Genomic DNA, 52862 nt, shown 5'->3' with positions numbered 1-52862 from the left:
TCGTGCGGTTCTATAACGAGGGGCGATTGCACTCGACACTGGGCTACGTGCCGCCCAATCAGTATGAGCGGCAAGCGGCCTGACGATCACCGATTGAGGTGTCCGGAAAAAGTTGACCACTACAAAGTGCCTGCTTGCAGCGCTCGCGCCAACCACTCCTCCCACGTCATCTCCCAAATTTCCACCTCAAACCGTCCACCAACAAACTCCCCCTCCTGCGTGCTCACTTTGCGCATGCCTTCGCTGATCGAGATGCGCCGCGAAGCTTCATTGGGGGCGGCTTTGGGCACTTGCATCAGGGGCATGCCCATCACGTCGAACCACTGTCGATTGATCACGCGGCAGGCCTCTTTCATGTAGCCGTGGCCTTGCCAGTCCGGGTGCAGCCAGAAGCCGCGGTTGTTGCCGGGATGGGTCATCAGGGTGATGCTGCCGATGATGTCGCGGGGCGCGGTCTGCAGGCGGATCATCCAGTGCCACTCGGTGCCGTTTGCTATGGCGGGCAGTGCGACGTCCTGAATGTAGCGCAGCGCACCGTCCTGTGGATAAGGCCAGGGGACGCGGTTGTTCAGGTAGCGCACGATGTCCCATAGCGGAAAGCGTTGCTGAACCGCAGGCGCATCCTCGAGCTGCAGTGGCGTCAGCAGCAGACGCTCGGTGTGCAGCGTGGGGGTGATGGTCATGACGATGTCCCTATTCATCGAACGATGCTCACTGGATGAACGGTCCCGTATGCCGGGGATTTAAGTCGAACTGCTGGCTGCAGGCGAGGGTCTATCCAGCATCTTTTATACATCGGAAACCCCAGTGCCCAGAATCATTACGGATCAGACACCCCAAAGTGTGGTGGATGAGCAGCAAGTCAAATTGTTTGGCTCGCCCAAGGAACGGCTGGATTTTTATCGACGCGAAATTCATTACGAAACCACCAACCTCTCCAACCGCACCAACGCCTATTTGTCGGCGCAGTCATTCCTGGTGATCGCCTACGCGTCTTCGATGGCCAACATGAATACGGCCTGGGGCGCGATGTTTACGCTGGTAGTGCCGCCGATGCTGGCCTTGCTGGGGCTGCTTAGTACGCTGTTCGCCTGGCCGGGTATTCGGGCGGCGTGCGACATCATCCAGCACTGGCACCACAAACAGGCGCAACTGCTGCTCAGCGAGCCGGTCATCGGGCTGACCTATGACGACTCACCGTTGTTCAGCGATTGGGAATCCAGCGAAACCGGGCCGAAAAAGTCCTTGCTGTTCTCCAAGCGCAGTCCTTGGCTGTTCAGCTTTTTCTGGGTATTCTTCGGCGGGTTCGCAGTGTTTGTTCAGTTGATTGCGGACTGAGTCAGGTGCGGCCCTGTCATGTTCTTTGACGTGACTGACAGACTTGGGATGGGTAGATGTGACGGAGAGCGTCAGGGAAGGTATGCCCACGCTGGAGCACGAACGGTGTTTCAGTCATGCATTTTCGGCGATTATCCAGCCCTCTTCGCGAACAAGTTCGCTCCCACGGCCTCCGGCCAGAATCAAAAGCAGACTTGTATAGCGATGAGCGCTGGAGCATGGGCACGATCAGGATTCAGGCGACGGTCTTTGTCAGGCCGCCGCCCCCGGATCAGAAAACGTTGATCGGGTAGTCAACGAAGATGCGTGTCTCGTTGCCTTCGCTGTTGTACGCCAACGCATCATCCGAGACGCGCAGGAACGAGTTGCGCAGGCGGATCGAGAGGTCCTTGGCCGGGCCGCTCTGAACCACGTAGGTCAGTTGGCTGAAGATCTCGCGTTCGGTGCCATCGCCGCTTCCAGGCGTGCCGTCGTCAATGTTGTCGCCGCGTACATAAGCCGCTTTGTAGCTCAGACCGGGCAGGACCAGACCGGACAGGTCAACGCCGTAGGCCGCCTGCCACGAGCGCTCGTCCTTGCCGTTGAAGTCGGACCAGTAGGAGTTGGCGAGGTAGATGGTGTTGCCGCCATCACCAAAGCCGCCATCGTTGCGATAGCCGCCGTAGGCGTAGCCCATGTCGCCGGTGCTGCGCTGGTGTGCCAGGGTGAAGGAGTGGATGCCCACAGCCCAGGTCGCGGCCAGGCTCCAGATTTTGTTGTCACGCGCATCGCTGGTGGTGAAGTCCTTGTCCAGCTTGGTCTTGTAGCCGTTGAAGTCGAAGGTCAGCGACTGATCTTGCGGCAGGGCAAAGACGTAGTTCAGGTTGACGTACTGCTTCTTGAACACGTCTTCGTTGTCGGAGGCGTAGAAAGCGGCACTGAATGCATCGGTGAACTTGTAGCTGGCACCGTAGACGTTGATGCTTTTCAGATCACCGCTGTCGCGACCCTCAGCACTTTTACGCGCCTCCTGGGTGAAACGTCCGGCAACCACTTCAAGCCCGTCGATCTCTTTGGAGGTGATCATGGTGCCGGTGTAGCTTTCCGGCAGCAGACGGGAATTGTCGTAACTGAGCACCGGCAACTGAGGCATCTGGTCGCCGTACTTGATGACGGTATTGGAGATACGGGCCTTTACCGCCGCGCCTGCACGGGACAGGTCATCGGCAGCAGCGCCGCTGTCACCCTGCTTGAAGAAGTCGATGCCGCCATTGCCGCTGCGACCCTTGCCGCCATCCAGACGGATGCCGTACAGGACAAAGGCATCAACGCCGACGCCCACAGTGCCCTGAGTGAAACCGGACGCGAAGTTGCCCATGAAAGCCTGGCCCCATTCGGACTTGTCTTCACGGTCGTTTTTGTAGTCGCGATTGATGTAGGCGTTACGCAGGTTGACGATCAGCCTGCTGTCTTCGACGAGACCCTTTGAGTCTGCCTGTCCTTCGGCCATGGCCTGACTGGCGCTGATGATGCCCAAAGCGAACATGCCCATACGTTTGTTAAGCATCTTGTCTTCCTTTTCTGCGAATTGACACGCGCTGCAGCGACAGCCAATGGCTATCGGGGCCTCCAGCCTCTGAACAAGCAGTATAGAGGGGGCCGCGAATTCATCGCAGTGGACTGCCGATGCACGACGTAAAGGGTTGGGCCGCAGGCGGTGGGACGCGAATCCTATTCCCGACGCATGGGGGTGTCAAACACGCAGATGGCCGGCCTAGAGCGGCTCAGCCAAGGTTGTCGGAGCAATCAACACGCTCGGTCAACACGCGGAGCAACGCTTCGAGCTCGGCATCGTTGAGCAAACCCGCCGGGTAACGCTGTAACAACATTGCGCGAACATCCGGTCTGGATTTCACGGGCCTGGTCATCCTTAACCAATCCGCCACTAACTGGCGGGCCTCGTTACTGAGAGAAGCAGAAAAACCACGAGCACGCTGCTGGTTCATACCTGCGTTCATAACGAAAACCTCTTGATTTCATGAGGGGCTAAATCTACTCACGCCATATGACAGTCAAGCTAAGAAGACGAAGGTTTACCAACCTGCTTCAGGGCTAGCGCCCTGCGCATCTGTTACAGGATGTTACTCGACAGGTAAAAACAAAAAGCCCATCGGGTGATGGGCTTGGTACAGCAAGAACGGGACCAGTTGCCCCTATCGGATGTTACTAGTTATTTCTAACTAGGCGTTGTGAGGCGCCGGTTGCTGCTGCGTCAGACAGTGGATATTGCCGCCACCCAGCAGTAATTCGCGGCCAGGTGCCATCACCACTTCGTGCTCTGGAAACAGCGTTTGCAGGATCTCGCGGGCCTTTTCGTCCAGCGGATCGTCGAAGCTCGGCGCAATGATGCCGCCATTGACAATAAGGAAGTTCACATAGGACCCGGCCAAACGCACCGAAGGGTTGCGTTCCTGGCTGCCGTGCACCTGATCGACGCCTGCACATTCTTCTTCTGTGGCGAACAATGGGCCAGGAATCGGCATTTTATGAACGATAAACGCGCGCCCCTTTGCATCCAGTGTGTTTTCCAGAATACCCAGCGCCGCATGGCAACGTGAATAGTTGGGGTCTTCGGGATCATCGGTCCAAGCCAGTAACACCTCACCCGGACGGATGTAGCAGCAGAAATTATCCACATGCCCGTCGGTTTCGTCGTTGAACAGACCATCCGGCAGCCAGACGACTTTATCCACAGCCAGATAATCACCGAGGATTGCTTCGATCTGTTCTCGGGTCAGGTGCGGGTTGCGGTTGCGATTGAGCAGGCACTCTTCGGTGGTAATCAGCGTGCCTTCGCCGTCGACGTGAATCGAGCCGCCTTCCAGCACGAAGCCTTCGGTGACGTAACGCGGGCAGCGCTCGATTTCCAGTACCTTGCTGCCCAGCTGAGAGTCCAGATTCCACGGCGCATACAACCCGCCGTCGAAGCCACCCCAGGCATTGAATTCCCAGTTAACACCGCGTACTTCGCCACGCTCGTTGATGACGAACGTCGGGCCGCTGTCACGCACCCAGGCGTCGTTGCTGCTCATTTCCACGACCCGGATGTTCGGCATGTCCAACCGTGCGCGAGCGTTGTCGTACTGCGCAGCAGACACTCCCACGGTAACCGGCTCAAAGCGGGCGATGGCCTTGGCGATGGCAACGTGGGCGGCCTGGGCGGGCTTGCCGCCCAGGCGCCAGTTGTCCGGGCGCTCGGGCCAGACCATCCAGACCTGGGTTTGCGGTGCCCATTCGGCAGGCATGTGGAAACCGTCGGCGCGTGGCGTGCTATTGAGCGTGGTCATGACGATCAGGACTCCAGCGAACCGTCGAGGGTCTTCACCGCGCCGTACAGGTTCGGGCGGCGATCACGGAACGTGCCCCACGCGCTGCGAATATGCTCCAGCTCGTCGAGGTCAAAGCTGTGGACCAGCACGCCTTCTTCGGTTTCGTTGAGCTCGGCGACTTTTTCACCGAACTGGTTGGCGATGAACGACGAGCCATAGAAGGTGATGTCGTAGCCATCCTGCTCTTCGTTACCGATGCGGTTGCTGGCGATCAGCGGCATCAGGTTCGCGCCGGCGTGACCTTGCTGCACGCGCTGCCAATGGTCGCGCGAGCTGATGGTCTTGTCATGCGGCTCGCTGCCGATGGCGGTCGGGTAGAACAGAATTTCTGCGCCCTGCAACGCCATGCTGCGTGCGCACTCCGGGAACCACTGGTCCCAGCAGATACCGACGCCGATTTTCGCGTAGCGGGTCTGCCAGACCTTGAAGCCGGTGTCGCCCGGGTTGAAGTAGTACTTTTCGTGGTAGCCGGGGCCGTCCGGGATGTGGCTCTTGCGGTAGATGCCCAGGTTAGTACCGTCTGCATCGATGATCGCGATGGTGTTGAAACGTGCACGCCCGGCCAGCTCGAAGAAGCTGATCGGCAGAACAACTTGCAGCTCTTTGGCGAGTTTCTGGAAATGCTTGATTGCGACGTTGGATTCGATAGTAGTCGCCAATTGTAGATAGTCCGGGTTCGGCTTCTGGCAGAAGTACGGGGTTTCAAACAGTTCCTGAATCAGGATGATCTGTGCACCCTTGGCGGCAGCTTCACGCACCAGCTTTTCAGCGGTCTCGATGTTGGCTTCCAGATCCCAGGAACAGGCCATCTGGGTAGCAGCGACAGAAACGATACGGCTCATGAAAATATCTCCAGGGGCGGGTACAAAGGACTTAACACCATAACAGACAGGCGATGACGATTATGAACATCTTTATAGCGGATATAAATCGGTGTTAAAAGCTTATTATTTGCTTACCATGAATTCATTTGTAGATTTTACCGATATTAATCCGCTTAAGACTCATGACCGCGCTCATTCCTACGAGCTGGGTGTGACGCGACGGCCCTTCGCGAACAAGTTCGTTCCTACGGCCTTCGGCCAGAATCAAAAACAGATCCGGGTATGGCGGTAGTGCCCCGTCAGGCACCACCTATCGTACCCATGCTCCGCGTGGGTATGCCGTTCTGAACGCTCTGCGTCCTCTATTCCAGTTCGCGCAGCACCTTCGATACGTTATCGACGAAAAAATCCACGCTTTGCCGGGTCGTGCACATCGGGGGTTTGATTTTGAGGATGTTCAAATGGTCACCGGTCGGCTGCATGAAGATGCCCAGTTCACGCAGGCGTTCGCAAAGCTGCGCGGTTTCTTCTGTGGCGGGCTCGAGGGTCTGACGGTCGCGGACCAGCTCCATGCCCAGATAAAACCCCATGCCATGTACCGCGCCTACCAGCGGATGTTTATCGGCCAGTGCCAGCAGGCGCGCCTTGAAGTGATCGCCCACGAGCCGGGCGTTGTCCCAGAGCTTTTCTTCCTCCATGACGTCCAGCACCGCCATGCCGATACGGCAACTGACCGGGCTGCCACCGGATGAGGAAAAGAAATAGCCCTCGGCTTCCAGCGCCTCGGCGATCTCACGACGGGTGATGACCGCGCCCAACGGATGGCCGTTGCCCATACCCTTGGCCATGCTGATGATGTCCGGCACCACGCCCTGCTCTTCGAAGCTCCAGAAGTAATGCCCCAGACGGCCGTAACCCACCTGCACCTCATCGGCAATGCATACACCACCCGCAGCGCGAATCTTCTGATACACCTGTTGCAGATAGCCGGCAGGCAAGCAAATCCCGCCCGCATTGCCATACACCGGCTCGCAGATGAAGCCCGCCACCTGCCGTTGCTGCTCAGCCAGCGTGGCAAGGGCCTGATCGACACTGCGCACGTACTCAGGCGCACTGTCCGCGCCCCTGAACGGCCCGCGATAGGTGTTGGGCGCGGTGACCGGATGCACCCAGTCCGGGCGGGTGCTGAGCGCCTGCGGGTTGTCGGCAATCGAAGTGGAAATGGCGTCGGTCGCCACCGACCAGCCGTGATACGCCTCCAGCACACTCAGCATGTCGCGTCCGCCGCTGTAGGCCCAGGCCAGCCTGATTGCCAGGTCGTTGGCCTCAGTGCCACTGTTGACCAGAAACACGCGGTCCATGCCCTCGGGTGCCAGCTTGAGCAAACGCTCGGAGAACTCAGTAATTGCCGCGTAGTGAAAGCGCGAGTTGGTGTTGAGCAGCGACCACTGACGAGCCGCCTCATGGGCCATGCGCGGGTGGCCGTGGCCGAGGACCGCGACGTTATTGAGCATGTCCAGATAGGAACGGCCCTGCATGTCGATCAGGTGATTGCGCCAGCCACGCTCGATCTGCGGCGGAGCCTGATAGTAGTGTTTTTGCGAGCGGGCGAAGCTGGCATCACGCCGCGCCAGCAATTGCGCGGCGTCTGCGAGCGCTGGTGCGTCACAATCAAAACCGAGCAAAGCCGATGGCGACGGGCACACTGTGCGCCAGGCTGCCGCCCAGGCAGGTGTGGTGAACAGCGGCGGGCTGAGGTCTGCCATGGTGCACAGTTGCAACAACAGCGAACCACCGCCCTGCCCGATCGACGTGCCTGCTGAGACTTGATCAGCCAGTGAAGCATCGGGCAGCACGCCCCACAGCTTCAAACTTATGCCTTCCCCGACCAGCAGCAATGCAGCATCTGCGGTCAGACGCAGAGTGCCGTTGAACGGTGCATGCAGCGCTGTTTCGGCGGGCACATGCAATTCAACGTGCAGGGCGAAGGTTTCGGGCTCCTTCGCGCTGTCAGGCAAGGTGCGCGACAACCGGTATTCCCCAAAGCGGCTGGCCGCCAGACCATCGTCACCCGCAGCCTGGGAGAGCAGGTATTCATCAATGCCACTTTGCTCCCAGTTGCCTGCTACAAAGTGCTCACTGAGCACGCCCAGATCCACCACTGTCGGCTTGAGTCCATTTAGAGCGGGCAGCATAGGCTGGTAAGCGGGCTGACCGGCAGACGGAAATTCCACACCCACGGCCTGCAGAATCGCCGCTTCCATCAGCGCCATCGGCACCGAAGTGGCGACGTCGAAGATGCTCCATTCCCCGGCAAGGTTGGCCTGGATGTACGCGTTGTCCGGCTCGATGCTGGCCTGCTGTTCGCTGCTGAGCACCAGCACCGAGGATCGAGCGACGATCAGCGGCCAGAGCGCCTGCAATTCTTCAGTCTTCAGCGGATTGAGAGCGTGGTAGGCACGAATGGCCGGCAGGATGTACAGCGGGTCGCCGTCGGCATGGTGCAGCAGCGCCGCGCAGGTGACCGACAGGTCGGCCACTCGCCAGCTGCTGACCAGATCGCCGAAGTCGATCAACCCCTGCAATTGCCATTGGCGCTGTGCATCACGCAGCCAGACCACGTTGTGCTCGGTGATGTCCAGATGCACCGCCTGTATCGGCAGCGCTGCTATCAATGGCAACAAACGACGATGAGCCTGTTCACCGGCCTCGATGACACAGGCGCGAGCGTCGGCGTCCTTGATCACCGGCAGCAGGTGCTTGATCAGCGCATGAGCGTGGCGCGGGTCCCATTGCAGAATGCGTTCCAGGCCGGGATGCTCGAAACCCGCCAGTGCCATGTCTACACGGGCACATAGCTCGCCCAACCCGACCACCACCTCATGGCCCAGATGCCCGGCGTGCCCCAATGACTGCCCATCAATGAATTCAAGCAAGCGCACGTGAAGCGCCTGCCCGTCGATCCTGATGGATAACAATTGCTCGCCGTCATTGGCGCCAACCACGCCGGGCACGCCAACGGCGCTGTGGCTGCTCAGGTGTTGCAGCGCCGCGTGCTGGGCGTTCAGTTCAGTGGTCGAATAGGCCCCGTGGCAGATTTTCAGCACATAACGCCGCGTGTCGGTTTCAAGCAGAAAGTTGCGATCCTGTTGGCTGCCCAGCGCTTTCAGCATGCCGCTCAAGCCGTAATGCTGCGCGAGCAATTGCAGCGCCTGATCCACGCTCACCTCGGGGCAAGGCAGACTGGACCGGCGGATGAGCGTGGCAAGCGGCATGGAGAACCTCGTTCTTGTTGGAAGGCCCGGCTCATCGAGCAAGGCGTCATGGGCAGTGGCGCAACTATAAGGGCATTACCGGGGGATTGCTCTGCACCCCCCATCAGCACGAGCACTTCAGTGTCGGAAACCCGCCAGTGTTTTATTCAACCTCCTGCTCGGGTTTAATGGCCTTATCCCGCCATATGCGCTCAAGCGCTATGCTGCTATCACTTCAAAACACACAAGAAGGTCAGTTAATGCGAATACTCGTTACCGGGGGCGCAGGTTTCATTGGTTCTGCACTGATCCGCCACCTGATAAACAACACCGAACACGAAGTGCTGAACTTCGACAAACTGACCTACGCGGGCAACCTTGAATCGCTGCAGTCGATTGCGACCGACACGCGCTATGAGTTCGTGCAGGCGGATATCTGCGATCAGGCCCGCGTCAGCGCGGTGCTCGAGCGCTTTGCGCCGCAGGCGATCATGCACCTGGCGGCTGAATCCCACGTCGACCGCTCCATCGATGGTCCGGCCGAGTTCATCCAGACCAACATTGTCGGCACGTACAGCCTGCTGGAGGCCACGCGTGCCTGGTGGCTGAAACTGCCGGAAACGCAGCGCCAGGCGTTCCGCTTTCACCACATTTCCACTGATGAGGTGTATGGCGACCTGCACGGTGTCGATGATCTGTTCACCGAAACCACGCCGTATGCGCCCAGCTCACCCTACTCGGCGAGCAAGGCGGCGTCCGACCACCTGGTGCGTGCCTGGCACCGCACCTATGGCCTGCCGGTGGTGGTGACCAACTGCTCCAACAACTATGGGCCGTTCCACTTCCCGGAAAAGCTCATTCCGCTGGTGATTCTCAACGCCCTGGCGGGCAAGCCGCTGCCGGTATATGGCAATGGCCTGCAGGTGCGCGACTGGCTGTACGTCGAGGATCACGCGCGGGCCCTGCTCAAGGTGGTGACCGAAGGTGAGGTTGGCGAGACCTACAACATCGGTGGCCACAACGAGCAGAAAAACATCGACGTTGTGCGCGGTATCTGCGCGCTGCTTGATGAGCTCGCCCCGCAGCACCCGGCAGGCGTCGCACAGTACAGCGACCTGATCACCTACGTGGTCGACCGTCCGGGCCACGATCAGCGTTACGCCATCGATGCCGGCAAAATCGACAACGACCTGGGCTGGACGCCCGAAGAAACCTTTGAGTCCGGGCTGCGCAAGACGGTGCAGTGGTATCTGGACAACCTGGACTGGTGCCGCAGGGTTCAGGACGGCAGTTATCAGGGCGAAAGACTGGGTTTTACCGACCCAAAGGACCTGATCGCCTGATAGCCCTACTTTTCGGCAGGCACGCGTGAGTGCAGACTGTCGAGCTAACACCATTTATTAAGATTGCAGGGGAAGCCACGTGAACGTAGTCGCGACAAAATTGCCGGAAGTCCTGATTCTGGAACCCAAGGTATTCGGTGATGAACGAGGCTTCTTCTATGAAAGCTTCAACGCCAAGGCTTTTCAGGCTGCTACTGGCCTGACCCGTGAGTTCGTACAGGACAACCACTCGCGTTCACAGCAAGGCGTCCTGCGCGGGCTGCACTATCAGATCGAAAATGCCCAGGGCAAACTGGTCCGCGTCACGGTCGGCAAGGTGCTGGATGTGGCCGTGGACATTCGCCGCAGTTCGCCGAACTTCGGTCAGTGGGTCGGCGTCGAGCTGTCCGCTGAAAACGCCCGGCAGCTGTGGGTGCCGGAAGGTTTTGCGCATGGCTTCGTAGTACTCAGCGAGCATGCCGAGTTTCTCTACAAGACCACCGACTACTACACGCCGTCGGCCGAGCGTTGCATCGCCTGGAACGACCCGGACCTGGCCATCGACTGGCAGTTCGGCGGCCAGCCCAATCTGTCGGCCAAGGACCAGCAAGGCAAACGCCTGAAAGAAGCCGATCTGTTTCCCTGAACACATGACCACAGGCAACCCGGCGCAATGTCCGGGTGCCTGACGAGTCGGCGGCGGGCATAATACGCGCCTGATGCCCACGTCAGGATCGACCGGGTGTTTCTGTTGCCTGTACCGGCCTTGTCGTCGGCAGGCATCGCCAACCCTTCGGCGCCGGCCAATCCATGACCATGACTTCTGCTGCTCTGCCGCCCCGCCCTCGCTGGCGCAGCCTTGCCCTTCTGGCACTGTGCCTGGCGCCGCTGCTGTGGCCGCTGGAGCATCTGGCCGAACGTTATTACCGCAACGTGCTGGCCAACCAGAACCGCCAGACCCTGGACCTGTACGTCGCCAACCTGCTCGGCACTCTGCACCGTTACGAAACTCTGCCGCAGATTCTCGGCGACCTGCCCGCCTTGCGCGGCGCACTGGCCGCACCGAGCGATGTCACCACGCTGAAAAACGCCAATCGTCTGCTCAGCGAGATAACGCGCCAGACCGGTGCCGACGTCATGTACCTGATGGACGCCAACGGCTTGACCCTGGCCGCCTCGAACTCGGAACAGAAGGACAGTTTCATCGGCCGAAACTTTTCCTTCAGGCCCTATTTCATCGATGCTCTGGCGGGCAGAACCGGGCGCTTCTTCGGCCTTGGCACCACGTCGGCCAAGCGTGGTTACTTCTTCGCAGGCCCGGTGCGCGATGGTGATCGGGTGATCGGCGTGCTGGTGATCAAGGTCGACCTGGACCACACCGAAACCCTGTGGGGCAAGACGCCCGAGCAACTGCTGCTGACCGATCAGAACGGCGTGGTCATTCTGACCTCCAACCCTGAGTGGCGCTTTCGAGCGACCCGCGACCTGACCGATGACGAGAAAAAGGCCATCGTCGCGATTCAGTCCTACCCGACCCGCGATCCACGGCCCCTGAGGATTGATGAACATGCCTGGCTGACCCAGACCCAGGCCATCGAAGAAACCGGCTGGAACGTCAACATTCTCGCGCCTCGCGCCCTTGTCGACCGCCAGGTACGCACAGTGGTGGCGATTGGCGGCGCGGCACTTCTGGTGCTGATGTTGCTGCTGGGTCTGATGATGCAGCGTCGCCGCCATTATCTGGACCGCATCGCCTTTGAGGCCAAGGCACGTCGCGAGCTGGAAATGCGCGTTATAGAACGCACCAGTGATCTGGAAGGGCTCAACAGTCGTCTGCGCCAGGAAGTGCTGGAGCGCGAACAGGCGCAGCAGGAACTGGTGCAGGCTCAGGACGAACTGGTGCAGACCAGCAAGCTGACCGCGCTGGGCACCATGTCGGCGAGCATCAGCCACGAATTGAATCAGCCCTTGGCCGCCATCCGCAGTTACGCCGAAAACGCCGAAGTGCTGCTTGATCATCAGCGCACCGAAGACGCGCGTGGCAACCTCAAGCTGATCAGCGAGCTGACCGGCCGCATGGCCTCGATCATCGCTCACTTGCGCGCCTTCGCCCGCCGTGACCGGCACGCCCCTGAAAGCGTGGCGCTGCAACCGGCGCTGGACGATGCGCTGGCGTTGCTGGCCAAGCGGCGGCGCGCCATGGAAGTCGAACTGATCCGAGACCTGCCGGACGCAACGCTGTGGGTACAGGCCGGTGAAACCCGTCTGCGCCAGGTGCTGGGCAATCTGATCGCCAACGCGCTGGACGCCCTCACCGAAAAAGGCCCGCCGCGCAGGCTGTGGATAAGTGCCGAGCAAACTGCCGAGGGCGTCAATCTGTACATTCGTGACAACGGCCCCGGGTTTTCTCAGGAAGCACTGGCACGGGCCCGCGAGCCCTTCTTCACGACCAAGACCCGCACCCAGGGTCTTGGCCTGGGTCTGGCGATCTGCGATACGCTGATGCGCGCGCTGGGCGGCGAATTGCTGTTCGCCAACCATCCGAGCGGCGGCGCTGTGCTTACCCTGCGCCTGCGTGCCGGTGCTTCAGGGGCCAATCTTCAACCGCCAGAGGACCTTTCCGCATGAGTTCGGACACAGCCATCGACAGCCAGATTCAGGTAGTGCTGATCGACGACGACTCGCACCTGCGTCAGGCGCTTCGCCAGACGCTGGACCTGGCTGGACTGAACGTTCTGTCGCTGCCCGAGGCAACCGGGCTGGCCGAACGCATTGGCCGCGACTGGCCGGGCGTGGTGGTCAGCGATATTCGCATGCAGGGCATGGATGGCCTGGAACTGCTCGACCAGCTTCACGCGCTGGACCCCGACCTGCCAGTGCTGCTGATCACCGGGCATGGCGATGTACCGTTGGCGGTGAAAGCCATGCGCGCCGGAGCCTACGACTTTCTGGAAAAGCCCTTCGCCAGCGACGCCATGCTCGACAGCGTGCGCCGTGCCCTGGCGCTGCGCCGTCTGGTGCTGGATAACCGCAGCCTGCGCCTGGCCCTGAGTGATCGCCAACAATTGAGCACACGCCTGATCGGGCAATCGCCGCCGATTCTGCGTCTGCGCGAACAGATCGGCGCACTGGCCGGGACGCGAGCCGACGTGCTGATCCTCGGCGAAACCGGCGCAGGCAAAGAAGTGGTCGCCCGTGCGCTGCACGACCTGTCCAACCGCCGCAGCGGCCCGTTCGTGGCGATCAACGCCGGGGCGCTGGCTGAATCGGTGGTGGAAAGCGAGCTGTTCGGTCACGAGCCCGGGGCCTTTACCGGCGCGCAGAAGCGGCGTATCGGCAAGTTTGAGTTTGCCAACGGCGGTACGCTGTTCCTCGATGAAATCGAAAGCATGAGCCTGGACGTGCAGGTCAAACTGCTGCGCCTGTTGCAGGAGCGCGTGGTCGAGCGAATGGGCAGCAATCAGCAGATCCCGCTGGACATCCGCATCATTGCGGCGACCAAGGAGGACCTGCGGCAGGCAGCTGATCAGGGCCGCTTCCGGGCGGACTTGTATTACCGGCTGAACGTGGCCTCGCTGCGTATCCCGCCATTGCGCGAACGTGGCGAAGACGCGCTGATGCTATTCGAACATTACGCTGATGCTGCGAGCATGCGCCACGGCATTCCCAAGCACGAGCTCAAGCCCGGCCAGCGGGCGCTGTTGTTGCGGCATAACTGGCCGGGCAACGTCCGGGAGCTGCAAAACGCTGCCGAACGCTTTGCGCTGGGTCTTGAGCTGGAGCTGGAAGGCGGTGATGCAGAGCAGGCACCACCGCCGGGCGGCGGCTTGAGTGATCAGGTGGAAAGCTTCGAAAGGGCCTTGATCGCCGCCGAGCTGGCTCGGCCGCACAGTTCGGTTCGCAGCCTGGCGGAAGCGCTGGGTGTGCCGCGCAAAACCCTGCACGACAAACTGCGTAAACACGGCCTGACGTTTGGCGACAGCAGCGGAGCTTCCGATGACAACGATTGATCCTGAGCATGACGCAGCCCGCGAGCTGGAACAGGTGCTGCACCACGACATTCCGCTGACCCGCGAAATGGGCATGCGAGTGATTGACTGGTACAACCAGACTCTGCGCCTGCACCTGCCACTGGCACCCAACGTCAATCACAAGAACACGCTGTTCGGCGGCAGCCTGTATTGCGGCGCAGTGCTGGCGGGCTGGGGCTGGCTGCACCTGCGGCTACGCGAGGCCGGGATCAGCGATGGGCATATTGTGATTCAGGACGGGCAGATCAGTTATCCACTGCCGGTACGCACCGACGCCATCGCCCGCTGTGATCCGCCAGAGCTGGCGCTATGGGACAAGTTCATCACCACCTACCAACGCCGAGGCCGCGCCCGCCTGACCCTGCACACCTGCATTACCGCGCAGGACAGCGAAGAACAGGCCGTGAAGTTCGTCGGGCAGTTTGTATTGCACCGGTGAGGCTGCGCGCAGTGGATGCACTGGACGCAGATCTGTGCGAGCGAGCCGGACGACGCTTCGCTTGCTCGCGAAGAGGCCAGTGCAATCCGCAAAAACTCATCGCCTGAACCATAGCCTTCGCGAACAAGCTCGCTCCCACAAGAACGCGCCTGACCCTGCATACCTGTATCAAGCGAAGAACACGCCGTGCGCTTTTGCACTGGTGAAACTGTCTCAGCGCTTTTGTAGGAGCGAACTTGTTCGCGAAGGCGTCGTGTCAAGCACTGGATTTGCTGTGGATGCACCGGCCCTTTCGCGAGCAAGCGAAGCGTCGCCCGGTTCGCTCCTACGCCCGCAGTGCAGAGGCCTTGAGGCCCGGCCTCAGGACTGCGCCAGCACCAGCAGTTTGTCGCGCCATTCGGCGTTGGCAGGCAAAGCCAGGAAGAACGGGTTGAGCAGCGATTCGCGTGCCGGGTAGCTGAACGGTTTGCCGTCCAGTTGCAGCACTTCGCCGCCAGCGCCTTCAAGCACGCCTTGCGCCGCAGCGGTGTCCCACTGCGAAGTCGGGGCCAGTCGTGGGTAGCAATCGGCAGCGCCTTCGGCCAGCAGGCAGAATTTCAATGAACTGCCGATATTGGTCAGTTGCAAATGCCCAAGCCCGTTCGACAGGCCAGCCAGCAAGTGCTCCTGCTCCGGGCTGGAATGGCGGCGGCTGGCGACTACGGTAAAGGTCTGCCCTTCGCCCGGCTGAGTGCGTACGGCAATCGGCTGGATGTGGTCGACGTCATCGCTGCGCCAGGCACCCAGCCCTGCACCGCCGAAGTAACAACGGTTGTTGGTGGGCATCGATACCACACCGAACACCACACGGCCGTGTTCAATCAGCGCGACGTTGACGGTGAACTCTCCACTGCCGGAGATGAACTCCTTGGTGCCATCCAGCGGATCGACCAGCCACCAGCGCTCCCATATCGCCCGCTCGCTGAACGGGATGTCGGCGTCTTCTTCAGAGAGCACATGAATGCTTGGATCAAGCGCTTGCAAACCCTCGACCAAAACCTGATGGGCTGCCAGGTCGGCGGCGGTCACTGGCGAGTCGTCGGTCTTGGTGGTGACGGTAACATTGGCTCGCCAGAACGGCAGGATCACCTCGCCCGCCTGGCGGACCAGTTCAATCACCGGGGCGAGCAGCGGATGTGGCAGGTTTTGCAACGATTCGGTCATGGCAGGAACAATCCCCGCTGGGTTAGCAGGTCACGGGTCAGGTACAGCGCCGCAAGCGCCCTGCCTTCGCTGAACTGGGCATTCTGCGCAAGACTCGACAGCTCGCGCAGGTTGATCCGGTCGACCCGGATCGGCTCGGGCTCGTCGCCTTCCAGCCGCTCTTCATAAAGGTCAGTGGCGAGGACCACCTGAATTTTCTGGCTCATGTAACCGGGGGACAGCGAAAGCTCAGTCAACAATTCCAGTTGCCGGGCACCGAAACCGGCTTCTTCCTTGAGTTCGCGGTTGGCGGCCGCCAGCACGTCTTCGCCGGGCTCGATCAGCCCCTTGGGCAGGGACAGCTCGTAGGCATCGGTACCACCGCAATATTCTTCGATCAACACCGCGTGGTCGGCATCGAGCATGGCCACGATCATCACCGCGCCGGGCCCCGTCCCCCGGCTGGCCAGACGCTCGTAGGTCCGCTCGACGCCATTGGCAAAGCGCAGTTGCAGCTCTTCAACGCGGAACAGACGACTACTGGCGACAATTGCACGGGCAAGTACGGTAGGTTTCTGACGCATGACAGGCTCCTTTACATGAACGAGGTACTATACCGAGCTTTTCCCGATGTCTGTGTCGGATATGCTTACCCGCTCTCAACCCCTGACGAGGCCTGAATGCTTTCCATGCCCTGGAGCGAAATCGATACCGTCCTGCTGGATATGGACGGCACGTTGCTCGACCTGCATTACGACGAACACTTCTGGATGCAACATCTGCCGCAGCGGTATGCCGAGCTACACGGCATCAGCTTCGCCATGGCCTGGCTGGAGTTGAAACCGCTGTTCGAAAACAACGCGGGCACGCTCAATTGGTACTGCCTGGATTTCTGGAGCGGCGAGCTTAAACTGTCGGTTCGCGACCTGAAACGCGAAATTGCGCACATGATTGCACTGCGCCCGGACGCCGAGACCTTTCTCGCCGCCATCAAGCAAGCGGGCAAACGGGTGATCATGATCACCAACGCGCACCGCGATTCGTTGTCGCTGAAGATGGAGCGAATCGAGCTGGCACCTTATTTCGAGCGCCTGATCAGCTCTCACGATTATGGCTTCCCCAAAGAGAGCCAGCATTTCTGGGACGCCTTGAAGGCCGATACCGCGTTTGACCCGGCACGCAGCCTGTTTATCGATGATACCTTGCCGATCCTGCGCAGCGCCCGCCACTTTGGTGTAGCGCATTTGCTGGCCGTCAGCCAGCCAAACAGCCAGAAAGGCCCGAAAGACACCGAAGAGTTCGCGGCGGTGGACGATTATCGGGTGCTGATCGAGGGCGTGCTCCATCCGTCAGCCTGAACGCGTAGAATCGGCTGCCTGGACGGCCCAGCGGAGTGAATATGGACATCAAGCAACTTAAGTTTCTGATTGCCCTGGATGAAACGAGGCACTTCGGCCATGCGGCTGCGCGTTGCAATATCACCCAGCCCACCTTGTCGATGCGCCTGCGCAATCTGGAAGAAGAGCTCGGTTTGCCTCTGGTCAATCGGGGCCAGCGTTTTGAAGGCTTTACTGCGCCAGGCGAACGCGTGTTGGCCTGGGCACGCACGGTACTGGCGGCCTACGACGGCCTGCAGGCTGAAGCGGCTGCCTGCCGGGGGCATCTGGTCGGCACACTGCGCTTGGGTGTAGTGCCGCTGTCGAGCTTCGATCCGCTGCCATTACTGCACCGGCTGCACCAGATGCACCCCAATCTGCGCTTCGAGCTGTCGTCACTGAGTTCCGAGCAGGTGCTGGAACAACTGGCGAGCAATCGTATCGATCTGGGCGTTTCGTACCTGGAACGGCTGGACACTGAACGCTTCGACTCGCTGACCCTGGACGACACGCGCATGGGGCTGCTGTATGACCGTCGGCACTTTACCTTTGGTGACGAGCCGTTGAGCTGGGCCGATCTGGTCGAATTGCCGCTGGGCACTCTGACCAGCGGCATGCATTTTCGCCAATCGATCGATCACAACTTCCATAGCCGTGGCCTTCAGCCCAATCCGCTGATCCAGACCGATGCCGTTCATCAGTTGCTGCAGGCCGTACATGGCGGTTTTTGCTGCGCGATCATGCCACTGGATGGCGGTCTGGAAACGCTCACCGAACATTTGAGACTGCACCCGATCGCCGACGCCCGTACGCTGGCCCGGCTGGGGCTGATCATGCGCCGCAGCGCGCCACGCTCGGCGCTGGCTGAGGCCTGCTTTGCGCTGGTTGCGGAAATCCCTCGCTGACGTGCTGATCGACGTCATCTATCGGCACATCAGCATTAGCGATTAGACGATACCCGGGAAGACGCCTAATCTTATAGATGTCAATCTGCCGGTATTTCAGCCCATGCACGTCACGCGCAAGGTCAGCTCGGCGCCCTCTCCTGCGCCGGTCCCCGAAGCAAGTCAGTTTTACAGCTACTCGAACCTTGAGGGGCATGACTCTGCGCGCAATGCGCTGGCTGAAGAAGTAGCGCTGGCCATTGCCTATAACGGCATCAGCCAGGCGGTCATGCTGGTCAGCCCGACCGACCTGGAAGACTTTATCGTCGGCTTCAGCCTGGGCAGCGGCATCATTGCTTCGCGCGATGAAATCTACGACTTCAAGCTCAGCGGTTGCGGCTCGGCGATGCAGGCCGAAGTCGAAATCGCCAGCCGTGCCTTCTGGGAACTCAAGCAACAGCGTCGGCAACTGGCCGGCACCAGCGGTTGCGGGCTGTGTGGCGTTGAAGCGGTCGAGCAGGCACTGCCCGCGCTGAACGTGTTGCCCGGCGCACCCTTGCCGCCGATTGAGTGGCTGGAAGGCCTGCGCCAACGCATCGGTGAGTTCCAGCCGCTTGGCCGCCATTGTGGCGCAGTGCATGCCGCGGTGTTCATGGACGGCAACGGCAAGTTGTTGCTGGGCCGCGAAGACATCGGCCGCCACAACGCGCTGGACAAGCTGATCGGCGCGCTGATCCGCCAGGACATCAGCATGACCGGTGGCGTCGCCATCGTGACCAGCCGCTGCAGTCTGGAACTGATTCAGAAAGTTTTGCGCGCAGGCATCCAGACCCTGGTCAGCCTGTCTTCGCCCACCGGCCTGGCCCTGCAATGGGCCCGCCGTCACAACCTCAATTTAATTCACCTGCCGCAGCACAGTGCGCCGCGGGTCTATAGCCCTGCGATGGAGATTCAAGCGTGAGCACTCATCATCAAGCCGACAAGACACCTACCCCCCGCTACAAGCCATACAAAGGTGCGGCAGGCGGCTGGGGCGCACTGATCAGCGTGACACAGGCCTGGCTGGGCAGTGACAACGCGCTGAAAAACCTGCGCATGATGCTCAAGACCAACCAGAACGGCGGCTTCGACTGCCCTGGCTGCGCGTGGGGCGATTCGCCGGAAAGCGGCATGGTCAAGTTCTGCGAGAACGGCGCCAAGGCGGTTAACTGGGAAGCCACCAAACGCCGTGTCGACCCGGCCTTCTTCGCCCGCTACAGCGTCAGTGCATTGCTGGAGCAGAGCGACTACTGGCTTGAGTATCAGGGCCGCCTGACCGAGCCTCTGGCCTACGATGCAGAAACCGACCGTTACAAGCCGATCAGTTGGGACAACGCGTTCGCGCTGATCGCCAAGCACCTGAACAATCTGCCCAGCCCGAACATGGCCGAGTTCTATACCTCCGGCCGCGCCAGCAACGAAGCGGCGTACCTGTATCAGTTGTTCGTGCGCGCCTATGGCACCAACAACTTCCCGGACTGTTCGAACATGTGCCACGAAGCCAGTGGTGTAGCGCTGTCGCAAAGCGTCGGCGTGGGCAAGGGCACCGTGACGTTCGAGGATTTCGAACACGCCGACGCCATCTTCGTCCTCGGTCAGAACCCCGGCACCAACCACCCGCGCATGCTGGAACCCCTCCGTGAAGCGGTACAGCGCGGCGCTCAGGTAGTTTGCGTCAACCCGTTGAAAGAGCGCGGTCTGGAACGTTTCCAGCACCCCCAGCACCCGGTCGAAATGCTCACCAACGGTGACCGCCCGACCAACACAGCCTATTTCCGTCCTGCGCTGGGCGGCGACATGGCGCTGTTGCGCGGCATGGCCAAGTTCCTGCTGCAATGGGAGCGTGATGCACAACTGGCGAATGAGCCGTCGGTTTTTGATCACGCGTTCCTCAACGAACACACCGAAGGCGTGCTTGAATACCTGGCCGCCATCGATGACACGTCCTGGGACGAGATTGTCGAGCAATCCGGCCTGCCGTTGACTGACATCGAACAGTCGGCACGCATGTACGCCAAGGGCAAGAACGTCATCATGTGCTGGGCCATGGGCATCACCCAGCATCGCCATTCGGTCGCGACCATTCAAGAAATCGCCAACCTGATGCTGCTGCGCGGCAACATTGGCCGCCCGGGCGCGGGCCTGTGCCCGGTGCGCGGTCACAGTAACGTGCAGGGCGACCGCACCATGGGCATCAATGAGCGTCCGCCGGTGTTCCTGCTCGATGCACTGGAAAAACGCTTCCAGTTCAAAGTGCCACGCGACAATGGCCACAACGTGGTCGAAGCCATTCACGCCATGGCCGAAGGGCGCGCCAAGGTGTTCATCGCGCTGGGCGGCAACTTCGCTCAGGCGACGCCGGACAGCCATCGCACTGCAGAAGCCCTCAGCAACTGCGACTTGACGGTACAGATCAGCACCAAACTGAACCGCAGCCACCTGTTCCACGGCAAGGACGCGTTGATTTTGCCGTGCTTTGGCCGTACCGACATCGATATCCAGGCCAACGGCCCACAAGCGGTGACCGTGGAGGATTCGTTCAGCATGGTGCACGCGTCCAACGGCCAGTTGCAGCCTTCCTCGAAGCAAATGCGTTCCGAACCAGCAATCATTGCCGGTATCGCCAACGCAACGCTGGGCAAGGCGCCTGTGGACTGGTTGTGGCTAGTCGAAGACTACGACCGCATTCGCGACCTGATCGCCGACACCATCCCCGGTTTCAAGGACTTCAACGAGCGCGTTAAACACCCCGGTGGTTTCTATCTGGGCAACGCCGCCGGTGCCCGCCGCTGGAACACCGCCTCGACGCGCGCCAACTTCAAATCCAACGCACTGCCGCTGAGCCTGATCCATGAAGACATCAGCTCGACCGGGCAGATTCCGGATCTGATCATGCAATCGATGCGCTCGCACGATCAGTACAACACCACTATCTATGGCCTGGACGACCGTTATCGCGGCGTCAAAGGCCAGCGTGATGTGCTGTTCGCCAACGAAGCCGACATCATTCGCCTGGGCTTTCAGCCGGGTCAGAAAGCTGACGTAATCTCAATCTGGAGCGACAACCGCGAGCGCCGCGTAAAAGGGTTCACCTTGCTGGCGTTCGACATTCCGGCCGGTCAGGCTGCGGCCTACTATCCAGAGGTGAACCCGCTGGTGCCGCTGGAAAGCGTCGGCGACGGCAGCAGCACGCCGACGTCGAAGTTCGTGGCCATCCGTCTTGAGCGATCGGCAGAGTCCGCCCGCATCATCTGACGTCCTTAAAAGACGCCCACAAAAAAGGCCCGTTTCGCTGGAAACGGGCCTTTCACAAGTAACTTCAGACTCTCTTTTCCGACTTAAGTTCCTTAACCAAAACAATAACTTAGCAGTTTGTGTGGCAATCGTGTTACTCGTCGGAATTGCATTGCTACATTCTTCACTTGACACCAAGATCGCGCCGTCATCCCTATGAGATTCCATACATGAAGTATTCCTCGATACTGTTGTTGTCTCTTGCCTTGATCAGCGGTGCAGCCTCTGCAGGCAACCTCGAATCAGGCGCAGGCGGAGCATTGGGTGGGGTACTAGGCTCGGTCGTCGGTCAACAGCTCGGCGGCAGCACCGGTTCAGCGATTGGCGCTGGCCTGGGTGGCGCAGCCGGCGGTGCGGTCGGTGCAGACCGTCGCAACCGTACAGAAGCAGCCATTGGCGGCGGTCTGGGCGCAGCAGGCGGTAACGTTGTAGGCCGCAGCGTTGGCGGCAGCACTGGCAGCCTGATCGGCTCGGCGGTGGGCGGCGGCGGTGGTGCCGCACTTGGCAACTACATGGGCAACGAAAGCCGCAGCGATGATCGTCGTTATCGCGGTGGCCGTGATGATCGCCGCTACTATCGCGATCATGACCGTCGCCCGAAGCACCACGGCCATCGTCGTCATCGTGACTGATACAGCCGCTATTTACTGATTTACTGATGAATCAAAACCGGCCGCTCTTGAGCGGCCGGTTTTGTTTTAGAGCATCGCCTGCACCCACGCCCTCACCTGCGCATACGGATAATCCTCCAGCAAGGCAAAACCGCCGGTGGCGCGAGCCTTGAGTTTGGTGAACAAAGGCACGCTGATGCCGCACAGAAAGCGCGTCAGGCATTCGGCGCTGGGTGGCTGGCCGGTGTAGCCCTGGTGCTTGTGGATAAAATCACCGCACACCTGCTGAAAATCCCGGTTCTCCAGAGGCTCCAACGCGGGAGGCTCTGGAAGATGAGCGATCTGACCGTGGCAGACCGAGCAATGGCCGCATTGCTCGGGCGCATTGTGATCACCGAAGTAGCACGCCAATCGATGAGTCAAGCACTGATCACTGGAGAACACCTCAAGCATTGCATGAATGCGCGCAACTTCAGTGGCCTCGTGGTGGGCGAAATAATCATGCAGTTCGACGCTCAGAGCCTGCGGGTCAAAGTCGCTACGCAACACGCTGTAGACATCGGTCATCTGTTTGCTTTCGAGCTCGATCCAGCCCTTTTCCTGAAAATAATCCAGCGCCTTGACCACCCGGCCACGCTCGGCACCGTATTGCTGGTACATCGCGTCGAAGTTGACCGTGGCCCAGGTCCGCGCCCGGCTGGACGTATCGATCAACGCCTGAACGAATTCGCGCCGCTCACCCTCGAAACGCGCCATCAGATCGTGCGGCTGAAGCAGAAACTTGAAGCGGTATTCAGCGAAGTAAGCGTAACGCGGTGCGATGATTGCGCGCAGTTCCAGCTGCACCAGCAGGGTCTTCAACGGTAGCTGACGGATATTGCTGAGATCGGCCAGCGGCCCGAGCAGAAACTCCCACTGCCCGTCATGGCGTGCATCGAGCAGATCCGCCAGTACACGGGCGATACCTTCGCGCTCCGGCGTGTCGCCATACACAAAGTTTTCCAGCACATTGAGGCTGTCGCGGTTGGCCAGCACCAGACAATCCGAGGCGCCACCATCGCGCCCTGCCCGGCCGATTTCCTGGCTGTAGTTCTCGATGGATTTGGGCAGGTCGAAATGCACCACATTACGGATGTCGCTTTTGTCGATACCCATTCCGAACGCAATGGTCGCCACGATGCAGTTCAGGCTGCCGCCCATGAAACGCTTCTGAATCGACTCGCGCTGATCATTAGGCAGCCCGGCATGGTAAGCACTGGTGGGCAGACCATTCTGTTCAAGGTGCGCGGCGACGTATTCAGCGGTCTTTTGCAGCGTCACGTAAACGATTGTCGGTTGCCCGCGCCGCTCATTGAGCCACTCGACCAGCAGCCGCCTTTTGTCACGCCCGCTGACCGGCTTGACCCACAGGTGCAGGTTGGCGCGATAGAAGCCGGTGGTGATGACATCCTCCGGGGCAATGGCGAATTTGTCCTGCATGTCGGTAATGACCTGCGGTGTCGCGGTCGCCGTCAGCAGCAGTGCCTGAGGGATATTGAATTCGCGCTGGTAGTCCGGCAGCTTCAGATAATCAGGCCGAAAGTTATGCCCCCACTCCGAAATACAGTGCGCCTCGTCGACCACCAGCAAGGAAATCGGCACCTGGGCGATGAAGGTGCGGAAACGCTCGTTCTTGAGGCGCTCGACGGAGATCATCAGGATCTTCAGCTCTCCGGAACGTGCGCGTGCCATGACGTCGGCGACATCATCGCGGCTTTGCGCCGAATCAATGCTTGCCGCCGCAATGCCGTGGCGGTGCAAAAAGGCAAGCTGATCCTGGATCAGCGCCAGCAACGGCGAGACCACCAGCGTTAGATTGGGCAGCAGTAACGCAGGCAATTGGTAACATAGCGACTTGCCTGAGCCCGTCGGGAAAATCGCCGCAGCCGAGCGCCCAGCCAGCACGGCACTGATCGCTGCCTCCTGGCCTGGCCGGAACTGCGTGTAACCAAAAACCTGCTCAAGACGCTGGTGCATTCGCGGTTCTTCCATCAGTCAAACAAAACGGTCCCAACCTTAGCGCGACAGGCCAAATGCATACACCACCAAAGCGTTACAGAAACACGGCGCGTGGCCGATAACGTTGAAATTTCATGCCTGCTGCGTCAGCGGGCGCGGCGCTCACCCTGATACCGCTGGATCTGGAGCAGGAATGGATTCCACACAAGAACCCGAAGACGACGGGATCATCCGCATTCAGCGCCTTGTGCCGGGCCAGGTCGATGTCGTTCTGGGTGCGCATCCAAGCCGCAAACTCAGCGCTCGACCGGGCAAGTCGCGGCCCTACTGGCTATGGCTGGCAGGCCTTATCGTTGCGGGTTGCCTGGCCGGGTTGGTTGTGTCTCATGCACGAAGCCCAAAGGTGGCACTGGCACCACCTGTCGAGCGACCTGCACCTGAACCAGAGATCACCATGATCGACAGCCAACCGACAACGGTGGCAAACCCCGCGCCGGCGCCGTCGACCAAGGCACCAGACCTTTTACCTGTCGCCGCAACCAGGGAGCAGCCCACCGCCGTGCAGCCGCTGGATAACTGCATGAAAAGCGGCAATGTCATTGATGAGAGCGTGTTGAACTGTCGCTTTGGCCAGGTCCCTCGTCCCGCTCAGGCAGAACCGGCGAAAGGCATGGTGTCCGCAGACTACATGGCCGACTTCAAGGCCAACGCTGCACACAACCCCTCTCGCTCAGCCCGGCCCTACAGCGTTGCGACGGCCTCCATCCGTGAATGGGACGGCAGAAACCGCTATCGGGCGCAGTGGCGGGTTTACGGCAACAGCATCGACGGCGACAGCGTCTGCGAAAACTTCGCCGTTCGCTCATTCGAACGACGCGAGTGTCGCAAGGCTGCGCAGGTCAACTTCAAGGAGGAATGTCGGGAGTGGACCAAACGTGCTGCCCGAAATCGCGACGAGGACAGTAAAAATGCCGAGCAGCGTTATTGTGAGGCAGCGGCGACTTTCTCGCCTTAGCAACACATTGCCCCCCCCTGGACCAACAGTTTCGCCGCTAAAACCGTTTTTTTGATGCGTGCGTTCACGGCCATCCACATACAGAACCTTACACATGTATAGCCAAAGGCTTACACGCAATAGGGAAGGTTGGCTATTTTTCACCTGCTGTCAGCGCCGTAATATTGGATCCAACAACTGGCGAACAAGGAGTTCGCCAGGATCAGGGACGATCGACCATCGCCGGGAAGGCAGCCGACAGGGAGTTGGAATGGTCTTGGTACAAACCCGCTTCGGCGGGTTTTTTATTGCCTGCGATTTTTGCTGTCGGCAAACCTGCAGATGCAAAATCTTTCCTGACGCCAGAATCCCTGCCCCTCACCTCGCTGTTCGAGCATTAACACGTGAGGTATAGCGAAAGGCTTACACGCGGCGGGGGAACTTGGCTATTTCCGAACCTGCACGCGGCGCATAAGATTGGATCCATCAAGTGGTGAACAGGGAGTTCACCAGGATCAAGGATGATCGACCATCGCCTGGGAGGCGTCCGACAGGAAGTCGGGGTGGTCTTGGAAAAACCCGCTTCGGCGGGTTTTTTGTTGCCTGCAGAAAAGCCCCGCGCCCTTATGTTTTCCCGCTCATGGTCGACTGCTTAGCGCTTGCCCTGCTCGAAGCGCTGCTGCAGCAAGTGTCGCGCAGTACCCGCGTTGACGTAGTCCGAAATCAACTGACCAAGCTCGTCTGGCTTGAGCTTTTTGCCGTCCCGGCTGAACCTCGCCAGCGCCAGGAGTACCCGGCGTTTTTTCCTGAACACTTTTGCGTTCGGTGCAGAGAACGAACGTGAGACTCGCTCGGGTAAGGGCGCATCGTCTTGCAAATGCAGGGTCAGAAACGTGCCGTAGGCGACATTCAGCTCAAAATCAGCGATGTGCTGGATCGGGACGGGGGACTTCAGGTTGGCGAAGACAAAGTGCTCGGGCGTGAGCAGCAGAGCGGTCTTGTCGGCACGCAGACACATGCGCAGCGCAAATGGCAGCAGCATCAGCATGAACGCCGTCAAGATGCCGCCCGCTATCAGCATAGAGTTGCGCTTTTCGGTCAGCCCCTGGGGAAATGACAGCGCTTCGGCTATCAGATAAATACCCAGCCCCAGCAGAGGGGCGAGGAATAGTGTTAGCAACAGCCCCCGCAGGCGAGCGCCTTCATGCAGAACAACATCACCGCTTACCGTGCGCGCGCAGGCACGCAGCTCGGTGACCACCTCAACATCATTTGCCACATGATGCTCGATGAAGTCCTTGGTAAGACGAGTGCGCAGTGCCTGGGGATTGATGAAGTAATGGTCCATCGCGGCGCGGGCCTGGACCGCCACTACCGGCCGGGTGCCGCTGCGGATCGCCTCATCGGCAGCAACCTGCAGTGCGGCGATACGTTCGCCGTTTGAAGGATGCGTATCCGAGGGATGCGGCAGCTGGACGGCCATTTCTTCGTCAGGCAGGGTGAATGTCTTGTTGGCCAGCTCGTGCAGCACGCTGTTCGGCAAATCCTTGGTGAACATTTCTCCGCGCCGTGGGTTAGTGGCCCGCGTGATGTGCGTGTAGATCCGCTCCTGCAAAAGCGGATCAATAGCCGAGATGCGCACCAGTGCCGAGGCAGCCGACGCGTTGCCCGCCAGACTTGCCCCCGCTGCATCGGCGGCCAGCTCGCGCACGCGGCTCCAGTGGTTGACCGCGTGATCGAAGCTTTCCATGAAATACACGCCCAGCATGAACGCCGGACGCAGAAGGGTGCGCTGCAGCCACCCGCTGAACATCATGTTTTCAGCGATCACTCCAAGGCTGCGGCCGATGCCATCATAAATCGGCAGAAAGCGCAGGCTGTACTCGGTGTCTTCACCGGCAAAATGCGACAGCTCGTGACCAATCACCGTACTGGTTTCTGCGGCATCGATCAGCCCGAGGTACAGGATCGGCACATGCAGAGTTCGCCCCTTTAGCACAGCGTCGGACGGCAGAAGGGAAACGTCGCTCGAGGTGACGTAGAAGCCTCCGGTCATGCCCAGCACGATGTGATCAGGTGACAACGCGCCGAGCCGTTCGGCCAGATCGTGAACATAGGCCCAGAGCACCGGTGCTTCTTCAGGCGTGACCTGCTGCCCCAGAACCTGCACCGCGGTGGGCTGGAACATGTGCAGCATGACGCCCAGCTGCCTACCCATCCGCCAGATCGAATACAGGCACGCAGCGACCAGCATCAGCACGACGATGATCAACTTGAGTTCGCCTGCGGACATGCGCCCCACATGCCACAGGCCCAGCGCTTCGAAACAGAGGATTGCAGACACCGCCGCGCCCATGGCGACGATGTGCCCCACCAGAACGAAGGGCAGTATTCGACTGACCCTGCTGAAGGTGTGCAGCAATCGCTCGCGGGATTGACGTGCGCGCGCGCCGGCCCAGTTGAGCCCTGCCAGCCCGATGCCACCGACCAGAGCCGCCAGCAGGCACAGCGCGATGACGGCGCGGGCCAGCCAAGTGGTCACATTACCCAGCACCACTACGAAGTCGAGGCCCTGTTCTGCCTCATGGAGACGGAACAGAGCCTCCTTGAGGGTGATGTTTTCTCCGTCCATATCCATCGTTCGCGTGAGGGCGTCGGGCGACCTGGCGAGCCTTTCGAAATAGGGACGGGCGTGCGCAAGATCGGCCTGGATCTCGGTCAGGCGCTCAGTGTTTTCGACACTGCGCTGCAACTGCCAGATACCGATGAGGTTCAGGCCCAGAGGCAGAAGGATGAGTACAGCAATGAGCTTGTAGATTTTCATGAGGCAAGGCTCATAGAGGTGCGTCGCCGCTGGCTGTCCTTAGCGCGCACAAAGGTCCGTCAGGTAAAACGCCTCTGGCATCTGCGTGCATGCGCCCTGCCGTGTCTGGTTAAAAGCGTCAGGGGACTGGCGGCGTTATACCCTGATTTGCAAAATGATGTAACAAAGCTGCCTGCCTGACCTGCGTCGGCCCACCTGGATTCGTCCGCCTGAGAGCTAGCAGTGCCATCATTCCCCATCGAGAAAAAAACCGCCTATAAGGCGAGTCCGTGCATTTACCCTCTTCAGAGCTCGGGAAACCCGCAAATAAGTTCATCTTTCTAAGCTTAATTTACCCCTTTGATCGGATCCAAATTCTCCCTAAAGCCCTTTGAAATCAACGCTTACAGATATATTAATGTTGTAATTCAATACAATGATGGCTCATGGGCATCATTGCTTACTGTAACGAAACCGAGAAAATATCCACCGTCTGTAGGAACTTTCCTACTAAAAATAGTGCCATAGACCACACTACTGGCTAGACGACATCTATATGCCAGCACGAACTCCTCCCTCATTGTGGCGGTGTGTCTCGCAGTGACACACATGGCAAAACCACTTCATGAGCAGGTGTGCAGTCGAGAAATTCGCAACTTTTCCCCGTCCCCGGTCTGATCCGGGAAACGGTCGTGAAGGGTTCAAGGACGATGTACCGATGACTCAGACGTTCGATATAGAAGCATTGATCAAGCTGCGCAAGCAGACGCGCGCTATTTCCGACGCGCTCAAGGTGCAGGCGTCCGACTACCTGTCGACCCTCGCGTTGCTGATACGCCCGCAGACATTCTTCGGTGAATACCTGCAGGGCGCGCAGCGCAGCAGCGGCCGCGAGACTCAGCACCATTTCAAGGAGCTCAAGGAGCTCTATGACCGCATTGCTTCGGCAGAGCCGTTCAAGCTGGTCAATGAACTGGAAGTGCCCCTGAACCTGATCAGCACGACACCCGAGCTGTTCCCGCTCGAATACGACATGGTGTTGTCACAAAGCGGGCAGACCATTCGCATCACCAGTCCGGTGCGTTGGGTGGTGGGCTTCAACTCGTTCGATCTGGCGCAGTTTCGCAAGGTCATCAAAGACCCCAATCGCAGCAGCGCCGAGCTGTACCGCTATGTAGTGCATTATCTGGTGCTGTTCTACTGCCTGAGCAAGTCGCCGGGAATGAGCCGCCTATTCGAAGGGCTGCGCTTCCCGGTCAGTTTCGAGCGATTGAAAGACTTCGGCGACCTGCCGTTCTGCGTGATCAGTTCGCCGGTGCGCTCAGAGCTGCCGGATGAATCGGTCATTCGCAACAGCACGCAGATTGCTGGCAATACCAGCTTCGAAGAATTGGTCGGACACGAAAACATTCTGGAAATGAACGATGAAATCCGTCAGCGTCTGCTGCTGACGATTGAAGGACTCTAATCGCGCCCGGCCCGCCACAGGCCCGGTACGCAAACGACTTGCAGCGAGTTGCTCGCACAGGAGATGACGATGGCGAAGAAGGAAAGTACCCAGCACAAACTTGACCGCGTTCGCGCGCCTCGGGTCCACATCACTTACGACGTGGAGATTGGCGATGCTCAGGAAAAGAAAGAGCTGCCATTCGTTGTGGGCGTTATGGGCGATTTCTCCGGCAACCCGCTGGAGCCGCTGCCCAAGCTCAAGGATCGCAAGTTCATCTTCATCGACCGCGACAATTTCAACGGCGTCCTGAAAGGCATCAAGCCGCGTCTGGCGTATCGCGTCGACAACACCCTGGCAAAAGACGGCACCCAACTCGGTGTCGAGCTGAACTTCAATGCGCTGGAAGACTTCGAGCCGCAGAACGTCGTGCGTCAGGTCGAACCGCTGCGCAAGCTGCTGGAAGTGCGCAACAAGCTGGCTGACCTGCGTAACAAGATGGGTGGCAACGACAAGCTTGAAGAACTGCTGATGGACGTGTTGCAGAACACTGAAAAGCTGAAAACCCTGGGCAAGGAATTCGGCCGTGAAGCCGCCGTTCCCGCCACCGACAGCAAAGAGTAAGAAGGAGCCTGACGATGACCGATAAGCAACCCGTGACTCAGCAGGACAGCGCTCTGGTTGAAGTTGAAAACTTCGCCCCGCAATCTTCCTTGCTCGACAGCATCATTTCCGAAAGCCGCGTTGCACGCTCCGAAACCGAGCGCACCCGTACCCGCGATCTGATCGGCGAACTGGTGGCCCAGGTACTTGAAGGCGAGATGACGCCGAGCAAGGACCTGATTGCCGTGCTCGACGCGCGCATCGCCGAGATCGATTCGATGCTCTCCGAGCAAATGAACGAAATCATGCACGCCCGTGAGTTCCAGCAACTGGAAGCGTCCTGGCGCGGCCTGAAATATCAGGTTGACCAGACCGAGACCAGCACCACGCTGAAGATTCACCTGCTCAACGCGTCGAAAAAAGACCTCGTGCGTGACCTCAAGGCGTCGTCCGAATTCGACCAGAGCGCACTGTTCAAGAAGATCTACGAAGAAGAGTACGGCACCTTCGGTGGCGCGCCGTTCGGCATGCTGCTGGGTGACTACGAGTTCAACCGCAGCCCGGAAGACATATACCTGTTGGAAGAGATCTCCCACGTGGCAGCCGCCGCCCACGCGCCGTTCATTTCGGCTGCATCGGCTGAGCTGTTCGGCTGGGACTCGTTCACCGACATGGCCGGCCCTCGCGACCTGGCGAAGATCTTCGACACCGTCGAATACGCCAAGTGGAAGTCGTTCCGCGCCTCTGAAGACTCCCGCTACGTCGGCCTGACTCTGCCGCACGTGCTGGGTCGTCTGCCGTATGGCCCGGATACCACGCCTGTCGAAGAATTCAACTTCGTCGAAAGCGTCGATGGCCGTGACCACAACAAATACCTGTGGATGAACGCTGCCTACGCGCTGGGCACCCGCGTGACCGATGCGTTCTCGCGTTACGGCTGGTGCGTGGCGATCCGTGGTGTGGAAGGCGGTGGTCTGGTCGAAGGCTTGCCGACGCACACCTTCAAGACCGATGACGGCGAAATCGCGCTGAAATGCCCGACTGAAATTGCCATCACCGACCGTCGCGAAAAAGAGCTGTCGGACCTGGGGTTCATTCCGCTGGTGCACTGCAAAGGCACCGACTACGCCGCATTCTTCGGCACTCAGTCGACCCAGAAGCAGAAGCAGTACAACACCGACATTGCCAACGCCAACGCGCGTCTGTCGGCGCAACTGCAATACATCTTCGCGACCTCGCGTATCGCTCACTACATGAAAGCGATCATGCGCGACAAGATCGGCAGTTTTGCATCGCGCAAGGATGTCGAGTCGTTCCTCAACGAATGGCTGTCCGACTACGTCCTGCTTGATGACACCGCGAGCCAGGAAGCGAAAGCCAAGTTTCCCCTTCGTGAGGCAAGCGTAGAGGTTGTTGAAGTGCCAGGTAAACCAGGCGCTTATAAAGCGGTTGCTTTCCTGCGCCCGCACTATCAGCTGGATGAACTGACAGCATCCCTACGCCTCGTGGCAGAGCTGCCTCAGTCGACGCGCAGCTGACCTACTTCATCAGCCAGGGAGGCATAGTTGAATGAGTCGTTCTCCTCAATTAGTACCTACGCTACTTGATCGCCTGCTTGATGATGCTCCTCATCAAGCGAGCGAGGCGGTTTCCAAACGCCTTTGCTCGTTAAGCGAATACAAGGCCAGCCTGATCAGAGACCTCGAGACACTGGTTAATACACGTCAGTGCCTCGTTGCATCGAGACTCGATGACTATCCGGAGTTGGCGGGAACGATTCTCGAATATGGCATGCCCGACTTTACCAGCAAAGGCGTGCTCAACCCTGAAGACCGACGCCTTATACAGGCTCAACTGGAGCGGGCTATCACAGTCGGTGACCCACGTTTTCGCGCTGTAAAAGTGCAACTGCTTAATCAGCAGATTGGTCACCGCATGCTGACTTTTCGGGTTGACGCAGTTCTGCATCTTCAGGATGCAACACGTCAGGTTTCCTTCGATGCGGTGTTGCAAGTCAATACCCAGGAATACAAAGTGCAGAACCTCAATTGATTCTCGACGATCTGCTGCCTTATTACGAAAAGGAGCTCTCGCACCTGCGCTTTCTTGGGCAGGAGTTTGCGCGTGAGTACCCGAAAATTGCGTCACGGTTACTCATCGAAGGTGACAACTGCGAGGATCCCCACGCCGAGCGCTTGATTGAGGGCTTCTCATTTCTGGCGGCTCGCATACACAAGAAGCTTGATGACGAGTTTCCCGAAATTGTCGAAGCCTTTCTTGAAGTACTTTACCCACACTACCTACGTCCGACGCCCGCATTATCCATCGCGGAATTCAGTAGCGGGACAACCTCGACGCTGACTGCCTGCTACACCATCGAGCGGCATACGGAAATCAGTTCCAAGACCGTAGAGGGCGTGGCTTGCAAGTTCAGAACCTGCTACCCCGTCGACTTGTGGCCTATCGCAGTGCGCGATGCATCGTTTGTCGAACTGGAGCGCTCTGCTTTCAATGGGCACAGTGCGGATCTGGTGGCCTGCCTGAAAATTGGCCTGACCGCCACCACCCATCTCCACTTCGGCCAACTGGACATTGAGACCCTGCGCTTTTTCCTCGACGGCGAAAGCACGCTGATGCTGCAATTGTACGAGCTGCTATTCAACAATTTGGCCAAGGCCACTGTAAGTTTTACAGAGCAGGGAAAACGTCGGGAAATCGGTCTGCCACAGGGTGCGTTGAAAGCGGTTGGTTTTGAGCGCGATGAAGGTCTGGTGGATTACTCGGAACGCTCGTTCCTCGGGTACAGACTGCTGCATGACTACTTTACGTTTCCGGACAAATTCATGTTCGTCGATATTGGAGGGCTCAAGAGAAGCCTGGCTGATCGAGACCTCAAAGATATCGAGATCAACTTCTATTTTGCCCATTACGAAATGGGCGATCGGCTTGCGCGGCTTGCACAAAATCTGGGGCGCAATAATTTCAAACTCGGCTGCACCCCGATTATCAACCTGTTCAAACAACAGGCCGAGCCGGTCAAGCTTACTCATACACGGCACGAATACGCCGTTACCCCCGATGTCAGGCTGCAGGGACATGCAGAAGTAGTCTCCATCGACCGCGTACAGCGGGTCAAAAAAATAGCCGGTACTGACACCGTCAGCGAGTGCAACCCGTTTTTCGAGCCTAGAGGTGACCTGGGGCCAGACGCCTGCTATTGGATCGGCCGGCGACGCCCCTCCAGACACGGCAAGCAGGGCGGCACAGAAATGGTTATACGAGTCGTGGATCGCGAACTCGATCTGATCGACGCAGGTAGTGATTCGTTGAGCATATCCCTGACTTGCAGTAACCGGGACTTACCGCAGTTGCTCAGTTACGGAGGCAGCCAGAGCGACTTCATATTTGAAAATGATGGTGTGGTCGACGGTATCCGGCTATTGCGCAAACCTACAGTGACAGCGCGCGTGCCCCTGGGCGACGGCTTGATCTGGCGGCTGATTTCTCACTTGTCCCTGAACCACATGTCGCTGGTGTCACAGGGCAAGGAAGTGCTTCAGGAAATGCTGAGCCTCTACAACTATCGACGCGGACTGGCAGTTAGAAAGCAAATCAGCGGAATCCTGTCGATCAAGAGTGAGGCTGTTGTCGTGCGTATCGGCCACCCCCGTCCTAACTTCGTGCGTGGGGTAGGCATCACCCTGGAACTAGACGAAAGCCAATACATCGGCAGCGGCGTATTTCTGTTCGGCAAAGTCCTTGATCACTTTTTCGGACAGTACTGCACCGTCAACAGTTTTACCCAACTTACCCTTCGTACCCGCCAGCGGGAAAAGAGAATTGTGCAATGGCCACCCAGAACGGGCGATCAACCTCTGGTCTGATCGATCAGGCACGCGCAGAGCCTTACCGGTTTGAGTTTTTCCAACTGGTCAGGTTGCTGCGTCTGCATTACAGCAGAGCAGGACGTATTGATCCCGAAGCGCGCCCGCATGAGGACCCGCTGCGTTTTCGTACGCAGCTGTCGCTGAACTTTCCCGTGAGCGAAGTCAGCGATCTCAAATTCGAGCGCCTCGAGGATTCGACTGCTGCTGAACAGGCATTGACCGAAGTGCAGGTAACGTTCATGGGGTTGATAGGGCCCTCAGGAGTACTGCCCCGTCCTTACACTGAAATGCTCATGAACCGGCATATTCAGCAGAGGGACGATGGTGCCCATGCGTTTCTGGATGTGTTTTCCCATCGCATGATCGCTCTCTTCTATCAGTCATGGCAGAAATACAAGTTTCACATCGAACATGAGCGCAAGGGTTCATCGGATTTCGAGCGCTATATGCTCAATCTGGTAGGTTTTGGCAAGCAAAGCCAGAAGCGAAAATTTGGCGCGGGCGGCTCACCTGTTCGACAGGAGTTATTCACCTACTTCTCGGGCTTGTTCACGCAGCGGCCTCGTAATCCGCACAATCTGGAAGTGATGTTGAGCTTCTACTTCGGACACCCCTTTTCACTGCGGCCCTTTGCCGGACGCTGGTTGAAACTTGAACCGGAGCAGTGCTCACAACTGGGACGTACCAATGCAACGCTCGGTGAAAGCGCGGTGGCTGGCAATCGCGTATGGGACTATCAATCCTGCGTGCGTATCGACATTGGTCCCTTGGACCTCGCTGAATATCAGCGTTTTCAACCAGGTAATGACGACTACAGAAAGCTGGTCGATGTGGTGCGTTTCTACCTTGGTCCCACCCTTGACTTTGAACTTGCTCCGCAGCTCAAACCCGAGGCGATCCCTCTGGCGCGTCTAGGCCGCAACACAAACACAGCGCTGGGCTGGCTTGGCTGGCTGAAGCGGCCTGGCGAAAAAGTAAATCCGTCACGTTGCGCTGTTTTCCGTATTCCTTTTGATGGGGTCGCCCTGTGAACCTTAAGTCACTCTTTGCCAAGCTCAATGATACCTGCCGCAACGCAACCGAAAGCGCTGCTGCGCTATGCCTCGCGGAACGTCACTACGAAGTCGATATCGAGCATGTATTGCTGCAGCTTCTCGAAGGCGACGATAACGACCTGCTGCCGATCTTGCGTCATTACGATGTAGTGATGGAGCGTTTGCAGTCGCAGTTGGCGAGTGCCATGAGTGACTTCAAGACCGGAAATACTCGCACCCCCGCCCTGTCCCCGCACATAACCCAACTGATCGAGCGGGCTTGGGTATTGGCTTCGATCGAGTATGGCCAAAGCCTTATCCGAAGCGGCTTTTTGCTACAGGCCTTGCTCGACGATAAAGAACTGCGTCGGGTCATAGCCGCGTCAGCTCCTGAACTGGAAAAGATCAATGTTGACGATTTGAAAGCCAATCTCGAGGACTTCATTTCAGCCAGCAGCGAGTCACAGAAAAGCGCTTCTTTGCCAGCCGGAAACGATACTCAACGACCGGCAACCAAGGGCAACGGCAAGACTCCTGCCCTGGATCAATATACTGTGGATCTTACCCGCAGCGCGCGGGAAGGACGTATTGATCCGGTACTGGGACGCGAATTCGAAGTGCGCCAGATGGTCGATATCCTCACCCGTCGGCGGCAGAACAATCCGATTTTGACGGGAGAAGCAGGTGTCGGTAAAACCGCAGTAGTTGAGGGCCTGGCATTGCGTATTGCTCTGGGCGATGTGCCAACGCCACTCAAGGATGTCGCTATTCATACACTCGATCTGGGCCTGCTGCAGGCAGGAGCCGGGATTAAGGGCGAATTCGAGAACCGTCTCAAATCGGTGATTGAAGAAACAAAGCGCAGCGTGCATCCAATCATTCTTTTTATCGATGAAGCCCATACGCTGATTGGCTCAGGTGGCCAGGCAGGACAGAACGATGCGGCCAACCTCCTCAAACCAGCCTTGGCGCGCGGCGAACTGCGGACTATTGCCGCCACTACATGGGCCGAGTACAAAAAATACTTCGAGAAGGATGCTGCCCTCGCCCGCCGCTTTCAGGTCGTAAAAGTAGAGGAGCCGGAAGAAGATCAGGCAATCTACATGTTGCGTGGCCTCTTGGAAAAAATGCAGGAGCACCATCGGGTAGCGGTCATGGACGAAGCGCTCGTCATGGCTGTCCGCCTGTCCAATCGCTATATCACAGGCAGGCAATTGCCGGACAAGGCCGTCAGCGTACTGGATACCGCCTGCGCGCGTGTCGCGCTAGGCCAGACATCACAGCCCGGCATGCTAGAAGATTCCCGGCGCATGATTGACAACCTGCGCACTGAAATATCTCTGCTGGAAAAGGAACAGATCAAAGGCAGCGACCATCAGCGCCGACTTGCTCAACTCGGTGCAGAACTGACCGACGCCGAGAAACGCGAACAGGAACTGGTCACACAGTGGCAACGCGAATTGGAACTGGTCAAACAGTTGCACGAACTTAGCGAACAGACCACAGGGCAGGACCACCGCACCGAGCTTGCCGACCTACGGGCTGAGCTTGCAAAAGTTCAGGGTGAGCAGCCATTGGTGCATGCGCTGGTAGACGGGGCCACCATTGGTGAAGTGATCTCCGGCTGGACAGGCATCCCACTGGGCAAAATGTTGCGCGACGAGATTGATACCGTCCAGCGCTTACCTGCACTGCTGGCCGAACGCGTTCTTGGTCAGGACCATGCTCTGCACGAAATAGGCAAACGCATCAAGATTTCCCGTGCGCGCATGGAAGACCCCAATAAGCCAATCGGCGTATTTCTATTGCTTGGCCCAAGCGGTGTTGGCAAAACGGAAACCGCGCTGGCATTGGCCGATACGCTGTACGGCGGTGAACGCAATGTCATCACGATCAATATGTCCGAGTATCAGGAAGCCCACACTGTCTCCAGTCTCAAGGGCTCACCGCCGGGCTACGTCGGATACGGCGAAGGCGGCGTACTGACTGAAGCTGTGCGTCGCAAACCCTACAGCGTCGTATTACTGGATGAAGTCGAAAAGGCCCATCCGGACGTGCTCGAACTGTTTTTCCAGGTATTCGACAAAGGCGTACTGGATGACGGCGAAGGACGCGAGATCAACTTCCGCAACACGGTGATTATCCTCACGTCCAATGTCGGCACCGAGCACATCATGCAGACGTGTCTCGGAGTCAGCGAGCTACCCGCCCCCGCCCAGATCGTCGAAGACCTGCGCGACCAGCTCAACAACGTGTTCAAACCTGCATTTCTCGGGCGCTTGAGTATTGTTCCGTATTACCCGGTACAGGACGCCGTGCTCGAGCGCATTGTCGGTCTGAAGCTAGCGCGTATCCGTGAGCGTTTCGAACGAAATCATCAGGCCTCTCTAGAGTTCAGCCCGGAGCTGGTGCCCACGATTGCCGCACGCTGCACGGAAGTCGACAGCGGAGCCCGGAACATCGACAACATCCTGTCCGGCACATTGATGCCTGAATTGGCAGAGCACGTGTTGGCACGTATGGCAGAAGACAAACCCGTCAATAGCATGAGCATCGGCCTTGATGAGGCCGGAGGCTTTTCGTACACCGTGGCGTAGACGACAACCGGAATCCGGATGAGATTCAGCGTCGCCCGAATTGCCGGGCGTCGATAGGAAGTGTTTCAGGAGCAGCAGAATGGGCAGGTATTTGGGTGTTTTGATTATGTTGCTAGGGCTGACCGCCTGCGGCATCACTGACCGTGTAGGCAAGCGAGTCGATGACACATGGGCAGGCGACATGCTGTTCAGCAACGATGAAAAGATCGTTCTGACCGTGGACGGCGGCAACCAGTTGAACCCCAATACCTCCGGCATGCCTTTGTCCGTCGTGACCAGGGTTTATCAGTTGACCTCACTGGACAAGTTCAACAGCGCGGACTCAAACACGCTGCTGGACCACCCCGAACAGGTGCTCGGCAACACCGTGCTCGATACCCGCGAACTCGTGGTTTTGCCCGGGATGGGTCAGGTCCAGACCTGGCCACTCGCCAAGGAAGCACGGTACATCGCAGTAGCGGCCTTCTTTCGTGATGACAGCGGCGGCCGATGGAAAATGGCATTCAATGCCGACGCGTTTCGCAAGGACGGGATTCTGTTTTCATCCGAGGGCGGCCGCGTGCTTCTGGACGTGAACCGCATCAGTGCCGAGCGAGGGCAAGATGTGCTGCAGATGCCCGAAGAACAAATCATCGCGCCATTACAGCCAGCCCAGCCAGAGCATACGGAGCCTGGGCTTATGGAGCGCATGCAGTCAAAGGCCGCCGAATCTGCCGAAGACGCTGCCAACAATTCTATTAAGAAGTCGCTGAGCAATACATTTGACTCAGCTCTGGAAGGTGCTAAATGAGTAAAAAGAGCCGTGTGATGTGGTCAGAGGGCATGTTCCTTCTGCCACAACACTTCCAGTATCAGGATGAGTTCCACCAGAACCAGCTGGCTCAGGCGACGCTGCGCTCGTCACCATTTCATTGGGGCGTGCAGCTTCTGGAAGTGGATGAGCAAGCCTTGGTCAACGGAGTGCTGCAACTCAAGCGGCTACAGATGGTTTTCCCGGACGGCTCGCTCTTTGACGCACCGCAGCATGACCCGCTGCCTGCTGCGCGCGATTTGAAAGATGTGCAGCACGGTTCGGAGCTGAAAGTGTATGCGGCGTTGAAATTGGCTGAACCGTACAGTGCCAATTACCTGGACGAAGGTGAAGAGCGCAAAGGCGCACGTCGCTACCGTAAAGCATTTGATATGTTGCCTGATATCAATGAAGGCGAGCTGGAAAACGAAATTACCAGCCTGCGACTTAATGTGGTGCTGCTGATCGATGGTGATTCACTCGATGGCTACAGCTATTGCCCGCTGACCCTGCTTCAGCGCAACAACATTAACGGATTTAGCCTGGACACTCAGTTCATTCATCCTGCCCTGCACATCGGGTCGCATGAAACGTTGCTGAAAATTGCCCAGCGCCTGCTCGCACTTCTGCAGAGCAAGAGCGAAACACTGTCTGGCCGCCGCCGGGAAAGAGCTGACCTGATCGCTGAATTCGGGTCTAGCGATGTCAGCCTGTTCTGGCTGCTTTATACCGTCAATCGCGCGTATCCAGGTCTTGCTCACCTGCTTCAGCATCCGAGGCTGCACCCAGAGCAGTTGTATCGCTTTCTGGCTGAGCTGGCGGGCAGTCTGCTGACTTTTTCCCTGAGCGCACAGCTCAATGATATCCCTGCCTACGATCATCATGATCCCGCCACTTCGATGATAAAGCTCGACAGGCTGGTTCGCGAACTGCTCAACAGTGTTGTGCCCAACCAATATATTCCGATCAGCCTGGAACAGACTCGTACGTCCTATTTTGTGGGCCGCCTGAACGATCCACGCTTGAGTGAGGCTGACTTTTACATTGCGGTTCATGCAGACATGCCAGGTGCTCAGGTTCTTGAACTGGTACCACGTGCCTTCAAGGTCGGCTCGCCGGAAGACATTGAGGTAGTGGTTAATACGGCAATGCCGGGGGCGGCGCTCAGTCACTGTGTGCGAACCCCAAATGCCATTCCCGTTCGTCTGGACAACCAATACTTCTCGATCGAACCCCATGGCCGGGTCTACGAACGCATGATGAAAGCTAACGCCATCGCGTTCTATGTACCCAGCGCATTTAAAAATCTCAAGCTTGAACTGATGGCGGTGCTCAAATGAATGATGCCGTGATGCAAGGCGGCGTTACTGCCCCAGCGCAAACACTGACACTCAAGGATATGGTCAAGGACTTCATGACCATGGCGCTGATGATTCGTCGCGGAAGCAAGGTGCGCGACGTCTCAAGGCTGCGTGCCAGCGTCGACGAATTCTTTCCCGCGCTTGAGCGGGATGCGCGTCGTGCCAACTACAGCGTCGAACAAGTCAGGGATGCGCAATACGCGCTATGTGCGTTTCTGGATGAAAGCGTCTTGAATGCCGGGCAGAGTGAAATACGCAATCAGATTGAAGTTAATCCACTGCAATTTCAGTATTTTGGCGTGCATTTGGCTGGTCAGGGTTTCTTCGAGAAACTCGAAGCATTGCGTACTGACGTGAAACGCAACCTTGATGTCCTTGAGGTTTATCACCTGTGCCTGGCACTGGGCTTTGAAGGCAAATACAGCCTTGAGAAGAAAGATCAACTTCGTTACATCGCCAATACCCTGGGTCAGGACATCGCTCGTTACCGAACCCCGCGCAAGGCGCTTTCCCCAGATTGGGCACTGCCCGATCAAGTGTCTCAGATGTTCCGTTATGAAGTCCCTTTGTGGCTCTACCTGGTACTCATCGCACTGATATGCGGTGCCGTTTACCTGACCCTGGACTGGCTTCTGGGCAAAGAGGTGGCAGCACTGGCCGAACAGGTCCGTCAGCTGTTCGGCGTTTAATTCAGTTACGGATCCGGTCAGGAAGACATGAAAGCATTATTGCGTTGTTTGAAAAATTTCTGGTTTGCACTGGCACTCCTGTGGACAGTCGGTTTGCTCGCCTGCTGGCTGGCACTCCCGCGCTGGAATTTCACGCGGGAAAACATTTACGTGGCCATGGCGCTGATCAGTGCCTTCTGCCTGCTGCTTATTGTGCTGCGTCAGTACCGCAGAATTCGCGCCGAACAGAACATCGAAAGCCTGGTGCAACTGGAGGTAGACCGGTCGTTAGGGGCCGAGGGCGAGTTTCGTGACCAACACGTACTGCGCGAGCGCCTCAAACACGCTATATCGATGCTGCGCTCATCGCGCTCTGCGGGCGGCGGCGGAGCATCTGCGCTTTCTGATCTGCCATGGTATCTGGTCGTCGGCATGTCAGCATCGGGCAAGACCTCGCTACTGACACGCTCAGGTCTGTCAGCGACCATTGCCGGAGCTCAGGCGAGCGGCATGGACAGCGGGACTCAGCACTGCGACTGGTATTTCAGTCCTGACGCAGTCTTGATTGATACTGCGGGCCGCTACTTGCGCGATGACCAGTCAGCCAGCGAGTTCGCCTCGTTCCTAAAGCTACTGCGCAAGCAACGCGCCAAACCCGCCGTTAACGGGTTGATTCTGGTGGTGAGCCTGCCAGAGATTGTCTCTGCTACCTTGGCCGAACGCGAAGCCCTGGCTGCCCGTCTGGTTTCTCGTATTGATGAATACAGCGAGTGCCTGGGTGTTAACCCTCCGCTTTATCTGATGCTCAGCAAGACAGATCTGCTGCCAGGCTTCAACCAGGCCTTCGACGGTATGGACACTGCACAACGCCAGCAGCCTCTGGGCATGACGTTCGCCTTGTCGGATGTGCGCGCCAAAGGCCTGCGCGCCGTCATGGAAACCAAGTTTGCCCATTTGCTGGAGAGCGTGCGACACCACGTGGATACTCAGCTGATTATCGGGGGCAAAACCGCCAGCGCCGAGCTGCTGCAATTTCCCAATTACTTTGCCGAACTGTCGACCGTTATCTCTGGTTTTCTTGACCAGTTTGAACGCTCATCGCAAGGGCATACGCCTCCTATCGTGCGAGGCGTCTATTTCACCAGCGCCCTGCAGACAGATGAGCAGTTGCCACCTGTCTATGAGGATGCTCTTGGAGATTACTACGCGCTTGAGCCCAAAGAGCATCCGATACACAGCGATATACGTAGAAAGATAGGCGACAAGAGCTACTTTATTACTGAGACATTTCGTCAGGTGGTGTTCCCGGATCGCAACCTGAGCCTTTACTACTCACGCCTGGGCCGCACACGATCCTTGACCCCTGCATTGATCGCGATAGCGGCTTTGGCAGGTATAGGCTTGATCGCGTGGGAGGCGGTTTCTTATAACAAAAACCGTGAAATGCTGGCGGGCATCGCAAGCGAACTGACACAGCTTGAGACTGCACCCGATCGGTCAGATCGGCTGCGCTCGGGGCAGGCGATGGAAACATTGCGTGTTTACCTTAGCGAGTTCGAAGGATACGGCAATCACGGCGTACCCTTCGCGTTGGGCGCAGGCCTGTACAGCGGCGACGATCTGCTGATCCCGCTGCGTGAGGCGTACCTGCAGCAGCTACGTACCCAAGCGCTGGAGCCCATCGGCAAGTACTTGCAGGTGCAACTGCGCGAGCTTAACCAGTTTGCTCAGACGGTGGATCGGAGCCCACTGGCGCCTACCGATAAACGTCGCTCGGCCAAGTCCCCGTTAAAAAAACCGGCAAAAACACCGAGCATCAGCGCGTTGAAAGCGACTGTCAGCCTTCCGCGTAACAGCGCAGATCTGACCGGACAGCTACGCTCGGGCGTCAACGAGGCAGGTGAAGCCGGGCGTCGCAGAACGCTGGATGCTCTTCGCGATAACGCCAAGTCCGAATCAACTATGGATCTTGCCGAAGACACCGCACTGACTGCCGGGTTGTCACTGTCGGAAGACAGCCTCAGCCGGCTGACAGAGCAACAAGTGTCTTCAGTGATCAAGGCTTACAGCGCACTTAAGCTGTACTTGATTCTGTCGCGTCCGGATGAACACCGCGATGCCGAATTCGTTGCTGATGAACTTCCTCAAGCCTGGGCACTGGCGGCGCAGGCCGAGGGCCAAGAGATCAGTCCAGCACTGATTGAAGCCAATACCGCGATGTACGTGCGCTACCTGCAACAAGGTACCGCGCCAGCGCTGCGACGGAATGAGCAACTGGTCAACGACACACGGCAGAGCCTGCGTTCCTTCATGATCGCCAGTTCTCTGGTTGATCGTGAGTATCTGCGCCTTCAGCTGGAGTCGAGCCGTCAGTTCCCGTCGCTTACGCTATCGGACATGGTGCCCGCAGCCGGACGTGATCAGTTATTTTCGGCGGAAGCAGTACCTGCCATTTACACCCGACAAGGTTGGGAAGAGTTTCTGCAGCCCGAACTGATCAAGTTGCTGTCAGGCAACCTGCGCAACGACAGTGACTGGGTACTCGATAGCGAAGGCAGCAATGGCATGGTTCAGAAAGCCAACTTCGTGCGTGAGCTGATGGCTCGCTACAAAGCCGACTACGCAGATGCCTGGTTCAGGATGCTCAGAGGCGTAGGTGTGCGTCATTTCACCGACATGGCCAATGCCACCGAGCATTTGTCAGTGCTTAGCGACGTGCAGAACTCTCCCGTCAAGAGTCTGTTGCACGCCGTGAACCAGAACACGTCGTGGGACTTGCCCAAAGTCAACTCTGCGGCGTCTCCGAATAAAGCGGACGACGGGTTCTGGAGCGGCATCAAAGGCACCTTCAGTACCCAGAGCGAGCAAGCCGAAAGCCTGGTAGTGACATTGCCACGTGTTGACGATGGGAGTCTGGCAAAACGCTTTGAACCCGTCGCACGCCTGTTCGCAACGCAAAATGCAGAGGGCGCGGACAGCACGGTGATGGATCGATATCTGGCAGCGTTACGCAAGCTCAAAGTGCGTTTGACCAATATTCAGCGATCGCAGGATGTCGGCAAGAACAGCAAGCTATTGATCAGCGAAACACTGGAAGGACAGCCGTCCGAAGTTACACAGGTACGCAACTACATCGAGACCAGCGTCGATACCAGCGAAGGAGGCCTGTCGAACTCCTTGCAACGCCTGTTCAACTCGCCACTGCAGTTTGCCTGGGAAACACTTCGCGACCCGGCTGGCCAACAGATCGCAAAAGCATGGTCGCAGGATGTCGCCCGCCCCTGGAAACAGGTCATGGCTTACCGGTACCCCATTGTGGCTGGCAGTGAAAACGAGGCATCAGTCAAGGATTTGCAGCGTTTCGTCGATCCTGAAACAGGTTTGCTGCCCGCGTTCAAACGCAACGAAATCGGCAACCTCGCCGGCGGCGAAGGATTGGGCATGGGTACAGGCGGTAACGCTGCGCCTCTGGTCAATACACGCATGATTGACAGCATCGACAAGGCCAGCTCGGTAGGGCAGGTCATCGCGAGTCTGTCTGATCGGGAAAATGGCTTCGAAATCATGTTGGAGCCATCGGCTCGTTACACGGACATCATTTTCACGCTCGACGGGCAGGAACAGCATTATCGAAACGGTCGTACCAGTTGGAACCGGTTCTCCTGGCCGGGTACCTCCAACGCACCGGGGGCACGTCTGGATGTAGTGACTCTGGAAGGACAACGCATCACTGTTTTCGACTACCCGGGCCGTTGGGGCTTGCTGAAGATGAACGACAGTGCTCGCGTCACCGATCTGGACACGGTTCAGCAACGTTTCAGCTGGCAGTCGGCCGCCGGGCCGGTAAGCCTGGTCGTTCGTAACTATGGCGGCGTCAAAATGACTGACCTGGCACAGGTCAAATCATTGAGCGTGCTTAACGACCCTGGGCAGAAAAACTGATTATGGCAAGCCATCACAGAGGGGGCACAGGCTGATGATCGGATGTTTTGGCAAAGTGCCCGCGAGTGCCGACTTCGTCAGTTTGAACGGAGCCATGCCTGAGGTATGTGAGTTCGATCTGTGGCTACAAAACAGTCTGGGACGCATGCAGACGCGTGAGGATTGGCGGGAATTGTTTGATGAGTTGCCCGTGTGTTTTTTCTCATACCGCAGTCGCAATGGACAGTGGCTGCTGGGTGGATTCATAAGCTCGCGGGACGCCAGCGGCAGACGTTATCCATTTATGGTGTTTCAAAGCATAAAGGTGGACTCCAGCGACCCGTTCACCAATCCGCACACGTTGTGCGAATTGTTCGCCGGGCAGATCAAACCGCTTCTCATGCAGGGCGCGCAAGGGGCGGATATAGAGCAGATTTTTGCTCGACTCAGAACCATGCGTCTGTGGACCGCCAAGGACTTGGATCTCTATCGACGTGTGCATGACAAGTTTCTTATGGACTTTAACCTGCGTGATGTGTCGCGGCCACTGCGACACAGCTATCCGGAGTTCGGTACCCAGTCGGGGCTGGCCAGCCTTTACAAACTGCGCAAGGCCATGAGGAACAATGAGCCGCCCGCAATAAGCCTGCCTCTGCCAGCAGAGAGCGGCCTGAAGCGCCCGATGGCTGACTTGTGGTGCACATTGCTGTCACGTCTGCGCGGCAAAACGGGCATGCCGGATGTCAGCGTGCTGGTAGACAGCTTTATGCGCCCAGGGCTGCTGTGCTTTCCGTCGCGTGGAAACAGTGAAATGTATCGGATGTTGACCGGTATCGCTGCACCCGAGGACCGCTACAACCTGCTGGATCCTTTACCGGAGCCCGCGTCTGCCGCCTCGCTCGTGTTGCCTGCCGATCACCTTGCATTGAACGACTTTATTGAGCGTTTTATAGACGCTCGGGATGAACAGTATTGATGAACAGGCTCAAATATTACTTTCTCAAGTACCAGCCATATGTTCTGGGGATTGCGTTCTTCCTGGCCATCTTCCTGGTGTGGTCGCTCGGTGTAGCGATGGGGTTTTCCTCCCTTCACAGCCTGCTGGCCGGGATAGGAGTGTTTCTGTTGCTATCGGCTGGTTATGTCCTTTTCATGGGACGAAGCCACGCACCGCGCCACGACCTTGAAGCGCTTCTACGTGATGACGCCGATCAGGCCGTGTTGAATTCCAGCCCGCAGGATCGCGAGGAAGTCAGCCTGCTACGCGAGCGCCTGCTGCAAAGCATCGAGCGCCTGCAGGGCAATTCAGGGAAGAAAGCATCCAGTAAAGACGCACTCTATGCGTTGCCTTGGTACTTGGTAATTGGCCAGCCCGCGTCCGGCAAAAGCACCATGCTGTATCAGTCCGGATTGAATTTTCCCTATGCGGAGCGCGAAGGCGCACGCGTCGCAGGACTAGGCGGCACCCGCAACTGTGACTGGTTTTTCAGTTCTGAAGCAGTGTTACTGGACACTGCCGGCCGCTATATGGATAACCAGGAAGAGGCTGGCAAATGGCGTGCGTTTTTAAGTCTGCTTCGACAACACAGGCAACGGCGCCCGCTGAACGGCCTGATCGTCGCAGTGAGTGTAGAGGATGTTCTGAAGTCAACGCCCGACAGCCTCGAACGTCTTGCCAAGCGCCTGCGCGAACGCATTCAGGAAGCGCACGATCTGCTTGAGCTGCGCCTGCCTATCTATCTGGTGTTCACCAAATGCGACCTGATACCAGGCTTCACTCACTTCTATCGCCAGCTCGATAACCAGACTCGTGGCGAAGTAATGGGCAAGACATTTGCTCACGAAGGTTTCAGGCAGTCCGATTGGGGTAAGCGCTTCACCGCGGCAATGGGCGAATTGGTAGGCCATTGGCAGCAAATTGCCGATCAGCAATTGGTGCAACAGGACATTCAGCTGACCAGACAGGACCCGGCGGCGTATCGCTTCCCTCTGGAACTGACAGCGCTCAAACCATTGCTTGAGACTTTCGTTACCGACTTGCTCAGAGCGAACCCGTATCAGAGTGCCGAGTTGCTCCGCGGCTTCTATTTCACCAGTGCACTCGACGCTGATAAAGCTACGCAGGGATTGTATGCACAGCATGTCACCGAGCGCTTTGCGCTGGCCGACTCGTCAGCCGAACTGCCGGTTACCGGGCAGACGCAGCCGATGTTTATCAATAGCCTTTTTCAGAAGGTCATTATCCCTGATCAACATCTTGTGGCGCTGTACACCAGCAATCGCAGCGAAACCCGGCGCAAAGGTATATGGATCGGCACAGCCGCATTGGCAGGCTTGCTGCTTTGTGTAGGCTGGGGCGTTTCGTACAGCAATAACAAAGCAGCCATCCAGGCAATTTCCGGCGGGCTGGTCGCAGCACAGCAAAAAGACGAACACACCAGCGGCCAATACACCCAATGGCAGACTCTGGATCAACTGCGGCAGACTTCAGCAGATCTTTATACTCGTCACCACGGTGGCGGCGTACCGCTGAGCATGCGTCTGGGGTTGTACAAGGGTTATGACGTGGAGCCCTATGTACGTCAGCGCTATTTCGCACGTCTTGAAAGCGTAATGCTCAAACCGACTGCCGATAACCTGACCCGCTCGTTGTACCTGTTGAGCAGTATCAAGATATACCAGCGCAACGCGCCGACGCTTACAACCGTGACAGGAATCGACAGCGTCGAGCCGCGCGCGCTCCCTGTGGATAACCGCGCGCAGTCAGTTGCGACCTTTGGCAAGACGACGCTGGACACCTACTTGATGCTGTCCAAGGCGCAACGTGAGCAAGCCGATCCTGCGGTATTAAAGGCTCGCATTCCTGATTATTGGTATCCGGCGATCTACAAGCAGGTTCAGCGCGATACAAACGTGTCAGCTCAAGCTGCTGGCGAGGCCGATGACTATCAGTTTGCCGGGCGTCAGATAGCATTCTATAGCGATCAGATCCGTGAACTTGACGTACCACGCATTCTCAACAATGCATTCTTGATCTCCAGCTCGCGCAATTACATAAATAGCCTGCTCTCACAGTCGTTGCGCGCTATCGAAACCATCACGCTGGAGTCCGACACCCTATTTGCGTTTGGCCGCGCGGACTTTCAAAGCCTTGAGCTTGCCGGGCAACGCCAGTTGAGCGCCATCGCCGGGAAACTGCTGAACACACCGAACGTGGGCAAGATCGTGATCACTGGCCACGCAGACCAGATTGGCGATGCGCAGAGCAATCTGCAGGTATCCAGACAGCGTGCGCAAACCATCAAAACCTACCTGGTAGGTAAAGGCTTGCCGAGCGAACTGGTCGACGCGGTCGGTGAAGGCAGCAATAAACCACTGGTGCATTGCGACATGCAGATGCCGCGCGCCGAGCTCATCCACTGCCTCGAGCCCAACAGACGAGTCGAAATCGAGGTGCGTGCGCTTAACTGAGCCGCCCCCGAGGTAAAACGATCGCCATGTGTGTGCCTGCTTCGGCATGCATGGCTTTAGAACGGCCCAGCCATTACGTGGCAGGGTCAAACACAGGGCGATCCAACTTGTGGATCAATGAAAGCCCTTTTAAGGAGAAATGAAAAATGGCATTTGACGCATTCCTCAAAATTGACGGCATCCCGGGTGAAAGTCTGGACGACAAGTTCAAGGACTGGATCGAAATCCTGAGCTACACGCACGGCGCTACACAGGCGACTTCGGCGACTGCCAGTTCGTCTGGAGGCGCTTCTTCCGAGCGCGTTAACCTGAGCGACTTCACGGTTATCAAGTATGTCGACAAGGCTTCTCCCAAAGCCTTCGAGTCATGCTGCAAAGGCCAGCACATCAAGGAAGTTGTCCTCAACCTCAACCGTGCCGGCGGCGACAAGCTGACCTACATGACCATCACGCTGGAAGAAGTGGTCATCTCTTCTGTCACCTTCCTGGGCAACATGCCTGTGGCTGGCGAAACCAAGGCGGAGAGCGATCTGCCATTGGAAGAGATCAAGTTCAACTTCTCCCGCATCAAGATCGCCTACACCCAGCAGAAGCGTTCCGATGGTGCAGGCGGCGGTAAAGTTGCAGGCGGCTGGGACCGCTCGCTGAACAAGGTCTACTCCTGAGTAGGGCCTCGGGCGACTGAAGTTGTTCGGCCGCTCAATCGAGGGTCCCGCGCCTGCAAGGGCGCGGTGGCCTTCTCTTTTCACCTTTGAATGCAGAGCCGTCCATGTCTGACATCCTCGAAGACCTTTCGCTGGCCACATTGCGTACTCCCATTCAGGGTGGCGCGGGCGAAGACCTGAGTTTTTCCAGCCTGTTCGATCAGATCAAGGAGGCACGCCGCGCCGATGTCGACTATCTGACTCAGGGCGACTGGCAAACCGATCTGAAACAGGCCGACTGGGAACAGGTTGTGCAACTGGCCAGCGCCGGGATTGCAGAACAGAGCAAAGACTTGATGCTGGTCGCATGGCTAGGTGAAGGTCTGGCGCACAAATATCATTTCCGCGGTATCCGTTTCGCGCTGGCAGTGGCTCAAGCCATGCTGGAAGATTTCTGGGACACCCTGTTCCCTTCTCTGGAAGACGGCACCGAAGAGCGTTCTGCTCGCTTGGGGTGGTTGAATACAACCTTGGCCGAAGTGGTCCGTACGCTACCGATTACCCAGGGACAGGGCTACAGCCTGTTCAAATATGATGAATCTCGACAAGTTGAAAACCTGGCTCGACAGAACTCGTCGGCAATGAACCAGGCTCTCGAAGAAGGCAAGATCAACGCTGAATTGTTCCAGCGCTCGGTAGTACTCACCGACACAGATCACCTGAACCGCAAATACGCGGAAATGAGTGAATGCCTGGTTGCATGCAAACAGCTGCAATCAACCATCGATAGCGTCTTCGAACGCGATATACCCAGTTTTCTTGCCCTCAACGATGTACTCACTCACGCTCGGCAGCTTGTTGAGCGACTGCTCAAGGAGCGCGGTGTCGAACTCGTGACACCGGCAAGCCAGTCAAAAGAAGACGTTGCAGATGAGCCCGTCAAAGAACGACCAGCGGCACGCGACGACATTCCTGCAGCCAACGCCCCTATGCGCACCGTGCCACTGACCCGTGACGAAGCGTTTGCCTTGTTGCAAGGCGTCGCACAATTCTTCAAACAGACAGAACCCCACAGCCCGGTGCCCTACCTGGTAGAGCGCGCAATCAAATGGGGAAATATGCCGCTGGAAAGCTGGCTGAGCGATGTGATCAAGGATGGTAGCGTCGTCGATGGAATCCGCGATGTTCTGGGCACCCTGCAACAGCGCGACTAAAAGGCTGTGATAGCAACCAAAAGGAGTTTCAACATGCGTCCGATCATTTTGCTGAACGACCCGACCGACAAGGCCGGGGTTGTTGTCGAAGGATCTCCGACCACTCTGGTCAATGGTCGACTGGTGGCCAGAGTCGGCGATAAAGTCATGTGCCCGCATGGGGTCTGTACAATCGCGACAGGTGACACGTCAACGTTGGTAGATGGCCGGCCGGTTGCCCGCCATGGCGACAAGACTGCGTGTGGCTCCAGTCTGATCGCCACCAACAGTGACTGTGGCATATTTTAAGGACGACAGCATGTTGAAGCCCTACGGCCAAGGTCATCGCTCTTTATGGGATGTCATTGGTGAGCGACGCGAACAGGAACAACGTCAGGCAACTCCGGCACGTCCGCCGGCAGACTATGACCTCACACGCGTCAAAATAGACAACGCCTGGCTGTGGCTGCCGAATCTCGAACCTGCTCAAGCGGCTTCAGGCGCATGGCTTGGAGCCGTTAACGGCGATTTTGAACACGACCCCAGGCTGGTCAGTCCATCGGGCCACCGTTATAACCTGCGCCGCATTCGTCTGCCCCAGCACAAACCGGAAATCGATACGTTGCCACGTACGCTTCAACTGCTTGAGGCCATGCTCGCACAATGGGCTGATTTCGCAGCCAGCGTCGATTGGGAAAACACGAAGGTAGTACTGTTTGCGCCGTCGAGCATCGCCCCATCAGCATGGGAGAACCATGCGTTGCCGATCTGGCCGTTTGATTACCTGCCCGGCGAGGGTTTCGACACCCCTTCGCTGAACTTTGATGAATGGTTGCCCTGGGCGCTTCAAAACGATACCGAAGCTTCTACCCTGCTGTGCGTCAGCATAGACACCTGGGCGACAAAAGACCGGGCTGGCGCTCTGTCCAGCGACGCCATGGTCGGTGAAAGCATCTCGATCGTGCACCTGCAGCGCGTAGACCACGCCAACCCCGACGAGGAAAATACCTGGCAACTCTATCCAGCCATGACTCGCGAACACTCTCCGCGTGCATCGCAGCCAAGGCAAAGCAGCGTCGATCTGCAACAGCTGGCAGAGGCCCTTTGCGAGCAGAGGGGTATTCAACCGAACGACATCCAGGCACTCGTCATCGACGGTCATCTTCATGACAGACGTCTAGAGCAGCTCTCTCATTACGCAAGTACCCAACTGCCGAATCTGGTGGTATCGGAGCATGTCGCTGGGCAGGCATTGCTGGCAGGCGAGCGAGGAAGGAGCGCGACTCAGCTGACGTCGCTGGCACTTGCTTTTCACGCAGGCAGGGCGAGGCAGGGATCGGTACTGATATTTGACAGACACGCCTCCACTCAGACTCAAGCCTGGTTGCTGAGTACCGGCAAGACGATTGCGCAAGCTGGCGATGAGGTAGCCGAACACCGCGGGCTTGAACACGACGGACAGAGCAAAGACTCATGAAGGAAAATTTTGATTTCAATCCAAAATCCTGCTCGATCAATGATCTGAATCCGGGCTGTGTCGAAATGTGGACACTTGGCCAGCAAGTGGCTATCAGGCGCTTGTGCGTGAAGACCCGCGCCGAATACAAGCAACCGGCCAGGTATGAACTGCTCAAGGACTTCAGTACGCGGGCTGCGCGTATCGCAGGCAATTACGCACGTATTTACCTGGAGCAAGAGCACAACGGCCAGCCCGAACAAAAAGGACGGTTTTACTGGACAGGGTTAGCGGCGTTTGCAAGCAAACAGGTCATGTGTGCATTGGATTATTCCAGTAACACAAAGATGCGCTATTTGCCACCCGCCGTACCGCCCTTGGAGATTACCAAGATATTTTTGGGCAAGGGAAACTTCTGGTTATTCCAGGACATCTTCGTCTGGCACTGGTTTTATATTAATTACCCACAGCAGTTCGATGAGTGCATAAAGACTCGGGACTTCAGTACGTATGACCCACGATTCAAGCAAAGCTTTGCGCAACTGCCATGGATTGATGATGCACTGCCCAAAATAAACAACCTGAAGGTAACTGATTATCTGGTAAGCGGCTTCAAGTTGATATCGGCTGTAGAGAAGGAGCCGGCAGGTACACTGCGTGAAAAATACAAATTTCAGTCCCTCCTGGCAATTGCCAAACATGAACAACTGATGATATTGCAACCGTTGATATACGAGGATAAAAGCTTCAGGGCACTGTTGTACATGCAAACGTGGGTTGAGGGGTACGGGGATGTTCCGCGCCGACTGGCGTCCCTGAGTGTTGAATGCGATACAGGCGACCCGGAGCAGGATGTCATCATGTCCGATGGCGAGCTGTACGACGCCGAGGACAGAATGATCTTTATTACAACAATTGCCTCTACGTATCATCGGAGAATGCAAAGAAAAAATGTTGAGATGGAAAAGGCAATTATGACGATAGGGACGTGGAATGAACGCACTACTTAAATATATGATAGCGGCTTTCATACTGCTGACCGGTTGTGAGGCTTCGGATATGAATACAAAAAATCGTGAGATCGAACTCTCTCTTGGAGTATCAATTGATACTGTCTTGGCTTCAACATCTGTAAAACTGCGAAAAGACTGCGATGATACGATGTGTCTCTACCAATTTATAGTGCCGTCAAAATCCTCTGAACTGATCACTGTAAAGGTACGCTCAGCATCCACCATATTAGCGATTGAGAACGTTAGTTCAACCACTATCGTCACCAATCCATTGGGGCTTATTACAGATATAGACGTGTATGTAGCAGGAGTGTCAACCAATGCGAAACATGAAGACGCAATGGCGTACTTTTATCAACAAGTACAGAATCTAAACGCTGCGGGATGGCAGCGTTACATTTTCCCTAATGAAGCGAGAATACCCGGTACAGAAGCCGGCAAATTTACCAACATAAATGAAGTGCTAGGTAAAAATGTTGGTACAGGCCCCTGGATGGACCCGAATCTCAAGCTTACGAAGCAGGTATGGGTCTCATTGCCTATGATCAATACGTGGATGTTCTACAGCGGTCACGAGTATCTTGATCTGATGGTACAGCGCGAGAACAGCAAAGACGACCCGCAAAACCGTGGATCTTACTTGTTTACATGGACGTTCAAATCAGAAAGTGAGTTCTACGCTGAATTCGTGAGAGCCGAAGATCACGCACGCTGGAGAGAACTTCTGCCTGCCGAATTAACCCGAATGGGGAAAGAGCGGCAAAAGACAGAGGCGCAGCTGAAAAAAATGGGCATCAAGATCGATGAAAACTATAAAGATGCCAAACCTCCCGTAGAAGCGGGTTAAACCGAAGATACGTCGCAAACCGATTCAAGCAGTAAAGGAGTTACACCATGGATCTGACATTCGGTACCGCCCTCAGCCAGAGCGGACGTTTACTGCAACTCACCACCCCGCTGGGCGAGCATCAGCTCCAGGCCCTGCGCGTACACGGGGTCGAGCGCATCGGCCGCGTGCCC

41 protein-coding genes are annotated in these 52862 nt (G+C 57.8%); 31 read left to right on the top strand and 10 right to left on the bottom strand.

The window, feature by feature from the left end; translation table 11 throughout:
* Nucleotides 1-119: 119 nt before the first annotated feature.
* On the bottom strand, nt 120-683 hold the full coding sequence (locus RGM3321_RS02990; RefSeq protein WP_244391527.1) for a GNAT family N-acetyltransferase: 564 nt from the start codon (nt 681-683) through the stop codon (nt 120-122).
* Between the two features lie 160 nt (nt 684-843).
* Here RGM3321_RS02990 and RGM3321_RS02985 point away from each other — a divergent pair, with 160 nt between their 5' ends.
* Entirely contained in the window at nt 844-1338 is a 495-nt protein-coding gene (locus RGM3321_RS02985) for a hypothetical protein (protein WP_244391529.1), read from the top strand.
* Between the two features lie 271 nt (nt 1339-1609).
* Here RGM3321_RS02985 and RGM3321_RS02980 read toward each other — a convergent pair whose 3' ends face one another.
* The 5 genes from RGM3321_RS02980 to RGM3321_RS02965 all read right to left on the bottom strand — a co-directional run bounded on the left by RGM3321_RS02980 (nt 1610) and on the right by RGM3321_RS02965 (nt 8805).
* A complete protein-coding gene (locus RGM3321_RS02980) occupies nt 1610-2884 on the bottom strand; it encodes an OprD family porin (RefSeq protein ID WP_244391526.1) in 1275 nt (424 codons plus the stop codon).
* A gap of 217 nt (nt 2885-3101) precedes the next feature.
* Nucleotides 3102-3233, bottom strand: coding sequence for a hypothetical protein (locus RGM3321_RS28355; RefSeq protein WP_279613886.1), 132 nt, complete (start codon nt 3231-3233; stop codon nt 3102-3104).
* 324 nt (nt 3234-3557) lie between these two features.
* Nucleotides 3558-4664: an agmatine deiminase gene (gene aguA / locus RGM3321_RS02975; RefSeq protein ID WP_244391524.1), complete on the bottom strand. Its 1107-nt coding sequence runs from the start codon at nt 4662-4664 to the stop codon at nt 3558-3560.
* Between the two features lie 5 nt (nt 4665-4669).
* On the bottom strand, nt 4670-5548 hold the full coding sequence (gene aguB / locus RGM3321_RS02970; protein WP_004654103.1) for an N-carbamoylputrescine amidase: 879 nt from the start codon (nt 5546-5548) through the stop codon (nt 4670-4672).
* Between the two features lie 344 nt (nt 5549-5892).
* Complete coding sequence (locus RGM3321_RS02965) at nt 5893-8805, bottom strand: aminotransferase (protein WP_244391523.1); 2913 nt, start codon at nt 8803-8805, stop codon at nt 5893-5895.
* A gap of 239 nt (nt 8806-9044) precedes the next feature.
* On the opposite strand from RGM3321_RS02965, the gene rfbB reads away from it, so the two are divergent.
* The 5 genes from rfbB to RGM3321_RS02940 all read left to right on the top strand — a co-directional run bounded on the left by rfbB (nt 9045) and on the right by RGM3321_RS02940 (nt 14576).
* Entirely contained in the window at nt 9045-10127 is a 1083-nt protein-coding gene (gene rfbB / locus RGM3321_RS02960; protein WP_244391521.1) for a dTDP-glucose 4,6-dehydratase, read from the top strand.
* A gap of 79 nt (nt 10128-10206) precedes the next feature.
* Nucleotides 10207-10752: a dTDP-4-dehydrorhamnose 3,5-epimerase gene (gene rfbC / locus RGM3321_RS02955; RefSeq protein WP_244391519.1), complete on the top strand. Its 546-nt coding sequence runs from the start codon at nt 10207-10209 to the stop codon at nt 10750-10752.
* A 164-nt stretch (nt 10753-10916) separates the two neighbouring features.
* The gene (locus tag RGM3321_RS02950; RefSeq protein ID WP_044299850.1) at nt 10917-12734 is read left to right on the top strand and encodes an ATP-binding protein; all 1818 of its coding nucleotides are present in this window, start codon (nt 10917-10919) and stop codon (nt 12732-12734) included.
* Nucleotides 12731-14116 carry a sigma-54 dependent transcriptional regulator gene (locus RGM3321_RS02945; protein WP_244391517.1) on the top strand — a complete coding sequence of 462 codons (1386 nt, stop codon included), beginning with the start codon at nt 12731-12733 and terminating at the stop codon, nt 14114-14116. Before RGM3321_RS02950 ends, RGM3321_RS02945 begins: the two co-directional genes overlap by 4 nt.
* Complete coding sequence (locus tag RGM3321_RS02940; protein WP_244391515.1) at nt 14103-14576, top strand: YiiD C-terminal domain-containing protein; 474 nt, start codon at nt 14103-14105, stop codon at nt 14574-14576. The genes RGM3321_RS02945 and RGM3321_RS02940 overlap by 14 nt, the downstream gene beginning before the upstream one ends.
* 360 nt (nt 14577-14936) lie before the next feature.
* Here the strand turns inward: RGM3321_RS02940 and cysQ are convergent, their stop codons facing one another.
* Together cysQ and nudE are read right to left on the bottom strand one after the other, a co-directional pair.
* A complete protein-coding gene (gene cysQ, locus RGM3321_RS02935) occupies nt 14937-15779 on the bottom strand; it encodes a 3'(2'),5'-bisphosphate nucleotidase CysQ (RefSeq protein WP_244391513.1) in 843 nt (280 codons plus the stop codon).
* Nucleotides 15776-16342, bottom strand: a complete 567-nt coding sequence (nudE, locus tag RGM3321_RS02930) for an ADP compounds hydrolase NudE (protein WP_058400028.1) — start codon at nt 16340-16342, stop codon at nt 15776-15778. Before nudE ends, cysQ begins: the two co-directional genes overlap by 4 nt.
* Before the next feature lie 96 nt (nt 16343-16438).
* Between nudE and yrfG the strand changes: the two genes are divergently transcribed.
* The 5 genes from yrfG to RGM3321_RS02905 all read left to right on the top strand — a co-directional run bounded on the left by yrfG (nt 16439) and on the right by RGM3321_RS02905 (nt 21983).
* On the top strand, nt 16439-17116 hold the full coding sequence (yrfG, locus tag RGM3321_RS02925) for a GMP/IMP nucleotidase (protein WP_244391511.1): 678 nt from the start codon (nt 16439-16441) through the stop codon (nt 17114-17116).
* A gap of 41 nt (nt 17117-17157) precedes the next feature.
* Nucleotides 17158-18039 carry a LysR family transcriptional regulator gene (locus tag RGM3321_RS02920; RefSeq protein ID WP_244391509.1) on the top strand — a complete coding sequence of 294 codons (882 nt, stop codon included), beginning with the start codon at nt 17158-17160 and terminating at the stop codon, nt 18037-18039.
* Between the two features lie 103 nt (nt 18040-18142).
* Complete coding sequence (gene fdhD, locus RGM3321_RS02915) at nt 18143-18979, top strand: formate dehydrogenase accessory sulfurtransferase FdhD (RefSeq protein WP_244391507.1); 837 nt, start codon at nt 18143-18145, stop codon at nt 18977-18979.
* A complete protein-coding gene (locus RGM3321_RS02910; protein ID WP_244391506.1) occupies nt 18976-21312 on the top strand; it encodes an FdhF/YdeP family oxidoreductase in 2337 nt (778 codons plus the stop codon). Before fdhD ends, RGM3321_RS02910 begins: the two co-directional genes overlap by 4 nt.
* A 209-nt stretch (nt 21313-21521) precedes the next feature.
* On the top strand, nt 21522-21983 hold the full coding sequence (locus RGM3321_RS02905; RefSeq protein ID WP_002551428.1) for a glycine zipper domain-containing protein: 462 nt from the start codon (nt 21522-21524) through the stop codon (nt 21981-21983).
* Between the two features lie 66 nt (nt 21984-22049).
* Here the strand turns inward: RGM3321_RS02905 and RGM3321_RS02900 are convergent, their stop codons facing one another.
* Nucleotides 22050-23978, bottom strand: a complete 1929-nt coding sequence (locus RGM3321_RS02900) for a RecQ family ATP-dependent DNA helicase (protein ID WP_244391504.1) — start codon at nt 23976-23978, stop codon at nt 22050-22052.
* Between the two features lie 175 nt (nt 23979-24153).
* Between RGM3321_RS02900 and RGM3321_RS02895 the strand changes: the two genes are divergently transcribed.
* Complete coding sequence (locus tag RGM3321_RS02895; protein WP_244391502.1) at nt 24154-24975, top strand: hypothetical protein; 822 nt, start codon at nt 24154-24156, stop codon at nt 24973-24975.
* A 631-nt stretch (nt 24976-25606) separates the two neighbouring features.
* Here RGM3321_RS02895 and RGM3321_RS02890 read toward each other — a convergent pair.
* Nucleotides 25607-27778, bottom strand: a complete 2172-nt coding sequence (locus tag RGM3321_RS02890; protein WP_244391500.1) for a M48 family metallopeptidase — start codon at nt 27776-27778, stop codon at nt 25607-25609.
* A gap of 697 nt (nt 27779-28475) precedes the next feature.
* Here RGM3321_RS02890 and RGM3321_RS02885 point away from each other — a divergent pair.
* The 19 genes from RGM3321_RS02885 to RGM3321_RS02795 all read left to right on the top strand — a co-directional run bounded on the left by RGM3321_RS02885 (nt 28476) and on the right by RGM3321_RS02795 (nt 52689).
* Nucleotides 28476-29225 (top strand): hypothetical protein, encoded by a 750-nt coding sequence (locus RGM3321_RS02885; RefSeq protein WP_002551426.1) that lies wholly within the window; start codon nt 28476-28478, stop codon nt 29223-29225.
* A gap of 69 nt (nt 29226-29294) precedes the next feature.
* On the top strand, nt 29295-29828 hold the full coding sequence (gene tssB, locus RGM3321_RS02880) for a type VI secretion system contractile sheath small subunit (protein ID WP_005734097.1): 534 nt from the start codon (nt 29295-29297) through the stop codon (nt 29826-29828).
* Nucleotides 29829-29842: 14 nt separating this feature from the next.
* Nucleotides 29843-31345 carry a type VI secretion system contractile sheath large subunit gene (gene tssC, locus RGM3321_RS02875; protein ID WP_244391498.1) on the top strand — a complete coding sequence of 501 codons (1503 nt, stop codon included), beginning with the start codon at nt 29843-29845 and terminating at the stop codon, nt 31343-31345.
* Between the two features lie 31 nt (nt 31346-31376).
* Nucleotides 31377-31859, top strand: a complete 483-nt coding sequence (gene tssE / locus RGM3321_RS02870) for a type VI secretion system baseplate subunit TssE (RefSeq protein WP_244391496.1) — start codon at nt 31377-31379, stop codon at nt 31857-31859.
* Complete coding sequence (gene tssF, locus RGM3321_RS02865; protein WP_024684250.1) at nt 31859-33691, top strand: type VI secretion system baseplate subunit TssF; 1833 nt, start codon at nt 31859-31861, stop codon at nt 33689-33691. Before tssE ends, tssF begins: the two co-directional genes overlap by 1 nt.
* Nucleotides 33655-34725: a type VI secretion system baseplate subunit TssG gene (tssG, locus tag RGM3321_RS02860; RefSeq protein ID WP_244391494.1), complete on the top strand. Its 1071-nt coding sequence runs from the start codon at nt 33655-33657 to the stop codon at nt 34723-34725. The genes tssF and tssG overlap by 37 nt, the downstream gene beginning before the upstream one ends.
* Nucleotides 34722-37325 (top strand): type VI secretion system ATPase TssH, encoded by a 2604-nt coding sequence (gene tssH / locus RGM3321_RS02855; protein ID WP_244391492.1) that lies wholly within the window; start codon nt 34722-34724, stop codon nt 37323-37325. Before tssG ends, tssH begins: the two co-directional genes overlap by 4 nt.
* A gap of 79 nt (nt 37326-37404) precedes the next feature.
* Complete coding sequence (gene tssJ, locus RGM3321_RS02850; protein WP_244391491.1) at nt 37405-38115, top strand: type VI secretion system lipoprotein TssJ; 711 nt, start codon at nt 37405-37407, stop codon at nt 38113-38115.
* Entirely contained in the window at nt 38112-39455 is a 1344-nt protein-coding gene (tssK, locus tag RGM3321_RS02845; protein WP_244391489.1) for a type VI secretion system baseplate subunit TssK, read from the top strand. Before tssJ ends, tssK begins: the two co-directional genes overlap by 4 nt.
* Nucleotides 39452-40165: a type IVB secretion system protein IcmH/DotU gene (gene icmH / locus RGM3321_RS02840; protein WP_010406254.1), complete on the top strand. Its 714-nt coding sequence runs from the start codon at nt 39452-39454 to the stop codon at nt 40163-40165. The genes tssK and icmH overlap by 4 nt, the downstream gene beginning before the upstream one ends.
* Before the next feature lie 27 nt (nt 40166-40192).
* Complete coding sequence (locus RGM3321_RS02835; protein WP_244391487.1) at nt 40193-44086, top strand: type VI secretion protein IcmF/TssM N-terminal domain-containing protein; 3894 nt, start codon at nt 40193-40195, stop codon at nt 44084-44086.
* A gap of 34 nt (nt 44087-44120) precedes the next feature.
* The gene (gene tagF / locus RGM3321_RS02830; protein WP_244391485.1) at nt 44121-45041 is read left to right on the top strand and encodes a type VI secretion system-associated protein TagF; all 921 of its coding nucleotides are present in this window, start codon (nt 44121-44123) and stop codon (nt 45039-45041) included.
* Entirely contained in the window at nt 45041-47536 is a 2496-nt protein-coding gene (tssM, locus tag RGM3321_RS02825; RefSeq protein ID WP_244391483.1) for a type VI secretion system membrane subunit TssM, read from the top strand. Before tagF ends, tssM begins: the two co-directional genes overlap by 1 nt.
* A gap of 146 nt (nt 47537-47682) precedes the next feature.
* Nucleotides 47683-48201 carry a type VI secretion system tube protein Hcp gene (locus RGM3321_RS02820; RefSeq protein WP_005730234.1) on the top strand — a complete coding sequence of 173 codons (519 nt, stop codon included), beginning with the start codon at nt 47683-47685 and terminating at the stop codon, nt 48199-48201.
* A gap of 104 nt (nt 48202-48305) precedes the next feature.
* Nucleotides 48306-49394, top strand: a complete 1089-nt coding sequence (tssA, locus tag RGM3321_RS02815; RefSeq protein ID WP_137982848.1) for a type VI secretion system protein TssA — start codon at nt 48306-48308, stop codon at nt 49392-49394.
* Nucleotides 49395-49427: 33 nt separating this feature from the next.
* Nucleotides 49428-49682: a PAAR domain-containing protein gene (locus tag RGM3321_RS02810; protein WP_244391481.1), complete on the top strand. Its 255-nt coding sequence runs from the start codon at nt 49428-49430 to the stop codon at nt 49680-49682.
* 10 nt (nt 49683-49692) lie between these two features.
* The gene (locus tag RGM3321_RS02805) at nt 49693-50850 is read left to right on the top strand and encodes a hypothetical protein (protein WP_244391479.1); all 1158 of its coding nucleotides are present in this window, start codon (nt 49693-49695) and stop codon (nt 50848-50850) included.
* On the top strand, nt 50847-51839 hold the full coding sequence (locus RGM3321_RS02800) for a hypothetical protein (protein WP_244391477.1): 993 nt from the start codon (nt 50847-50849) through the stop codon (nt 51837-51839). Before RGM3321_RS02805 ends, RGM3321_RS02800 begins: the two co-directional genes overlap by 4 nt.
* Entirely contained in the window at nt 51823-52689 is an 867-nt protein-coding gene (locus RGM3321_RS02795; protein WP_137982845.1) for a hypothetical protein, read from the top strand. Before RGM3321_RS02800 ends, RGM3321_RS02795 begins: the two co-directional genes overlap by 17 nt.
* Nucleotides 52690-52862 lie beyond the last annotated feature (173 nt).

The sequence above is a fragment of the Pseudomonas sp. RGM 3321 genome (genome assembly GCF_022836805.1).
Taxonomy (GTDB): domain Bacteria; phylum Pseudomonadota; class Gammaproteobacteria; order Pseudomonadales; family Pseudomonadaceae; genus Aquipseudomonas.
Note: the sequence above shows the minus strand (reverse complement) of the source record. Positions and strands in the feature narration are given on the sequence as shown.

What these genes read in the sequence shown, in the direction of transcription:
- tssK (WP_244391489.1), top strand. Translation starts at nt 38,112, where the DNA reads ATGAGTAAAAAGAGCCGTGTGATGTGGTCAGAGGGCATGTTCCTTCTG.
- aguB (WP_004654103.1), bottom strand. Translation starts at nt 5,548, where the DNA reads ATGAGCCGTATCGTTTCTGTCGCTGCTACCCAGATGGCCTGTTCCTGG.
- RGM3321_RS02820 (WP_005730234.1), top strand. Translation starts at nt 47,683, where the DNA reads ATGGCATTTGACGCATTCCTCAAAATTGACGGCATCCCGGGTGAAAGT.
- aguA (WP_244391524.1), bottom strand. Translation starts at nt 4,664, where the DNA reads ATGACCACGCTCAATAGCACGCCACGCGCCGACGGTTTCCACATGCCT.
- RGM3321_RS02940 (WP_244391515.1), top strand. Translation starts at nt 14,103, where the DNA reads ATGACAACGATTGATCCTGAGCATGACGCAGCCCGCGAGCTGGAACAG.
- tssJ (WP_244391491.1), top strand. Translation starts at nt 37,405, where the DNA reads ATGGGCAGGTATTTGGGTGTTTTGATTATGTTGCTAGGGCTGACCGCC.
- tssA (WP_137982848.1), top strand. Translation starts at nt 48,306, where the DNA reads ATGTCTGACATCCTCGAAGACCTTTCGCTGGCCACATTGCGTACTCCC.
- RGM3321_RS02980 (WP_244391526.1), bottom strand. Translation starts at nt 2,884, where the DNA reads ATGCTTAACAAACGTATGGGCATGTTCGCTTTGGGCATCATCAGCGCC.
- RGM3321_RS02965 (WP_244391523.1), bottom strand. Translation starts at nt 8,805, where the DNA reads ATGCCGCTTGCCACGCTCATCCGCCGGTCCAGTCTGCCTTGCCCCGAG.
- tssM (WP_244391483.1), top strand. Translation starts at nt 45,041, where the DNA reads ATGAACAGGCTCAAATATTACTTTCTCAAGTACCAGCCATATGTTCTG.
- cysQ (WP_244391513.1), bottom strand. Translation starts at nt 15,779, where the DNA reads ATGACCGAATCGTTGCAAAACCTGCCACATCCGCTGCTCGCCCCGGTG.
- tssG (WP_244391494.1), top strand. Translation starts at nt 33,655, where the DNA reads ATGGCCACCCAGAACGGGCGATCAACCTCTGGTCTGATCGATCAGGCA.
- icmH (WP_010406254.1), top strand. Translation starts at nt 39,452, where the DNA reads ATGAATGATGCCGTGATGCAAGGCGGCGTTACTGCCCCAGCGCAAACA.
- RGM3321_RS02805 (WP_244391479.1), top strand. Translation starts at nt 49,693, where the DNA reads ATGTTGAAGCCCTACGGCCAAGGTCATCGCTCTTTATGGGATGTCATT.
- RGM3321_RS02835 (WP_244391487.1), top strand. Translation starts at nt 40,193, where the DNA reads ATGAAAGCATTATTGCGTTGTTTGAAAAATTTCTGGTTTGCACTGGCA.
- tssE (WP_244391496.1), top strand. Translation starts at nt 31,377, where the DNA reads ATGAGTCGTTCTCCTCAATTAGTACCTACGCTACTTGATCGCCTGCTT.
- nudE (WP_058400028.1), bottom strand. Translation starts at nt 16,342, where the DNA reads ATGCGTCAGAAACCTACCGTACTTGCCCGTGCAATTGTCGCCAGTAGT.
- RGM3321_RS02885 (WP_002551426.1), top strand. Translation starts at nt 28,476, where the DNA reads ATGACTCAGACGTTCGATATAGAAGCATTGATCAAGCTGCGCAAGCAG.
- RGM3321_RS02895 (WP_244391502.1), top strand. Translation starts at nt 24,154, where the DNA reads ATGGATTCCACACAAGAACCCGAAGACGACGGGATCATCCGCATTCAG.
- RGM3321_RS02945 (WP_244391517.1), top strand. Translation starts at nt 12,731, where the DNA reads ATGAGTTCGGACACAGCCATCGACAGCCAGATTCAGGTAGTGCTGATC.
- tssB (WP_005734097.1), top strand. Translation starts at nt 29,295, where the DNA reads ATGGCGAAGAAGGAAAGTACCCAGCACAAACTTGACCGCGTTCGCGCG.
- RGM3321_RS02890 (WP_244391500.1), bottom strand. Translation starts at nt 27,778, where the DNA reads ATGAAAATCTACAAGCTCATTGCTGTACTCATCCTTCTGCCTCTGGGC.
- RGM3321_RS02900 (WP_244391504.1), bottom strand. Translation starts at nt 23,978, where the DNA reads ATGCACCAGCGTCTTGAGCAGGTTTTTGGTTACACGCAGTTCCGGCCA.
- yrfG (WP_244391511.1), top strand. Translation starts at nt 16,439, where the DNA reads ATGCTTTCCATGCCCTGGAGCGAAATCGATACCGTCCTGCTGGATATG.
- rfbB (WP_244391521.1), top strand. Translation starts at nt 9,045, where the DNA reads ATGCGAATACTCGTTACCGGGGGCGCAGGTTTCATTGGTTCTGCACTG.
- tssC (WP_244391498.1), top strand. Translation starts at nt 29,843, where the DNA reads ATGACCGATAAGCAACCCGTGACTCAGCAGGACAGCGCTCTGGTTGAA.
- fdhD (WP_244391507.1), top strand. Translation starts at nt 18,143, where the DNA reads ATGCACGTCACGCGCAAGGTCAGCTCGGCGCCCTCTCCTGCGCCGGTC.
- RGM3321_RS02990 (WP_244391527.1), bottom strand. Translation starts at nt 683, where the DNA reads ATGACCATCACCCCCACGCTGCACACCGAGCGTCTGCTGCTGACGCCA.
- RGM3321_RS02920 (WP_244391509.1), top strand. Translation starts at nt 17,158, where the DNA reads ATGGACATCAAGCAACTTAAGTTTCTGATTGCCCTGGATGAAACGAGG.
- RGM3321_RS02800 (WP_244391477.1), top strand. Translation starts at nt 50,847, where the DNA reads ATGAAGGAAAATTTTGATTTCAATCCAAAATCCTGCTCGATCAATGAT.
- RGM3321_RS02795 (WP_137982845.1), top strand. Translation starts at nt 51,823, where the DNA reads ATGAACGCACTACTTAAATATATGATAGCGGCTTTCATACTGCTGACC.
- RGM3321_RS02810 (WP_244391481.1), top strand. Translation starts at nt 49,428, where the DNA reads ATGCGTCCGATCATTTTGCTGAACGACCCGACCGACAAGGCCGGGGTT.
- tagF (WP_244391485.1), top strand. Translation starts at nt 44,121, where the DNA reads ATGATCGGATGTTTTGGCAAAGTGCCCGCGAGTGCCGACTTCGTCAGT.
- RGM3321_RS02905 (WP_002551428.1), top strand. Translation starts at nt 21,522, where the DNA reads ATGAAGTATTCCTCGATACTGTTGTTGTCTCTTGCCTTGATCAGCGGT.
- RGM3321_RS02950 (WP_044299850.1), top strand. Translation starts at nt 10,917, where the DNA reads ATGACCATGACTTCTGCTGCTCTGCCGCCCCGCCCTCGCTGGCGCAGC.